Genomic DNA, 57,671 nt, shown 5'->3' with positions numbered 1-57,671 from the left:
ATAATTCAATTCAAAATCATCAAAACTGATAATAGCAGCTCGATCAAGCAATCGTGGGGTTAAGGATTGTACTGACTCATCCTGATTAATTGTCCCTAAAAATCTTAAATATTCTGGTAATTTTAAGTAAGGTTGTTCTGGGTTACCTGTTGTCAATATTCTTTTAGATTCAGGATCCGCCATTTCTAAGAATGGACTAAAATAGTGTTCTGGTTGAGATAGATTGAATTCGTCTAAAAGAATTATGGCTGCTGCGGACTCGATCTCATGCTCTAATTCATAATCAAGCTGTTTTACCAGATCGAATAACCCAGTAGAAGCTGGTGAAAAAGATTGAGACAAAGCATTATAAAAACCTATAACATCTCTGGAGCTTGTCCAACCACGGGCTACGGGAATATTTAAAAATCTATTTTTTAATCCTAAGCAATTCCCCAGCATTTTCGCCAATGAGGTTTTACCTGTTCCTGGTAGGCCACTAAACAAAGTGAATTGACATTGAGATATAGTAGTTAAAATATTAGCTGCGGTAGAATAATCGGTTTTTCGGCCTTGTTTATTTAGAGAGTCGAGAACACTATCAATTAAATCTTCACGAATATCTTCAATATCTGACGAAGAGTAACTCGATTTAATGCCCACATCATAGTCTAGTATCTTATTCTCAGAACGAGGTCTAAGACCGCATAAAGCATCAACATCAGGTTTCAGCTTGACAAGTCGGCTTGTTAGAACCTCATTACTTTCTTTTAATTTTGCAGCTACATCGTCAACTTGCTCTTCCATGCGTTTTTTCTTATCTCTGGCACGATCTCTTTCTTTTTCTAAATTATCTATCTCTTCACTCAAATTATCATATTTTTTTAATGTCTTATGTTTTGCCTCGACACTTTTTATCTCATTAACTAAAATGTCTAGTTTTTCTTTCTCAGAAGTGATTTGAATTTCAATCTTCTTTTTTTGCTCATCAGTGAGATTGGAAATGTTAGTGCCATTATTTACTTCAAATTCATTTCTTTCTCGTGTTTTTTTTCTAATGTCAGCCTCAAGCGACTCTCTCTTATCAGAAAGTTCTTTCAGAAGTTCTTGCTGTTTGTTCGTCTCCTCTTCGATCCTTTTAATATATCCAACTTTTTCATTTCTAAAATACTCATCTCTATTTTCAGATATATAATTTGTAAGAACTTCTTTTCCTTGAGGTGTTGCCAGAAAACTTTGAATAAGATCTGTTCTGGTTTCATCCCATGCATTCGCATTCTCTAGGCATCTAAATAATCTAATAAAGCGTTGTGGAAAGGTTCTGTATTCGTTTGATGATGAGTAGTGTTTTCTTATTTGTGCAATAGTACCTTTGGTGAAATTTCTAATATCAGAGTTTTGCGCGACTTTATTCCCATATGTAGATATTATTTGGTCGTCAGTTATGAAGTCTATTTCTTCATCAATATTTTCAAATACTTTTTTTATGTTTGCTAAAAAAGTAACTCTAAATAATGGGCTTTCAACTATGTATGCAATACACTTTTGAATTCCTATTTTTCCAATATGATATTGTGGTATTTTACTAAGTGGGGTACTAATTGATTTTAAAGATAAAAGATGTTTGTCTGTTTTTTCGTCATAATTATTTACATAATCAAAAGGGCCATAAACAAAGCCATTTTCTCGAATCATTAGCGTTTTAGTTGATGGGCGGTCATTTACAATAATTATTGGGTTGTCGGGCGATGGTAACTCACAATCATATATTTGGCAGGCTTGTAATCCTTTTATTTCCTCACAAGAGCTTGCGCGAGTGACATATTTGCAATCCCCATCCTTCTTTTCAAAGTTTGTTGGTGTGCAAATGACTTCGAATAAATTATTCTTAAATTTTTCCTTTATTTCACTATATCCTCCGGTTACAAAAACTTGTTCAGTCTCGCAAAAAAACTCATTATGGTTTATAGGGAATATATCACCAGTGCTAAATATTTCGAAGTAAACTCTCAGCTTACCAATTTGTTCTTCTCTTTCTGAGCTATAGCCCTTTTCAACGGTACATAACACTCTTCTTTCTTCTAGCATCTTTTTTTCCATTTTTATCAAGAAATTCATATATTACAATGTGTAATAGTCATTGTTTTAATTTTAAATTCAAGTAAAAAAATGTGAAAAGATGATGAAGAACAATAAATTAATTCATTAATATTTAACTTTTTGATTTTAATGATTTTTTCATTCTTTGGAGTGTGCTGTATGCTTGGTATGTTAATAGTAACCAAGTTCAATTATTTCATTTGGTTGTTAATTATTCGAGGTGGTAATTCAATTATACATTTTTAAAATTAATCCATTTTTATATACCTTATTAATAGGGGGGGTGTTTTAATGTTGGTTGGTGATATATTTATCTGTGATGTAACTGCCGTAATAGATTTTTAATTACAATGATGAATTCAACTGGATTTTGGTATGATTTTTAGAAGGTTTATTTTTTAGATGGTGGTTTATGAGTGAGGATGTGACATTGCAGTAAATGTTAGATTATTATGAGTGAAATTGTTGTATTAATATATTAACCATTTCGTTATTTTTGATTGTAACTAGGCTTCTGTATTAACTCATAATGAGTTCTTAGTCATCAGAACTCATTATGAAATGAACGCATAAATATTCGTATACTAAATCCGAGTAAGCGTGCTCTAAATTCAGTTACTTAGCTTAATCGAGATCAGGTCACCGGCGCCGGGTTAAACACCGCCAGCGCATTATGGATGCCCCAGGTGTCTGACCAGGTTTTTTTGCGGCCGCTGGCGATGTCCAGAATGAAGTGGAACAACTCCCAGCCCACATCCTCGATGGTGGCATCACCGGTCGCAATTGTCCCGGCATTGATATCCATCAGATCGTGCCAGCGGTTTGCCAGCGTGGTACGTGTTGCCATTTTAATCACCGGCACGGCAAGCAGGCCGTATGGCGTACCGCGTCCGGTGGTGAATACCTGAACGGTAATACCGGAAGCCAGTTGCTGTGTCCCGCAGACGAAATCGCTGGCCGGTGTGGCGGCGTAAATCAGGCCTTTTTTGGTCGGACGTTGTCCCGGAGACAACACTTCTGAAATCGCACTGGTACCGGATTTAGCAATCGAACCCAGTGCTTTTTCAACCACGTTAGCCAGACCGCCTTTTTTGTTGCCCGGAGACGGGTTGGCGCTGCGGTCGGTCTGTCCCAGCGACAGATAATTATCGTACCAGGCCATTTCTTCCAGCAGACGTTTACCCACGTCGACGTCCGCTGCACGCGGTGTCAGCAGATGGATAGCGTCGCGCACTTCTGTGACTTCTGAAAACATCACTGTTGCACCGCAGCGCACCAGCAAATCCGAAGCGTAACCGACTGCCGGGTTGGCGGTGACACCGGAGAAGGCATCACTGCCGCCGCATTGTGTGCCCACAACCAGATCGGAAGCCGGACAGGTTTCGCGCTGGCGGCGGTTCAGGCGTTCCAGATGAAATTGTGCGACCGTCAGGATATCGTCAACCATCGACTGGAAACCGACATGTTGCTCATCCTGCAAACGCACAATGTGCGTGTCATCGAGTGAAATCGCCTGCACATCCGGCGTGCCTTCCAGCAGGCGCTCGGGTTGCAGCTTCTCACAGCCCAGACCGACCACCATGACTTCGCCGCCAAAGTTCGGGTTCAGCGCCAGATTGTGGATGGTGCGGATCGGGATAATGGCCGCAGGGGCGTTAATCGCCACACCGCAACCGTACAAATGATTCAGTGCCACGACACCGTCGACGTTGGGGAATTTCGGCAGCAAATCACGTTCAATGATTTTCACTACGTAATCCACTACGCCCGCCACGCAGTGCACACTGGTGGTGATTCCCAGCAGATTTTTGGTGCCGACGCTGCCGTCGGCATTGCGGTAGCCTTCAAAGGTATAGCCTTCGAGTGGTGGCAGCGCGGGTGGCACACGGGTGGCCAGCGGCAGGCTGTAAAGTTCAGGGGCGACCGGTAATTCCACCAGGGATTCATCAATCCAGCTGCCCTGCGCGATATCCCGTACGGCATAACCAATGACTTCTCCGTAACGAATAATATCGCCGCCTTTAGCAATGGGTTCTAACGCCACTTTATGGCCTTGCGGAATATGCTCAATTAATTCCAGACCGTTCGCAAATCGGGTGCCGGCTTTTAAGCCGTTGTCATTCACAATAATCGCCACGTTATCGCTTTCATGAACTTTAATAAAAAGCGCTTCGGTAGCGTGTTCTTTATCTTTATTACGTGACATAACTGTCTCCGCGTTTATTAAACATCCCGGAACAAAAAATTCCGGTAAATTATCTGAAGTTGACGCTCAATAATGTTCTTGTAAACATGCTCTGGTAATACAGGGTATGGCATCCATTATAAGGCAGTCTTCCGGCAACCTCATTGTGCAACTGACCAGCTTTTTGCCCGATGAACGTCATTCTGTGTGGCAGGTGACAGAATAAATGTGATGTAAATCACCCTTTGATTTGAGCGGTTATCGGTTCCGCACAATCTGTGATTCTCCTCCCACACCGATGTGTGGATGCAAAAGAATAGTCACAATCAACGGGGCTATTCTTGGGCGAATGCACAGTGTTATTTCGTGGCCTCCTTTTTATACTGTATTGGCCCTCTGAAGGTGACGTTGAAAGTAATACAGGTAAATTTCAGGCGATCATAAATAAAGTGTTTATTGCCTGTTTCGAATTAAGACGCTGTACGGCGAATAACCACAGGTGAACGAAAAACGTTATTTCAATAACGGTGAGCTCCCTGAAAAATTTTCGCATTATGACAATGAGGGTCACCATGAACATTCAATCTCAGTCCGGGACAATCGCGCAAAGTAAGGTACGGACCCATATCCGTTACTATATTTTGCTGATTATCTTTTTAATCACGGCGGTGAATTACGCTGACCGCGCCACGCTCTCTATCGCGGGAACCGAGGTCGCGCGTGAGCTGGGCCTGGATGCTGCCGACATGGGACAAATATTTGCCGCGTTCGGCTGGGCTTATCTGATTATGCAATTGCCCGGCGGCTGGCTGCTGGACAGATTTGGCTCCAAAAAAGTGTACACCTACAGCCTGTTCTTCTGGTCGCTGTTCACCCTGTTGCAGGGTTTTGTGGGCTGGTTCCCGCTGGCGTACGGCGCACTGACGCTGTTCATGTTGCGTTTCATGCTCGGTTTCTCCGAAGCTCCATCCTTCCCGGCGAACGCCCGTATTGTGGCTGCCTGGTTCCCGACCACTGAACGCGGCACGGCTTCCGCGATTTTTAACTCCGCACAGTATTTCTCACTGGCACTGTTTTCGCCTTTGCTGGGCTGGCTGACTTATGCCTGGGGCTGGGAACATGTTTTCATCGTGATGGGCGTGCTGGGTTTTGTGCTGACGCTGGTGTGGATCAAATTCATTCACAACCCGCCGGAACATCCACATATTTCTAAAAGTGAGCTGGAGTATCTGACAGACGGCGGTGCCGTTGTTGATATCGACCACAAGAAAACGGACAGCGCGAAAAGTGGCCCGAAATGGAGCTACGTTCGTCAGATGCTGAGCAGCCGCATGATGCTTGGGATCTTCTTCGGACAGTATTTCATTAACAGTATTACGTGGTTCTTCCTGACCTGGTTCCCGATTTATCTGGTTCAGGAAAAGGGCATGTCTATTCTTAAAGTGGGGATGATTGCCGCAATTCCTGCGCTGTGTGGTTTTGCGGGCGGTGTGCTGGGTGGCGTGTTCTCAGATTTTCTGATCAGACGCGGCTATTCGCTGACCGTGGCGCGTAAAATTCCTATCGTGCTGGGCATGTTATTAGCCACCAGCATCATTTTGTGTAACTACACGGACAATAACGTACTGGTCGTCACCCTGATGGCGCTGGCGTTCTTCGGTAAAGGCTTCGGAGCGCTCGGCTGGCCAGTGATTGCGGATACTGCGCCAAAAGAAGTCATCGGTCTGTGCGGCGGCATCTTCAACGTGTTCGGTAACGTGGCCTCCATCGTGACGCCGCTGGTGATCGGCTACATCGTGAAAGGTCTGCATTCTTTCAATATGGCATTAATTTTTGTGGGCTGTTCAGCACTGATGGCGATGCTTTGCTATCTGCTGGTGGTCGGCGATATCAAACGTCTGGAACTTAAGAAATAGTAAATTGCGATGCGGGGTAATCCGGGCATCCCGGCTCTGCCCCCTTTTATGAGGTCAGATATGAGTAATCAAATGATTCCAAACCGGTTCCGCCAGGACTTATTGCAAGGGAAAACCCTGATTGGCTGTTGGTCAGCATTATCCAGCCCGATCTCAACCGAAGTGCTTGGCCTCGCAGGTTTTGACTGGCTGCTGCTCGACGGCGAACACGCGCCAAACGATGTTAGCACTTTTGTGCCGCAGCTGATGGCGCTGAAAGGCAGCCGCAGCGCGCCGGTAGTTCGTCCGCAATTCAACGATCCGGTGGTGATTAAACGTCTGCTGGATATCGGTTTCTACAATTTCCTGGTGCCGTTTGTGGAAACACAGGAACAGGCTGAGCTGGCCGTTGCTTCTACCCGTTATCCGCCTGCCGGGATCCGCGGCGTTTCCGTTTCCCACCGCAGCAACATGTTCGGCACCGTGCCGGATTACTTCAACAGCATCAATGACAACATCGCGGTGATGGTGCAAATCGAAAGCCAGCAGGGCGTCGATAATCTGGACGCGATTGCTGCCGTTGATGGCATCGATGGCATTTTCGTCGGCCCGAGTGATCTGGCCGCAGGCATGGGGCATCTGGGCAACGCCGGACACCCGGACGTGCAGGCCGCTATCCGTCACATTTTTGCGCGTGCAAAAGCGCATGGCAAACCGAGCGGTATTCTGGCACCGGTTGAAGCGGATGCGCGCCGTTATCTGGAGTGGGGAGCGACCTTCGTGGCTGTCGGCAGTGATTTAGGCGTTTTCCGTGCAGGCACACAGGCGCTGTGCGATCGCTTCACCCAGTGATCCGCTCTCATTACATCAATATAAAGAGGATACCCGAATGAAAATTGGCTTTATTGGTTTAGGCATCATGGGCAAGCCTATGAGCAAAAACCTGCTGAAAGCAGGTTACGAGCTGGTCGTTATGGACCGCAATCAGGATACCGTCGGCGAGATTGTCCAACTCGGCGCGACAGCCGCAGACACACCAAAAGCGGTGGCTGCGGTTTCTGATGTGATCATCACCATGCTGCCAAACTCGCCGCAGGTGAGAGACGTGGCGCTGGGCGAAAATGGTCTGATTGAAGGCGCTCGTCCGGGCACCATTTTCATCGACATGAGTTCTATCGCGCCGCTGGCAAGTCGTGAAATCAGTGAGGCGCTGGCCGCTAAACAAATCGCGATGCTCGATGCGCCGGTCTCCGGTGGTGAACCAAAAGCCATCGACGGCACCATGTCCGTGATGGTGGGTGGCGACAAAGCTGTGTTTGATAAATGCTATGAAATCATGAAATCCATGGCGGGTTCGGTGGTGCATACCGGTGATATTGGTGCGGGCAACGTGACCAAGCTGGCGAACCAGGTGATTGTGGCGCTGAACATTGCGGCGATGTCAGAAGCACTGGTGCTGGCAACCAAAGCGGGCGTGGATCCGGATCTGGTTTTCCAGGCAATTCGTGGTGGTCTGGCAGGCAGTACCGTGCTGGAAGCGAAAGCGCCGATGGTGATGGATCGCAACTTCAAACCGGGCTTCCGTATTGATTTACACATCAAAGATTTAGCGAACGCACTGGACACCTCACACAGCGTCGGCGCACAACTGCCTCTGACCTCGCTGGTCATGGAAATGATGCAGGCATTGAAAGCGGATGGTCATGGGCAATCTGACCATAGCGCTATTGCACGCTATTATGAAACCTTAGCGAAGGTTGAAGTTACCCGTTAGTCTGCGGCGGACGCGCGGCGCTGAATGAACACGGCCGGCGCGCGGCCCTTCAGGCAGGATGCAAAACTGACAGGACGCTTTTCCACATCGGCGCGTGCAGTTTATGAAGGTAATGACTTTATGAAAATAGTGATCGCACCGGATTCATACAAAGAAAGTTTGTCTGCTTTGGATGTGGCAAAAGCCATCGAGAGTGGGTTCCGTGAGATTTTCCCCGAGGCAGAGTACGTCAAGTTGCCGGTTGCCGATGGCGGCGAAGGCACGGTAGAGGCCATGGTGGCGGCTACCGGTGGGCGTGTGGTGAAGGTGAATGTCACCGGACCACTGGGCACCCCGCTTGAAGCGTTTTTTGGCCTTTCAGGTGATGAGAAAATCGCTTTCATCGAAATGGCGGCGGCCAGCGGGCTGGAAAGTGTTCCTCCGGCGCAACGTAATCCGCTGAAAACCACGTCGTATGGTACAGGGGAACTGATCCATTCTGCTCTCGGCCACGGCGTAAAACACTGCATTATCGGGATTGGTGGCAGCGCTACCAACGATGGTGGCGCTGGCATGATGCAGGCGCTGGGCGCGAAGTTGCTGACCAAAGATGGCAAATCTATTGGTCAGGGCGGAGGCGAGCTGGAAAAACTGCACCACATTGATATCAGCGGGTTGGATCCGCGAATTAAAACATGCCGCTTTGAAGTGGCCTGTGACGTCACGAATCCGCTGACCGGCAAAGACGGAGCTTCTGCCATCTTTGGCCCGCAAAAAGGGGCAACACCGGAGATGATCGAACAGCTCGACGGCTATCTGCATCATTACGCCCGGGTGATCAAACAGGATCTGGGTATCGACGTTGAGCATGTTCCCGGAGCCGGTGCTGCCGGTGGCATGGGAGCGGCACTTTACGGGTTCTGTCATGCCGAACTGCGCCAGGGCATTGAGATCGTCACCGATGCGCTGGGGTTGGATGAACTGGTGAAAGATGCCACGCTGGTGATTACCGGTGAAGGGCGGATTGACAGTCAGAGCATCAATGGCAAAGTGCCAATTGGTGTGGCACGGGTGGCTAAACGTTACAACAAGCCCGTGATTGGTATTGCCGGCAGTCTGACAAAAGATGTTGATGTCGTTTACGACCATGGTCTGGATGCTGTTTTCAGCGTGCTCTACAGCATTTGTACGCTCGATGATGCCCTGAAAAACGCCGCAGACAACTTGCGTAAATCAGCACGAAATATTGCCGCCACTATTAAGTTATCGCAAAAGCTTTAACCGACAGCACTCAGGATATAAAACCGGTGTTCAGGCCCAGCCTGCGCCGGTTTTTGTATTTTATTTCCCTCGGTTTTACGTTAGGTTTTAAAGACATTCGCCAATGAGAAAACACGTATGTCAGAGATCGATTTTTCACAGCAGCCGGTTAATACGCAAACGAAAGGGCTGGGGCCGCTGAGTGACGGTGCGCGCATGCGCGATATCCGTGAACAGGGCTGGAATATCCTGCGTGAAGACGTCAGCCTGCCGGTGGCGGTGCTGCTCGAAGAGAGAATCGAACACAACCTTTCCTGGATGCGTGAATTTATCCAGCGTTATCAGCTCAAACTGGCACCGCACGGCAAAACCACCATGAGCCCTGAGTTGTATCAGATGCAGCTGGAATTCGGCGCATGGGGCATCACGCTGGCAACGGCACCGCAGGTTGATGCCGCGTTCCGGCACGGTGTGCGCAAAGTGATCATGGCGAATCAGCTGGTGGGGAAAGGCAACATGGCAATCATTGCCGGGTTGCTGCGTGATGACCCGGCATTTGATTTTACCTGCATCGTGGATTCTGCTGAGAACGCCGATGCGCTCGGGCACTATTTTGCCAGCCAGCGGCAGAAACTGCGGGTGATGTTTGAGTACGGCATAACGGGCGGGCGCACCGGTATTCGCACCGAACAACAGGAAGCCGACGTACTGGCGGCGGTGAAGCGCTGGCCGCAGTCACTGGCGCTGGTCGGCGTCGAGCTTTATGAAGGCGTGAGCAATGATGAAGCGGTGATCCGCAGCTTCCTGCGTCACGTGATGACACGTACCGAAGCGCTGGCGCAGGCCGGAGAATTTGCTGAACCCCAGGTGATTTTGACCGGTGCAGGTTCCGCCTGGTTCGATGTTGTTGCCGAGGAACTGACGCGGGAAGAAACCCATCTTGATGCAGAAAAACGCTACGTGCTGGATATCATTCTGCGTTCCGGTTGTTACGTGACACACGACGTTGGCGCGTATCAGGCGGCGCTGGAACGCATGCAAACCAGCAATCCGGTGGCGCGTGAAATGAACAGCAGTTTACAGCCAGCGTTGCAGGTCTGGGCAGCCGTGCAGTCGTTGCCGGAACCGGGCAGGGCCATTATTGCGTTCGGCAAACGTGATGCCGGTTATGATGCCGGATACCCGAAAGCGGCCGGACATTTTCGTCCGCGCAGCGCCACACAGGCCGGATACACCACGGTGGTGCCCGCGCCTGACGACTGGAAGGTGTTCGCGATGATGGATCAGCATGCGTTTATGTCGATCCCGGAAGATGCGGATTTGAAAGTCGGCGACATGCTGGTGTTTGATATCTGTCATCCGTGCCTGACGTTCGACAAATGGCGTCAGTTGTTGCTGGTGAATGAACAGTGGGATGTGACCGGCGCGGTGACGACCTGGTTCTGACGACACGAAAACGCCCGGACGATGCCGGGCGTTAATCTTTTTAATGACTACCTCGGTAAATACGCCACTGCTGCGCGCTTCACGTTGTCAATTTCATCAAGCAGTTCAAACCATTCCGGTTCCAGCGTTTCCACGCTGACGCCCTGACGAAGCTGTTGTTCAATGTAGAAACACAGCCGTTTCAGACGGGGTACGCCGCTGTAGCTGCAACTGCCATGAAGCTTGTGGATCAGCGCCAGAATATCGTCGTCCGGTTCGCCACGGGTGACGGCTTCCACGCGTTCTACCACCTGCGGCAGAAACTCCACCAGCATTTGCAGCAAATCCTGCGCCAGCGCGACTTTATTGGCTGACTGACTCAGTGCCAGTTGCCAGTCGAGTGTGCTGATCGGCGCGAGTGACTCGCTGGCCTGCAACGGTGAATCCAGCTGTGTCTGATGCTGATGATGGCGCGACAGAACATTTTTCAGCATGCTTTCATCAATGGGTTTAGACAGGTAATCGTCCATCCCCAGTTTCAGTAACTGTTCACGCTCGCCGCTCAGCGAGTGCGCGGTGACGGCCACCACCGGCGTTTTGGCATGGCGCGCCATCTGGTGGATGATTTCGCTGGCGCGAATGCCGTCGATATCGGGCATCTGAATATCCATCAGAATAATATCCAGATCGGTATGACGTGCGACATCGATGGCTTCTTCACCGCTGTGACAAAGCACGGTGGTTTCCACCAGTTCTTCCAGCAAGGCGCCAATCAGTTTGAGGTTTGCCGGATTGTCATCCACCGCCATGGCGGTCAGCGGCAGACGCGAGGTTTTATCTTCGTCGTTACCGATCACCCTGACGGAAGCCTGTTGTTCATGTAACAACAGCGGCAGCAGGCGGATACTCGACATCGGTTTAATCAGACAGGCCTGAACGCCACGCCTTTTCAATTCTTCGGCATCCACCTGGAACTGACTCGGCAGCGCCAGCAGAAGGTGCTGTGTCATGCCCAGCACTTTCTGCAATTTACCCTCGTAGTCCGCCAGAACCTGATCCGGTTTGACCGGAATGCTGCACAACATGATGTCGTACCATGGCTCAGGAAGCGCAGCCAGCGTGGTGCGATGTGTGATATCCAGCGGTGTGGCCTGCAGGATTTCCATCGTGGCTTTCGCCGCCGCCGGATTGGCTTCAACATAGGCCAGACGTTTGCCTTCAAGATGATTCATGGAAACCGGCGTAATATGACGGTTTTCATTCAGCTCGAGCGTGACGTGGAACCAGAAGGTCGAACCGCGGTTCAGCTGGCTGTAGAAACTGATGTCTCCGCCCATTTCTTTCACCAGACGCTGGGTGATCACCAGCCCTAATCCGGTGCCGCCATGTCGGCGCGAAATGCTGGCATCAGCCTGACGGAAAGCCTGGAACAATTGCGACTGCTGACGTTCGGAAATCCCGATGCCGGTATCGTGGATCTGCACTTCCAGTTCCACCTGCAAATTGTTCTGCGAACGCAGCTCGACATTGATATCGATGTTGCCGGTTTCAGTAAATTTAATCGCATTTCCCAGCAAGTTAGTCACCACTTGCTGCATGCGCATCGGATCGCCCAGCACGTTTTCCGGCACGTTGTTGTGGACGTTCAGCGTCAGTTCCAGACCTTTATCATGCGCGGTGTGCGCCAGCAAAATAACCACTTCATCGAGCATTTCACGCAGCGAGAACGGAATATGCTCGAGCACCAGTTTGCCAGCTTCCAGCTTGGAGAAATCCAGCACGTCATTAATGATGGTTAACAGGTGATTCGCGGAGCGCTCAATGGTTTGCAGATAGTCCGCCTGCGTTGGCGAAAGCGGCGTTTTCAGTGTCTGGCGGGTAAAGCCGATCACACCGTTGAGCGGGGTACGCAGCTCGTGAGACATATTGGCCAGGAATTCAGATTTGATACGCGCCGCTTCCTGGGCACGTTTCTTCGCCAGATCCAGCTCGACGTTTTGGATTTCCATCTGCTCCAGCGTTTCGCGCAGGTCTGACGTTGCCTGATCGATATTCTGCTGCACTTCTTCGTGGTAGGCCGTCAGCGACATCGCCATCGAGTTAATGCCGTTTTTTAGCATGCTCAGTTCGCCCGGCATGTTGCCTTCCACGCGGCTGTCGAGCTGCCCGCGGCGGATGCGGTCAACGGTATTCACCATATTACGGATCGGTCCTGTCACGTCGCGCATCAGGCGGTAAGCGAACAGCGTGGCGATACCCAGACACAGCAATAACAGCATGGTGGATACGAACGCTTCCTGATATTGCGCCAGTTTTACCGAACGTAAATCCAGTTCAATGGCGATATAACCCAGCCGGTTGTCCGGCGAGGCACTGAAGGTTTCGTCATCCGCTTCCGTATGGTTTTCAGCCTGAATGGGCGTGCGCAGGATCAGCACATCGCCGGAACGGGTTTTCGTCAGCTCGCGCGGAATGTCTTCGATGCGTTTTACCTGCAACGGACTGTCATCATGCTGGCTGGTCGAACTGGCAAACAGTTTGTTCTCGCCATCAAACACACTGATGCTGCGTACAATATCAGAGTGATTACGGTGCAGACGGCTGATCAGCCGTTTCACCGGTTCGCGTTCCCGGAACGTCATGCCATATTCGCTTGCGACTGCCAGAGGCTCGATAATACTGGCTCCGGCTTCTGTCAGTTGGTTCTGCAACTCGTTGTAGCGGTGCACCACAAAGAAGGTGCTGAGCAGCAAACCGATCATTAATGTCGGTGCCAGGATCAGGATCATCATCCGTGCGCGAAGGCTATATTTGGTCATGAGGTTCCAATGTGGGAGAATTAGCTAAAGTAAGCTTAATAAACCAGCGTGTAATCGACAATAATGGCTCAATTCTACTCTCCGAACCGTCGCGTGACGACCCGGCAAACGATAACTGTGACCGCCACCGACCTCGATACTTTCGGGCAAGGTGTGGCACGCCACAATGGCAAAGCCGTATTTGTCAGTGGTTTACTGCCCGGCGAACAGGCCGAAGTCACTTTAACAGAAGATAAAAGCAAGTACGCCAAAGGTAAGCTGAAGCGTTTGCTGACCACCAGCGACGATCGGGTAAAACCGCTGTGTCCGCACTATTCCACTTGCGGCGGGTGTCAACAGCAGCACGCCAGCGAGGCACTGCAACAGCGCAGTAAATCAGCGGCGTTATTACGCCTGATTTCCCGCGAAACCGGTATTCTGGCGGATCCGCTGCCAGTGATTGCCGGTCCGCAATACGGTTACCGCCGTCGTGCGCGTCTGGGATTGCAAATTGCGGGCGTTAAACCGGGGCGTAAAGCCGGTGCCGTCAGCGGCCCGCTGGTGATGGGGTTCCGTCAGGAAGGCTCCAACGATCTGGTGGCGATTACCCGTTGCCCGGTGCTGCGGCCTGAGCTGGAGCAACTGCTGGTGCCGGTGCAGGAATGTTTGTCGTCATTATCGGCGGCGAAACGCCTCGGGCATCTGGAAATGGTGCTGGCGGATAACGGCCCGCTGTTGGTGCTGCGTCATCTTGATCCGCTCAGTGAAGCCGATCGTACGCGCCTGACGGCGTTTGCGGCGCAACATCAGTTAACGATTTTTCTGGCGCCTGACAGCGAGACTCTGGAGCCTTTGTGCGGCGAACCCCCTTATTATCAGATTGATGGTTTGAATCTGAAATTTGGCCCGCGCGATTTTATTCAGGTGAATGATGCCGTTAACCAGCAAATGGTGGCGCAGGCCCTGGAGTGGCTGGAACTGACGCCGGAAGATCGCGTGCTGGATTTGTTCTGCGGGATGGGGAATTTCACCCTTCCGCTGGCAAAAAGAGCTAACCAGGTTGTCGGCGTCGAAGGTGTTGCTACACTGGTGGCGAATGGGCAAGATAATGCCCGGAATAATGGATTAGAGAATGTGTCCTTCTTCCATGAGAATCTGGAAGATGATGTCAGTAAACAACCCTGGGCGGCACAAGGTTTCAATAAAATCTTGCTGGACCCGGCCCGGGGTGGCGCTGCTGGCGTGATGACGCATATTGTTAAGCTTGCCCCGGCGCGTGTGGTGTATGTGTCATGCAACCCCACAACATTGGCGCGGGACAGTAAAATTTTGTTGGAGGCGGGTTATCGTTTGGCCGGGGTGCGTATGCTGGATATGTTCCCGCACACCGGTCACCTTGAATCGATGGCTCTGTTTATCAACCCGTCTGACACAGGTGTTGTGTCAGAAACGTAGGGAGAGGGTATGGTTGCGGTAAGAAGTGCACATCTGAACACGGCTGGCGAGTTCGCGCTCGACGACTGGATCAATAGTTTAGGACTGTCCAGCCAGCAATCATGTGAGCGTTTAGCCGAAACCTGGCGCTACTGCGAGCAACAAACGCAGGGCCATCCTGACGCCTCGCTGCTGCTATGGCGCGGTCTGGAGATGGTTGAAATCCTCTCGACCCTCAGCATGGATAACGACAGTATGCGCGCGGCGCTGCTGTTCCCGCTGGTTGATGACGGCATCATTGATGAAGACACCCTGACCCAACAGTTCGGTAAAGCCATTACTGATCTGGTACATGGCGTGCGTGATATGGATGCCATCCGCCAGCTGAAAGCCACGCAAAACGATTCCATGGCTTCCGAGCAGGTGGACAACGTCCGCCGCATGCTGCTGGCGATGGTGGAAGATTTCCGCTGCGTGGTGCTGAAACTGGCTGAACGTATCGCTCATCTGCGCGAAGTGAAAGATGCGCCGGAAGAAGAGCGCGTACTGGCGGCCAAAGAATGTACCAATATTTATGCGCCGCTGGCTAACCGTCTGGGTATCGGCCAGTTGAAATGGGAGCTGGAAGATTTCTGCTTCCGTTATCTGCATCCTGACGAATACAAACGCATTGCCAAACTGTTGCATGAACGCCGTATCGACCGTGAGCAGTACATCGACGATTTTGTGTCGACCGTTAAAAATGCGATGGCCGAAGAGGGCATCAAAGTTGATGTTTACGGCCGTCCCAAGCATATCTACAGCATCTGGCGCAAGATGCAGAAAAAATCCCTGTCGTTCGACGAACTCTTCGACGTGCGTGCCGTGCGTATTGTGGTGGAGCGTTTACAGGATTGTTACGCCGCATTAGGGATTGTGCACACTCATTTCCGCCATCTGCCGGATGAGTTCGACGATTATGTCGCCAACCCGAAACCGAACGGTTATCAGTCGATTCACACCGTGGTGCTGGGGCCGCGTGGGAAAACGCTGGAAGTGCAGATCCGTACGCGTCAGATGCATGAAGATGCTGAGCTGGGCGTCGCGGCGCACTGGAAATACAAAGAAGGCACCGCTGTGGTCGGTGGCCGCAGCGGGGGCTACGAAGGTCGTATTGCCTGGCTGCGAAAACTTATCGCGTGGCAGGAAGAAATGGCCGATTCGGGCGAAATGCTCGACGAAGTGCGCAGCCAGGTGTTCGACGATCGCGTCTACGTGTTTACGCCAAAAGGCGACGTGATCGACCTGCCGATGGGCTCCACGCCGCTCGACTTTGCGTATCACATCCACAGTGATGTGGGGCACCGGTGTATCGGGGCGAAAATTGGCGGCCGCATCGTGCCGTTCACCTATCAGCTGCATATGGGCGATCAGATTGAAATCATCACCCAGAAGCATGCGAACCCAAGCCGCGACTGGCTGAACCCAAGTCTGGGTTACGTCACGACCAGCCGCGGGCGCTCGAAAATTCAAAACTGGTTCCGTAAACAGGATCGCGATAAGAACATTATTGCCGGTAAACAAATCCTCGATGACGAGCTGGACAGACTGGATATCAGCATCAAAGATGCCGAGAAACTGCTGCTGCCGCGCTACAACGTCAACTCGCTGGATGAAGTGCTGGCCGCAATCGGTAACGGCGATATCCGTCTGAATCAGATGGTGAACTTCCTGCAATCGCAGCTGAAAAAGCCGAGTGCGGAAGAGCTGGATAAAGAAGCTTTGCGCCAGCTGACGCAGAAAACCACACCGCCACCGACCCGTACCAAAGACAATGGCCGCGTGGTGGTTGAAGGTGTCGGTAATCTGATGCACCACATTGCGCGCTGTTGTCAGCCGATCCCGGGCGACGAAATCGTCGGTTACATCACTCAGGGCCGCGGGATTTCCATCCACCGTGCCGACTGTGATCAACTGGAAGATTTACGTTCGAATGCGCCGGAACGTGTGGTCGATGCCGTATGGGGCGAAAGTTACTCCAGCGGGTATTCACTGGTGGTACGTGTGGTGGCTAACGACCGCAGCGGCCTGCTGCGTGATATCACCACGATTCTTGCCAATGAAAAAGTGAACGTACTCGGTGTTGCCAGCCGCAGCGACACACGCCAGCAACTGGCGACCATCGACATGGATATCGAAATCTACAACCCGCAGGTGCTGGGACGTGTGATTGCCAAACTGAACCAGTTGCCGGATGTAATTGAAGCCAAGCGGCTTCACGGCAGCTGATCAAACGCTTATAAGGCCCGCCAGTCGGGCCTTTTCTTTTATGTTTTTGACTCATCTCTTTTAAAACGGACAGATCCTATGACCGACTCTTCTTTACAACGCCTGCTCACCATTATGAAAACCCTGCGCGACCCAGAAGCGGGCTGCCCGTGGGATAAAGAGCAAACTTTCGAGACGATTGCCCCGTACACGCTGGAAGAAACCTACGAAGTACTGGATGCCATCGCCCGCAAAGATTACGACGATGTGCGCGACGAACTGGGTGATCTGCTGTTTCAGGTGGTGTTTTACGCGCAGATGGGCAGCGAACAAGGGCTGTTTGAGTTTGACGATATCTGCAATGCTATTTCGGACAAATTAGAGCGCCGCCATCCGCAAATCTTTGGGCAGGAAGCGGCCTGGTCGAAAGACGCCAGCAGTCAGGATGTGCTGGTCAAATGGGAAGCGCGTAAGGCACAAGAGCGGGCGGAGAAATCCCTGCATTCGGCGCTTGATGACATTCCTTCCGCGTTGCCTGCGCTGATGAAAGCACACAAAATTCAGAAACGTTGTTCGAATGTCGGGTTCGACTGGACCACACTCGGGCCGGTGCTCGACAAAGTTTACGAAGAGATCGACGAAGTGATGTTTGAAGCGCGTCAGGCAGTGATCGATGAAGAAAAGCTCGGCGAGGAAATCGGCGACCTGCTGTTCGCGACGGTGAATCTTTCCCGCCATTTAGGCCACAAAGCGGAAGATGCGTTGCAGGCGGCCAACCGCAAGTTTGAGCGCCGTTTCAGGCAGGTCGAGGAAATTATCCGTGGAAAAGGCTTAAACATGGAAGATGCTACACTTGAGCAGATGGAAGACGCCTGGCAGCAGGTGAAAAAGCAGGAAGGCTGAGTTAGCTCTCCGACTTTGATCGGAAACAAGATCTGAATCTGCTGAAACGGTTAAGCTCAATGTCATTCAGTGCTTAACCGGCTGATCTGAGAGCAGTAAAGTCCAACAAATTGAAATCTAAGATGTTTTAGTGGGTCATGCGAACAGCACAGCACTTTTTACAAGCTAACTGTTTGTTTTTGAACGAATGAAAGAACAGCGCTGGCAGGGTTAACCCTTCTGAACTGACGGTAAGGAAAACGATGATGGACAGCAAAACGTTTATTTGTGGCGCACACAAGGTTCCGGTATACTGTTTTCCCGTCTTGGTTACTCCATCATCTTTAAACCTAACCTCTCAGGTTCAGCATGACAACTAATTATATTTTTGTGACCGGCGGGGTCGTATCCTCTCTGGGTAAAGGCATTGCCGCAGCCTCTCTGGCGGCTATTCTCGAAGCCCGTGGCCTCAACGTGACCATCATGAAACTGGACCCGTATATCAACGTGGATCCGGGTACGATGAGCCCAACTCAACATGGCGAAGTCTTCGTTACCGAAGATGGCGCTGAAACCGATCTCGATCTGGGTCACTACGAGCGCTTCATCCGCACCAAGATGACTCGTCGCAACAACTTCACCACGGGCCGTATTTATTCCGACGTGCTGCGCAAAGAGCGCCGTGGCGACTATCTCGGCGCAACCATCCAGGTTATCCCGCACATCACCAACAACATCAAAGAACGCATCATTGAAGGCGGCGAAGGCCACGATGTCGTGCTGGTTGAAATTGGCGGTACTGTCGGTGATATCGAATCCCTGCCGTTCCTGGAAGCGATTCGTCAGATGGCGGTTGAAGTGGGCCGTGAGCACACGCTGTATATGCACCTGACACTGGTGCCTTACATGGCGGCAGCCGGTGAAGTGAAAACCAAACCGACCCAGCACTCTGTAAAAGAACTGCTGTCTATCGGTATCCAGCCGGACGTGCTGATTTGCCGTTCTGACCGCGCAGTGCCTGCCAACGAACGCGCGAAAATTGCGTTGTTCTGTAACGTGCCGGAAAAAGCGGTTATCTCCCTTAAAGACGTTGATTCTATTTATAAAATCCCGGCCCTATTGAAATCTCAGGGTCTGGACGACTATATTTGTAAACGTTTCAGCATCAACGCACCGGAAGCCAACTTGTCCGAATGGGAACAGGTTGTTTACGAAGAAGCCAATCCGGGCGGTGAAGTGACTATCGGCATGGTCGGTAAGTACATTGAGCTGCCAGATGCTTATAAATCTGTGATTGAAGCGCTCAAACACGGCGGCCTGAAAAATCGTCTGACCGTGAACATTAAACTTATCGACTCTCAGGATGTCGAAACCCGTGGTGTCGAGGTGCTGAAAGGCCTGGACGCGATCCTTATCCCGGGTGGCTTCGGCTACCGTGGTGTGGAAGGGAAAGTGGCAACGGCGCGTTATGCACGTGAAAATAACATTCCTTATCTGGGCATTTGTCTGGGTATGCAGGTTGCGCTGATTGAGTTCGCCCGTAACGTTGCGGGTATGGAGAACGCCAACTCCACCGAATTTGTGCCAGACTGTAAGTTCCCGGTGGTTGCACTCATCACCGAATGGCGCGATGAAGAAGGTAACGTCGAAGTACGTTCCGAAGACAGTGATTTAGGCGGCACCATGCGTGTGGGCGGACAGCAATGTCACCTGAACGACGGTAGCCTGGTTCGTGAGATGTACGGCGAGCCGACAATAGTTGAACGCCATCGTCACCGTTACGAAGTGAACAATATGCTGCTCAAACAAATCGAAGCCGCAGGTTTACGCGTAGCCGGTCGCTCTGGCGATAAGCAACTGGTGGAAATCATCGAGCTGCCTAACCATCCGTGGTTTGTCGCTTGTCAGTTCCATCCAGAATTTACGTCAACGCCGCGTGATGGTCATCCGTTGTTTGCAGGCTTCGTGAAGGCTGCCGGTGAGTATCAGAAGCGTCAGGTAAAATAAAATACCGGGGAAGAGATGCGCCATTGGCGCATCTCTTGTCTGAAGCTTTAGTTAACTTGTACTGAGGAAATCTTAATGTCTAAAATCGTTAAAGTTATCGGCCGTGAAATCATCGACTCCCGTGGTAACCCGACCGTAGAAGCTGAAGTTCATCTGGAAGGTGGTTTTGTTGGTCTGGCTGCTGCGCCATCAGGTGCTTCTACCGGTTCCCGCGAAGCGCTGGAACTGCGTGACGGTGACAAATCCCGTTTCCTGGGCAAAGGCGTACTGAAAGCCGTTGCTGCGGTTAACGGTCCTATCGCTCAGGCTGTAACCGGTAAAGACGCGAAAGATCAGGCTAACATCGACAAGATCATGATCGATCTGGACGGTACTGAGAACAAATCTAAGTTCGGTGCTAACGCGATTCTGGCTGTTTCCCTGGCTGCTGCTAAAGCGGCTGCGGCTTCTAAAGGTCTGCCACTGTACGCACACATCGCAGAACTGAACGGCACCCCAGGCAAATACTCTATGCCACTGCCTATGATGAACATCATCAACGGCGGCGAACACGCTGATAACAACGTTGATATTCAAGAGTTCATGATCCAGCCTGTTGGCGCTAAAACGCTGAAAGAAGCTATCCGTATGGGTTCAGAAGTGTTCCACACTCTGGCTAAAGTGCTGAAATCTAAAGGCATGGGTACTGCTGTTGGTGACGAAGGTGGCTACGCGCCAAACCTGGGTTCTAACGCAGAAGCGCTGGCTGTCATCGCTGAAGCGGTTAAAGCAGCAGGCTACGAACTGGGTAAAGACATCACTCTGGCGATGGACTGTGCGGCATCTGAGTTCTACAAAGATGGCAAATACGTTCTGGCTGGCGAAGGCAACAAAGCGTTCACTTCTGAAGAGTTCACTCACTTCCTGGAAGACCTGACTAAACAGTACCCAATCGTTTCTATCGAAGACGGTCTGGACGAGTCTGACTGGACTGGCTTTGCTTACCAGACTAAAGTTCTGGGCGACAAAATCCAGCTGGTCGGTGACGATCTGTTCGTCACCAACACCAAGATCCTGAAAGAAGGTATCGACAAAGGCATCGTTAACTCCATCCTGATCAAATTCAACCAGATCGGTTCTCTGACCGAAACTCTGGCTGCGATCAAAATGGCGAAAGACGCTGGCTATACTGCCGTTATCTCTCACCGTTCAGGCGAAACTGAAGATGCGACCATCGCTGACCTGGCTGTGGGTACCGCTGCTGGCCAGATCAAAACCGGTTCTATGAGCCGTTCTGACCGTGTTGCTAAATACAACCAGCTGATCCGTATCGAAGAAGCGCTGGCGGCTGCGGGTACTCCTGCTCCGTTCAACGGTCTGAAAGAAGTTAAAGGTCAGTAATTACTGCCCCGTAACGCTTTCATAAAAACCCGCTCCGGCGGGTTTTTTTATGTCTGCAATTCAGGGAGATCGTTAAGATCTCCGTCTTACAGCAATAAAGAAAGCGTGGCACTCGCGCTGTGTTCGCTGGCTTGCAGATAATCCGGAGAGTGCGTTAACAGCTGATTGATCAGTAATTCCACCAGCAGCATCCCGCCGACTTTGGACGTCAGTAAACCCGCCGTCAGCGGACCTTCGGGTTTGGCGGCCACCAGTAAAATATCGGCCAGTGAGGAAAGCGGGCTGCGCAACGTATTGCTGATACCGATGACTGTGGTGCCCTGACGCTTCGCCAGCGCGGCGGCGTGCAACACATCTTTAGTGGAACCTGAGCTGGAAATCACGACCACAATATCCTGACTATCCAGGCTCACGGCATTCATCGCCGCGCGGTGCATATCAGCGAAACATTGCGACGCTTTGCCCAGACGCAGCAGCTTGTAACCCAGATAATCCGCCACGATAGCGCTGGCTGCAACACCATACACCTGAACGGAACGCGCGTTATGAATGCGAAACGCGGCGTCCGCCAGCACCTGCCGATCGAGCAGTTTTCCGGTATCACGCAGGGCAGTGATGCTGTCTTCGATCAGCGTCTGAACGTCGTCATTCCCTTCAGCGGACGGCAATGTCGGATTTTGTCGCGTCTCAAGCGCGAGACCCATCTTAAATTCGGTAAACCCTTTGCAACCGAGCTGGCGGCAAAGCCGCGTGACGCTGGCTTCACTGGTATCACTCTCACGCGCCAGTTCAGTGATGGTCAGGTAAAGCACGCGCTGCGGCTGTTCCAGCACAAAACTGCCCAGCTTGTGCAGCGTCGGACTGTAATTCTCCAGTCCCTGACGCATTCGCAGTAACAGCGTGCCTGTTTCCTTGGTCTGACTCACTCGGCTCTCCTCAGAATAATTGACCTGACTAGTTTGGCTGATGTGACGCAGTTAACGCCAGAAGAATTCCATATGGATAACGTTGCACATTTGATGGTAATTATTATTTTAATTATATAGTGTGGTGAAAATAATTATCACAACAACACAACGCGGAGTTATCTCATGTCAATATTCAATGGTTCAGGGGGCGGGGCGTGGTTCGAAAGAGCCCAAAAGTTTGGCAAGTCTTTCATGTTGCCTATCGCTATTTTGCCCGCAGCCGGATTGCTGCTGGGTATTGGCGGGGCGCTTTCCAATCCCAATACCTTAGCGGCATATCCGTTTCTGAATATTCCGGCCTTGCAGGCGATTTTCACCGTCATGGCCAGTGCCGGATCGATCGTCTTTGCCAATCTGGCGGTGTTGTTTGCCGTCGGGGTCGCCGTCGGGCTGGCACGCAGTGATAAAGGAACCGCAGGTTTGTCCGCGCTGCTCGGATACCTGGTGATGAACGCCACCATCAACGCCATCCTGATCCTCAAAGGGCAACTGGTGACCACCAATCTCAGTGCCGCCGGGCAGGGAATGGCGCTCGGCATTCAGACGCTGGAAACCGGCGTATTTGGCGGCGTGGTGATCGGTCTTGTGACGTGGTGGCTCCATCAGCGCTACAACAAAATCGAATTACCGCAGTTTCTCGGGTTTTTTGGCGGTTCCCGCTTTGTGCCGATCATCTCCTCCGTTGCGGCCATCGTGGTCGGGGCGTTGATGTTCTTCATCTGGCCACATTTCCAGAAAGTGATTTTTGGCATGGGCGGACTGGTGGATGCGACGGGATACCTTGGCACCTTCATTTACGGTTTTGTGCTGCGCATGCTCGGCCCGTTCGGTCTGCATCATATTTTCTATCTGCCTTTCTGGACCACCGCACTCGGCGGCAGCGAAGTAATTAACGGGCATCTGGTGGAAGGCACGCAGCGGATCTTCTTCGCCCAGCTGGCAGACCCCAATACGCAGCAGTTTTATATCGGCACTTCACGGTTTATGTCCGGGCGCTTCATTACCATGATGTTTGGTCTGGTGGGTGCGTGTCTGGCGATGTACCACACGGCGCGGCCTGAGAATAAAAAACGCGTCGCCGGGTTGCTGCTTTCGGCGGCACTGACCTCCTTCCTGACCGGGATCACCGAACCTATTGAGTTCTCGTTCCTGTTTGTCGCGCCGATGCTGTATGTCCTGCATGCGGTATTCGACGGTCTGGCGTTTATGATTGCCCACATTTTGCAGATCACCATCGGACAGACTTTCTCCGGCGGTTTTATCGATTTCATTCTGTTCGGGGTTTTACAGGGCGAAAGCAAAACGCACTGGATGTACGTCCCGCTGGTCGGCGTGCCGTGGTTTGCCCTTTATTACTTCTCTTTCCGCTACCTGATCAGGCGCTTCAACCTGAAAACGCCGGGGCGTGATGAGGCTGAAATTCAGCAGGATAACGTCGTGACCGATCGCGCCGGACTGATTATCGAAGCACTGGGCGGCGCGGCCAATATCGCCGAGCTGGATTGCTGCGCAACGCGTTTGCGCATCAGCGTTCATCAGGCTAGCGAAGTGGATGAAAACAAGCTGAAGTCGAGCGGGGCACGCGCCGTGCTGATCCGCGGAAACGGTATTCAGGTGATCTACGGACCGCATGTCACGATTATTAAAAATGAAATTGAGGAGATGTTGGGAGTATGAATCAGTCAATGTTAACGACCGTCAGGGGACAGTTGATCGTGTCCTGTCAGGCGCTGGATGACGAACCGCTGCACAGCGATTTTATTATGAGCCGTATGGCACTGGCCGCTATGCAGGGCGGTGCCGCGGGGATCCGCGCCAACAGCGTCGCAGATGTGAAAGCCATCCGCGCTACCGTGCCGCTGCCGGTTATCGGCATCATCAAACGTGATTACCCCGCAAGCGATGTCTATATCACGGCAACCCTGAAAGAAGTCCGTGAGCTGATGACCGTTGCGCCGGACATGATCGCGATGGATGCCACGTTCCATCAGCGTCCGGGTGAACTGCAACTTGCGGCGCTGGTGCAACACATTCGTAAAGAGTTTCCGTCCCTGTTGCTGATGGCGGATATCGCGACCTTAGAAGAAGCGCAAAACGCGCAGGCTTTAGGTTTTGATTGTATCGGGACAACATTGCACGGCTATACTCAGGAGACGCAGGGCAGCAAACTCTGGCATGACGACTTCGCTTTCCTGCGTCAGGTGCTGGCGCAGTGCACGACGCCGGTCATTGCCGAGGGAAACGTGGATACCCCAGAAATGGCGGCGCGATGTTTAGCGCTGGGGGCGCATTCCGTTGTGGTCGGTGGTGCAATTACCCGACCGCAGCAGATCACGCAACGCTTTACTGACGCCATCCGCTCTTTACGCTGATAAACATTTTTGCACACACTCCCGCTGCGCCCTGTATTTGGCGCAGCGCCTGCGATCTGCGATAATGCGCGCTGATTTTTTAGAGATGACTGAGAAACCGATGCAGTACCCGATTAATGAGATGTTCGAAACCCTGCAAGGGGAAGGCTATTTTACCGGCGTGCCGGCGATTTTCGTTCGCCTGCAAGGCTGTCCTGTGGGTTGCAGCTGGTGCGATACCAAACACACCTGGGATAAAATTGCCGATCGGGAAGTCGATATGCAGCGCATTCTGGTCAAAACTGAAGAGAGTGATGCCTGGGGTAACGCCACCTCAGAACAACTGCTCGAGGTTATCGCGCAGCAAGGTTACACCGCGCGTCACGTGGTGATCACCGGCGGTGAGCCATGCATTTACGATTTGACTGAACTGACGTCATTGCTGGAAAAGAGCGGCTTCAGTTGCCAGATTGAAACCAGCGGCACGCACGAAGTCCGTTGCTCGGTGAATACCTGGGTGACGGTTTCCCCGAAAGTGAATATGCGTGGCGGTTACGACATTCTGCCGCAGGCACTGAAACGCGCCGATGAAGTGAAACATCCGGTGGCGCGTCAGCGTGATATCGACGCTCTGGATGCCCTGCTGGAAACCCTGACTGACAGCAAAGCGCGGATTATTGCCCTGCAGCCAATCAGTCAAAAAGAAGAAGCCACCAGACTGTGCATTGCGACCTGCATTGCAAGAAACTGGCGGCTGTCAATGCAGACACATAAGTATCTCAACATTGCATAAGAGATATGCTGAGTTAACCTTTATATACGCAACCCGCGGTGCAGGTTTCTTTCACGCGCACGGCGCTGAGCAGTGGCAGCTTAGGTTTCATCTCGTTCCAGATCCACGCGGCCAGCACTTCGCTGGTCGGGTTTTCTAAACCCGGAATGTCATTCAGATTATAGTGATCGAGACGATCCAGAGTCGGATTAAACGCAGCTTTCAGTTCGGCGAAATCCATCACCCAGCCGGTATACGGATCCACTTCACCGGTGATTTCTAAACGGACGGTGAAAGAGTGGCCGTGCAACCGTCCGCACTTATGCCCTGCGGGCACATGCGGTAAATGGTGGGCGGCTTCAAACTGAAAATCTTTAAATAATGTGGTGGTCATGAGGCATGTCTCGTTGCTCGAAAAAACGCGGCATAGTACCGGAATACCGGCTTACGTGCCATGACTTAACTGCGCTTTTCTTCACCAAATCCTGACTTTTACTCTCTTTACTCCGCCCGCATTGCTGGCATACAGTGAGCCGGTAGAAACTAACTTGTTGAGATAGTGAATGATTACTGTGCTTCGTTGCGCTGTTCTGGCGTTGTTGTTCTCGGCTGGTGTTCAGGCAGAGACCACTGCCACCCCTCAGCAGTCCGTCCCCGCTACGGCTAAACCGGTTCAACCCGCGGTTAAAGCCTCTCCGGTTGCCAAAACTCCGGTCAGTAAAGCACCTCTGGTTTTCCCACCGGGATCCGGTGTGATGCATATTCCTCTGGCACCGGGTAAAAAGCCGCTGGAAGTTTTCACCTATCAGCCTGTCGGTGCAGATGAGACTACGCCGGTGGTTATGGTGATGACCGGCGTGGACCGTAATGCCGCAACTTACCGCAATGACTGGATGACCGTTGCTGATCAGTATCATCTGCGCGTGGTCGTGCCGCATTTCAGCGAGCAGGATTTCCCCGGCGCCGCTGGCTATAACCTCGGTAATCTGACCGACAGCAAAACCCATCACCGTTTGCCGAAATCGCAGTGGGCGTTCAGCATGGTCGATAACTTGTTTACGACGCTGCAAAAGCAGGGCGTCACCAGCCAGAAACAATACTATTTATTTGGAAACAGCGCGGGTTGCCAGTTTGTACACCGCATGCTGACGCTGTTGCCTGAGCCGAATGTGAAAGCCGCGGTCTGTGCGGCGGCAGGCTGGTGGACATTACCGGATACCGATCAGCGCTGGCCTTACGGTTTACGCGAAGCGCCGGTGGCGGTCAGCCAGCAGCAACTGAATGATTACTTTGCCAAACCGGTGCTGATTGCCGTGGGGGCTGAAGACGACGATCCGGAAAACCGCCTGCTGCGCAAATCCAAGCAGGCGATGGCGCAGGGGACAAACCGTCTGGAGCGCGCCGAGAGTTATTTCACCACCTCCCAGCAACGCGCTGAACAGAACAACACACCGTTTAACTGGCACTTTATGGACCTGTCAGATGTCGGCCACAGTGGCAGTAAAATGTCAGTATTTGCCGCCGGACAGTTCGCCTGGTTTGAACAGCACAACGCTTTTCATCTTTAAAATCGTCACGCTTAGCTGAGTACTGAAAAATATTCATCACCCCGCTCCGGCGGGGTTTTTCTTTATGTATCCGGCACTTTGCAAAGAGCCTGCTCGCAGTGAGGTAAATTTTTTAGCGATTTCAGTAGGATAAAAATCATGCCTTACCACTTTTTCAGATAGACCTTACCTCTAAATCCTCTTAGTCATTTTGGTTATTTATTATTTCCATCACTTCTTTAATTGTTATTATCCTGCTCGTTAACCTACATCCTCTGAAAGGTTTTTCCCGCGCGAACATATACTGTAAAAAGCGCCGGAGGCCGGATTGATGACTTGCTTTTGCATAAGGGAATTCGTACCGCGATGACGACTCAGGCTCCTCCAACTTCACTGCTCCCGCTGACCCCCGAGCAAATGGCCCGCCTTCAATCGGCGATTGGTGATTACTCACCGACTCAGATGGCCTGGCTGTCAGGGTATTTCTGGGGCATGGTTAATCAGCAACCGGGTGCGGTGGCAGCTTCTGCTCCGGTACAGAATGCCGCGTCAGTCACTCTGATTTCCGCCTCGCAAACGGGTAACGCCCGCCGTGTTGCCGAGCAACTGCGTGATGACCTGATCGCCGCGAAAATTAACGTCAATCTGGTGAATGCCGGTGACTATAAATTCAAACAAATTGGTCAGGAAAAGCTGTTGCTGATCGTGGCCTCCACGCAAGGCGAAGGCGAACAGGCTGAAGAAGCCGTCGCGTTGCACAAATTCCTGCAATCCAAAAAAGCCCCGCAAATGAAAGACACGGCTTTTGCGGTGTTTGCGCTGGGTGATACCTCTTACGAATTCTTCTGTCAGGCAGGTAAAGATTTCGATACCCGTCTGGGCGAGCTGGGGGCAGAACGCCTGTTAGACCGCGTTGATGCTGATGTGGAATATAAAGAAGCCGCCGAAAACTGGCGTAAGCGTATTGTCGATGTGCTGAAACAGCGCGTACCGGCTGACACCGGGGCGCAGGCGGTTCCGACGCTGGCAGGCAGTGTGAATCAGGTCGACAGCAGCCCTTACACCAAAGAAGCGCCGCTGACCGCGACACTTTCCGTTAACCAGAAAATTACCGGCCGCGATTCTGATAAAGACGTACGTCATCTGGAACTCGAACTCGGTGATTCCGGCCTGCGTTACCAGCCGGGCGATGCGCTGGGGATCTGGTTTGAAAACGATCCGCAACTGGTGCAGGAAATCGTTGAACTGCTGTGGCTGAAAGGTGATGAAATTGTCGAGGTGAACGACAAAAAACTGTCGCTTTCAGAAGCGCTGCAACATCACATCGAACTGACCCAAAACACCACGCCGATTATCGAAAAATATGCCGCGCTGTGCCGCGATGAACACCTGACCGGTCTGCTGGCTGACAAGCCTGCGCTGCAGCAATACGCCCAGACCGTGCCGTTTGCTGACATGGTACGCCGCGCACCGACTGAGCTGGATGCCCAGCAACTGGTGGATTTACTGCGTCCGCTGACGCCGCGCCTGTATTCGATTGCCTCCTCGCAGGCTGAAACTGAAACAGAAGTCCATATTACTGTTGGCGTGGTGCGTTATGACATCGATGGTCGTCCGCGCTCTGGTGGTGCGTCCGGCTTCCTGGCCGATCGTCTGGAAGAAGACGGTGAAGTGAAAGTCTTCATCGAGCATAACGATAACTTCCGTCTGCCGGTGAATCCGGAGACGCCGGTCATTATGATAGGACCCGGTACCGGCATTGCGCCATTCCGCGCCTTCATTCAGCAGCGTGATAACGACGGCGCCACCGGCAAAAACTGGCTGTTCTTCGGCAACCCGCACTTTACCGATGATTTCCTGTATCAGGTCGAGTGGCAGCGTTACGTGAAAGACGGCTTGCTGACCCATATCTCTCTGGCATGGTCACGCGACCAGGCGGAAAAAGTATATGTACAGGACAAGTTGCGTGAGCAGGGCGCTGAAGTCTGGCAGTGGTTGCAGGAAGGCGCGCACGTGTATGTCTGCGGCGATGCTAACCGTATGGCGAAAGATGTAGAACAGGCGTTACTGGAAATCATCGCCGAATACGGCGAAATGGATCTGGAAACGGCCGACGAATATCTCAGTGAATTGCGCCTTGATCGCCGTTATCAGCGCGACGTCTACTAACGAATCTGAGCAATGAGCGAAAACCTTATGAGCAATAAGTTGTGGAGTGAACTCAATCCCGGTCCGGGCCCGTTGATCGTCGATGCCCCGCTGGCTGACGCCGAACGCCTGAAGAAGGAAAGTAATTTCCTGCGCGGGACTATCACTGAGGATTTAAAAGACGGTCTGACCGGTGGCTTCAACGGAGACAACTTCCTGTTGATCCGCTTCCACGGCATGTATCAGCAGGACGACCGTGATATCCGTGCGGAACGCGCTGAGCAGAAGCTGGAACCGCGTCATGCCATGATGTTACGTTGCCGTTTGCCGGGCGGCGTGATGACGCCAGCCCAGTGGCTGGGCATCGACAAATTTGCTGAAGACAGCACGCTGTATGGCAGCATCCGTATTACCAACCGTCAGACCTTCCAGTTCCACGGCATCCTGAAACCGAACGTCAAACCGGTGCATCAGTTGCTGAACAAACTTGGTCTGGATGCACTGGCGACCGCCAACGACGTTAACCGTAACGTGTTGTGTACCTCGAATCCGGTGGAATCTGAACTGCATCAGGAAGCGTATCAGTGGGCGAAGAAAATCTCCGAGCACCTGCTGCCGCGCACCCGCGCTTACGCCGAAGTGTGGCTGGATCAGGAAAAAGTCGAAACCACCGATGAAGAGCCGATTCTGGGGGCGACCTATCTGCCACGTAAATTCAAAACCACCGTGGTGATCCCGCCGCAAAATGACGTGGATCTTCACGCCAACGACCTGAACTTTGTGGCGATTGCCGATAACGGCAAACTGGTCGGCTTCAACGTGCTGGTCGGCGGCGGGCTTTCTATCGCCCACGGTGATAAAGCCACTTACGCACGAACTGCCAGCGAGCTGGGCTTTATTCCGCTGGAGAACACGCTGGCCGTCGCCGAAGCCGTGGTGACCACGCAGCGCGACTGGGGTAACCGTACCAACCGTAAAAACGCCAAAACCAAATACACGCTGGAACGCGTCGGCGTGCCGGTATTCAAAGCCGAAGTTGAAAAACGTGCAGGCATTCAGTTTGGTGATATTCGTCCTTACGAATTCACCGGTCGCGGCGATCGCATCGGCTGGGTAAAGGGCATCGACAAACAATGGCATCTGACACTGTTTATCGAAAATGGCCGTATTCTTGATTATCCGGGCAAGCCGCTGAAAACCGGACTGGCAGAAATTGCTAAGATCCATAAAGGTGATTTCAGGCTTACTGCTAACCAGAACCTGATCGTGGCCGGTGTCGCGGAACAAGACAAAGACGCGATCGAAACCCTGGCGCGTAATCACGGCCTGATTGACGACGGTGTCACCGAGCAACGTAAAAACTCGATGGCCTGCGTGTCTTATCCGACCTGCCCGCTGGCGATGGCGGAAGCGGAACGTTTCCTGCCTGAGTTTGTGACCAAAGTAGAAGGCATCATGCACGGCCACGGCGTAGGCGATGAACACATCGTGCTGCGTGTGACCGGTTGTCCGAACGGCTGCGGTCGTGCGCTGCTGGCCGAAATTGGTCTGGTGGGGAAAGCGATGAACCGCTACAACCTGCACCTTGGCGGTAACCGCGCCGGAACACGTATTCCGCGCATGTACCGCGAAAATATTTCTGATGCAGAGATCCTGGGCATCATTGACGAACTGGTCGGACGCTGGTCGAAAGAGCGCGAAACCGGTGAAGGCTTTGGCGACTTTGTGATCCGCGCAGGGATCATTAAGCCCGTGCTGGATCCGGCACGTGACTTTTATGATTAAGAGCGATAACCGACAGGAGGCGATATGAGTTTGCTGAACCTTACTCTGGCTGAACTGAATGAACTGCCGAAGTCCGGACAATCCATGGCGCTGGCGGAAATTAACGTCAGCCTCGAAAAATTGTCCGCGCAGGAGCGTGTGCAATGGGCGCTGGAAAATATGCCTGGTGAATTCGCCCTGTCTTCCAGCTTCGGCATTCAGGCGGCGGTCTGTCTGCACTTAGTCACACAGCAGAAACCGGACATTCCGGTGATCCTGACCGATACCGGCTATCTGTTCCCGGAAACCTATCAGTTCATCGATACGTTAACCGAACAGCTGAACCTGAATTTACAGGTATTCCGTGCTGAACATTCGGCAGCCTGGCAGGAAGCGCGTTACGGCAAACTGTGGGAGCAGGGCGTCGAGGGCATCGAGAAATATAATCACATCAATAAAGTCGAGCCGATGAATCGTGCGATTCAGACGCTCGGCGTGCAGACCTGGTTCGCCGGTCTGCGTCGTGAGCAATCCGGCAGCCGTGCGCATCTGCCGGTGCTGGCGGTGCAACGTGGTGTGTTTAAAATCCTGCCGATTATTGACTGGGATAACCGTCAGATCTTCCGTTATCTGCAAGACAACGGCCTGAGCTATCACCCGCTGTGGGATCAGGGCTATCTTTCCGTCGGTGACACACACACCACGAAAAAATGGGAAGAAGGGATGAAGGAAGAAGACACGCGCTTTTTCGGACTGAAACGCGAATGCGGCCTCCATGAATAAATCCCCGTCATACTTCGGGTTGCAGATGCGTTGGCTGCGCGCTCTTACCCCGGTCACATAGTAATCTATGCTCCCGGGGATGCGTTCACTTGCCGCCTTCCTGCAATCCGAATTATTTAGGGGATTCCTGTAATTAACGTCTCAACTCCCCATATTTAATCAGGCGTGTTTCGCCGGTTTCGCCAGATCCTTCAGCAGCGGGAATAACACTTTCACTGTATCGCGTGAGCGTTTTTCGATGCGGCCCGGCAGGGCTTTATCCAGATATTGCAGATTGTCGAACTGGCTCTGATAACGCGTGGTACCCAGCGGGAAGTGGCTGGTGATCGCGCGTTGCTGGAGGCCGTCTTTCTTACCCAGCGCATAGTTAGTCGCCGTCACGTTCAGCAGCGGCAGCCGTGCGTCATCCAGCGCTTTTATGCCATCGCAGCAATGTACGCCTTCGTGGCTTTCTGCCGGAATACCCAGACTGTGCGCAATATTCAGCGCCCGTACGCGGGTGAGTTTCGCCACGGCCACGGAAGTATTCGCGCCGCTATTGAAATACAACCGGTCGCCGGTGATCAGCGAATTCAGGTTGATCACCAGCAGCGTATTTTTCTTCTCTTCAGCACTCATGCGGTTCACAAAGTCTTCCGCGCCTTTAGCACCGGTTTCTTCCGCACTCAGCGCCACGAAACGCAAGCTGTAGTGCGTCGGGATGGCCTGCATGCGTTCGGCCAGCTCAAGCATCACACCAACGCCGGAAGCGTTGTCATCCGACCCCCTGCAGCGTCAGGCCGCCGAGATTATGGTTGGTATCACTGTCACTTTGCGGCACATAGGTATCGAAATGCGCCATCACGATGATTTGCTGCGGCACTTCTCCTGCACGTGCGGCAATCACCGACGTGGCGTGAATATTTTGCCAGTTCTTTTTGCCCGCATTGCTGGTGTAAAGATAGCGGGTATCGAAGCCACGTAAATCGCTCGTATATCCTAATTTATTGAACTGCTGATTCAGATAATCCGCAGCGATCAGTTCTGCCGGGCTGCCGGCCATGCGTCCGGGAAAATAGGTGGCGATATGGCGAATTTGCTGACTGGCGATCATCCCCACTGGCGGAAGCGGGGCGGACGCCGCCATCGCATGACCCATACAGACACAGCTCAGGCTCAGCGCCAGCAGCGTCCGCTTCATGCGTAAAAAAGAAAACATAGCCAAAAATCCTTATTTGCTGGTCAATATGACCGGAAGGCAATCAAACAACAGGCCGCGTGTGGCGGTCTTTCTGGGGCGTACAGTATGCGATTGTCTGTGCGATTAGACAATTTCCCGTTATCCCAAACCGCTCTTTTTGTCGGGCTATATTCCATTTAGTAACTAATCATTCCTTTTCGTCATTTCAGATCAATTATTGCCTGCACGTATAGTTTGTTTATTAACTCTGACAATCATTAAAGGCTTTTGTGGACTATCTACCAATATTTGCCGACCTCAAACAACGCCCTGTGCTGGTCGTGGGAGGTGGCGAAGTCGCTGCTCGCAAAATTGATCTCCTCCTGCGGGCAGGTGCGCAAGTACGGATAGTCGCACAGGCACTTTCTCCCGAGCTGGAACAACGCAGACAGGCCGCAGAAGTTAGCTGGTCGGCACAGGCATTTCTGCCGGAACAGCTCGACGATGTTTTTCTGGTGATTGCCGCCACCGACGACGCCGCGTTAAATGCTGAGGTTTTTGAACAGGCCAACCGCCGTCATGTTCTGGCTAACGTGGTTGACGATCAGCCGAAGTGCTCGTTCATTTTCCCTTCGATTGTCGACCGTTCGCCGATTGTGGTCGCGATTTCTTCCAGCGGTAAAGCGCCGGTACTCGCCAGAATGTTGCGCGAGAAGCTGGAAACTCTACTGCCGGGCAGCCTGGGGCAAATGGCCGATATCGCCGGACGCTGGCGCGACAATGTGAAAGTACAGTTCAGTTCAATGCGTGCGCGTCGCCGTTTCTGGGAACAACTGTTTGCCGGACGCTTTGCCAGCCTCGCTTCTGCGGGAAAGCTCGCAGAAGCAGAACAGGCGCTGCAACAGCAGTTAGAAAACGCGGAAGACATCTCGCATCGCGGGAATGTCACGCTGGTCGGTGCCGGGCCGGGTGATGCAGGATTGCTCACCCTTCGCGGGCTGCAGGTGATGCAGCAGGCCGATGTCGTGCTTTACGACTATCTGGTCAGCGAAGACGTGCTGGATTTAGTGCGCCGCGATGCGGACAAGATTTGTGTGGGTAAACGTGCGGGCAGCCATTCTGTCGCGCAGGAAGACACTAACCGTCTGCTGGTCGAACTGGCGCAGCAGGGGAAAAAAGTCGTGCGCCTCAAAGGCGGTGATCCGTTTATTTTCGGACGCGGCGGCGAAGAATTACAGGCGGTGCAGGCGGCAGGCATTCCTTTCCAGGTGGTGCCGGGTGTTACCGCGGCTGCCGGTGCGACAGCCTATGCAGGTATTCCGCTGACGCACCGCGATTACGCGCAAAGTGTGATATTCGTGACCGGGCATTGCCGTCCGGAAAACAACGGCGTGCAGTGGGAGACCCTCGCGAAAGGCCAGCAGACATTGGCGATTTATATGGGCACGCTTAAAGCTGCCGAAATCAGCCAGCAACTGATCGCTCATGGTCGCGCAGCGCATACGCCCGTTGCGGTCATCGGACGGGGAACGCGTTCTGATCAGCAGGTGCTGACCGGAACACTCGATAATCTTGAACATCTGGCTCAGCAGGCGCGGCGCCGGCGTTACTGGTGATTGGTGAAGTGGTATCACTTCATCAGCAACTGGCCTGGTTTGGGCATCATCCTGAGACTGACGGCACCCAACGCCCGTCGGTTGTGAATTTGGCTTAAAGGATCTGTTATGGACGAAAAACGACTGACTCATTTGCGGCAACTGGAGGCGGAGAGTATCCATATCATCCGTGAAGTGGCTGCTGAATTCGCCAACCCGGTGATGATGTACTCCATCGGGAAAGATTCCTCGGTGATGTTGCATCTGGCGCGCAAAGCTTTCTTCCCGGGCACCTTGCCGTTCCCGCTGCTGCATGTGGATACCGGCTGGAAATTCCGCGAAATGTACGACTTCCGTGACCGCACGGCGAAGAATTACGGTTTTGAGCTGCTGGTGCATAAAAATCCGGAAGGCGTGGCAATGGGCATCAACCCGTTTGTGCACGGCAGTGCCAAACATACTGACATCATGAAAACTGAAGGTCTGAAGCAGGCGCTGAATAAATATGGCTTTGATGCCGCTTTCGGCGGTGCACGCCGTGACGAAGAAAAATCCCGTGCCAAAGAGCGTATCTATTCGTTCCGTGACCGCTTCCACCGCTGGGATCCAAAAAACCAGCGTCCTGAACTGTGGCACAATTACAACGGCCAGATTAACAAAGGCGAAAGCATCCGCGTGTTCCCGCTGTCTAACTGGACTGAGCTGGATATCTGGCAGTACATCTATCTGGAAAATATCGAAATCGTTCCGTTGTATCTGGCCGCACCGCGTCCGGTGCTGGAGCGCGACGGTATGCTGCTGATGGTTGATGATGATCGTATTGATCTGCAACCGGGCGAAGTGATCGAGAAGAAAATGGTGCGTTTCCGCACATTAGGCTGCTGGCCGTTGACCGGTGCTGTTGAATCTGAGGCACAAACGTTGCCGGAGATCATCGAAGAGATGCTGGTATCGACCACCAGTGAACGTCAGGGACGCGCGATCGACCGTGATCAGGCCGGTTCGATGGAACTGAAAAAGCGTCAAGGATACTTCTGAGGAGCCGCAGCTAATGAATAACGCAATTGCACAACAAATCGCGGAGCAGGGTGGCGTTGAAGCTTACCTGCACGCTCAGCAACACAAAAGCCTGCTGCGCTTTCTGACCTGCGGCAGCGTCGATGACGGCAAAAGCACCCTGATCGGGCGCCTGCTGCATGACACCCGTCAGATCTACGAAGATCAGCTGTCTTCTCTGCATAACGACAGTAAACGTCACGGCACCCAGGGCGAGAAACTGGATCTGGCACTGCTGGTGGATGGCTTACAGGCCGAACGCGAACAGGGCATTACTATCGATGTGGCTTACCGTTATTTCTCTACCGAGAAACGTAAGTTCATCATTGCGGACACGCCGGGGCACGAACAGTACACCCGCAATATGGCGACCGGTGCATCGACCTGTGATCTGGCGATTCTGTTGATCGACGCCCGTAAAGGTGTGCTGGATCAAACCCGTCGCCACAGCTTTATTGCGACCTTGCTCGGGATCCGCCATCTGGTGGTGGCCGTCAACAAAATGGATCTGGTGGATTACAGCGAAGCGGTATTCGAGCAGTTTAAACAGGATTATCTGGATTTCGCGCAGCAACTGCCGACCGATCTGGACATCAAATTTGTGCCGCTTTCCGCGCTGGAAGGCGACAACGTTGCCACACCAAGCGAGAAAATGAACTGGTACACCGGCCCGACGTTGCTCGACGTGCTGGAAACGGTAAACATTATTAACATTCGTGAACAGCAACCGATGCGCTTCCCGGTGCAGTACGTTAACCGCCCGAATCTTGATTTCCGTGGCTATGCGGGAACGCTGGCATCCGGTTCTGTCCGTGTCGGTCAGAAGGTGAAAGTATTGCCATCCGGTGTGGAATCTACCGTGGCACGCATTGTGACCTTTGACGGTGATTTGCAGGAAGCCTGGGCGGGCGACGCGATTACGCTGGTGCTGGCCGATGAGCGTGATATCAGCCGTGGCGACACGCTGGTCGATGCAGAAGAAACGGTTAAACCGGTACAAAATGCCAAAGTCGATGTGGTGTGGATGGCCGAGCAACCACTGAGCGTCGGCCAGAGTTACGACATCAAAGTCGGCGGCAAGAAAGCCCGTGCGCGTGTGGAAAATATCGAATATCAGGTGGAAATTAACTCGCTGACGCAGCGTGTGGTAGAAAACCTGCCACTGAATGGTATCGGACTGGTGGAACTGGCCTTCGACGAACCACTGGTGCTGGATAACTATCAGAGCAACGCGGTGACCGGCGGCATGATCTTTATCGATCGGCTGACCAACGTTACCGTGGGTGCTGGTCTGGTACGTGAAGCCATTGAACAGGTATATCAGGAATCGGATAAATACAGCGCATTTGAGCTGGAACTGAACAGCCTGGTTCGACGTCACTTCCCGCACTGGGGTGCGCGCGACCTGCTGGGTGGCAAATAAGATGGCGTCACAAGACAGCACTTTTTTAAAAGATGAGAATGTTGTCTGGCATCCGCACACGGTGACTCGTGCGGATCGCGAAAAGCAACATGGCCATCGTGGTGCGGTGCTGTGGTTCACCGGGCTTTCTGGCTCGGGGAAATCCACCGTGGCCGGTGCGCTTGAACAGGCGCTGTATGCGCAGGGCGTTAGCACTTATCTGCTCGATGGCGATAATGTCCGTCACGGACTGTGCCGTGATCTGGGCTTCACCGACGACGACCGGCGTGAAAACATCCGTCGCGTAGGTGAAGTGGCGAAACTGATGGTGGATGCCGGGCAGGTCGTGCTGACGGCGTTCATTTCACCTCACCGCGCCGAGCGTGAAATGGTGCGTGATTTGCTGGAAGACGGTCAGTTTATTGAAGTGTTTGTGGATACGCCGCTGGCTATCTGCGAGGCACGTGATCCGAAAGGTTTGTATAAAAAAGCCCGTGCGGGTGAACTGAAAAACTTCACCGGTATTGACTCAGAATATCAGCCACCGGAAACCCCGGATGTGCATCTTGATGGTGAACAATTGGTAACACAATTGGTGCCTCAATTATTAGAAGTGATGCGCCAGCGCGCTATTATCAATCCCTGAATGTTGCCGGCCAAACGTCACAGAGCGTGCCGGTTTACACTGAAATACAGGGATCATCTATGCAGGCGTTATTTAGCAGACTTGTCAGTCGGAACCGCGTGGATCGCACCGGGGAAATTACCCCCCGGACACGCGTGCCGATACCGGAAACCGACAGTGCAGACACCGAAGATCCTTCCTACTCCATGCAGGGCGGATTCATCGGGTTTGTCTTCTACTGGCTGGCGTTCGCGATCCCTTTTCTGGTTTATGGTTCCAACACCCTGTTTTTCCTGCTCTACACCTGGCCGTTCTTCCTGGCGCTGATGCCCGTTTCCGTCCTGATAGGCATTGCGTTCAGCACGTTCTTTGGCGGTGGCTGGTTTAAAACCTCTCTGGCCAGCGCGGTCTGCGTTATCGGCATGTTCTGGACAGTCTTCTCTTTCCTGTCTGGCTGGTGACTTTTCCTGGCGGTTTTCCCTGCAAATTCCCTTCACGATGTAACCCATTGTGTCATTCTCACCCTTAATTGCGTGCGTAAGTCTGATTCTCACCGGCTTTACCACTGCCACAGTGGAGTCAGAGGGAAAGTTGTGGGATGATTGTCCAGCTTTTTTAGGGGGCGGGGATGGGCAAACTAACACTGCTATTACTGATTTTACTTGGCTGGCTACAGTATTCGCTGTGGCTGGGTAAGAATGGTATTCACGATTATGTACGTGTAAACGATGACGTTCAGGTGCAACAAGTTAATAACGGCAAACTGAAATCACGTAATGATCAACTTTTCGCAGAAATCGACGATTTAAACGGCGGTCAGGAAGCGATCGAAGAACGCGCACGCAATGAACTGGGCATGATTAAACCCGGCGAGACTTTTTATCGTCTGGTGCCTGACAACAAACGTGCGCCTGGTAGCACCGTTTCGCAAAACAACCTGAATCAATAGCCATGAGCCATATCGCAGTTTCCCTTCCAGAGGTTATTGCCGTGTTACCGGCTGCCGGCATTGGCAGCCGTATGCAGGCAGAATGCCCCAAGCAATATCTTTCTATTGGCGGTAAGACGCTGATAGAACACTCAATTTGCGCTTTGCTGCAAAGCGGCAAAGTCAGTCAGGTTATCGTGGCATTAAGCCCGCAGGATACGCAATTCGAACAACTTCCCATTGCCCGTGATCCGCGTATTCGCGTGGTTGCAGGCGGTGCGGAACGTGCTGAGTCGGTGATGGCCGGGCTGGATGTTGCCGGAGACAGCGGCTGGGTGTTGGTACATGATGCCGCGCGCCCGTGTCTGCATCCTGACGATCTCCATAATCTGCTGGCGATTGCCACCACCAGTAAAGTGGGCGGGATCCTTGCCGCCCCCGTGCGCGACACGATGAAGCGTGGTGAACCGGGCATTACAGCGATTGCACATACGGTCGATCGTCAGGACCTGTGGCATGCACTGACGCCGCAATTTTTCCCGCTCGAATTACTGAAAACCTGCCTGCGCCGTGCACTCAATGAAGGTGCGGTGGTCACAGATGAAGCCTCGGCAATGGAATATTGCGGTTTTCATCCTATGCTGATCCCGGCACGGGCCGATAATATTAAAGTCACGAGGCCAGAAGATCTGGCCCTGGCTGAATTCTATTTAACCCGCTTATCCCAGGAGGAGAACGCATAATGCGTATCGGTCACGGTTTTGATGTACATAAATTTGGCGGCGAAGGCCCGCTGGTGATCGGTGGTGTGCGTATCCCTTATCCGCAGGGTTTACTGGCGCATTCAGATGGTGATGTTGCCCTGCACGCGGCTACGGACGCACTGCTTGGTGCCGCTGCGCTGGGAGATATAGGTAAACTTTTCCCGGACACTGACCCGGCATTCAAAGGTGCTGACAGCCGCGAACTGCTGCGCGAAGCCTGGCGCCGTATCCGTGCAAAAGGCTACAAGCTGGGCAATCTGGATATCACGATCATCGCACAGGCACCGAAAATGGCTCCGCACATCCCGCAGATGCGCGTGTTTCTGGCAGAAGATCTGCAATGTCATATGGATGACGTCAACGTGAAAGCCACGACAACCGAACAGCTGGGCTTTACTGGCCGTGGCGAAGGTATTGCCTGCGAAGCCGTTGCTCTGCTGATTAAGGAATGATGTTGTGGAAGATTACCGCATGATAGATATGTCCCGTCTCACCTGGTTGCTGGGCGAGCCTGTTGCCACCGGCCTGCTGAAAGCCAATCCCGAAGACTTTATTGTCGAAGAGGATCTGGGTTTTGAGCCGGACGGCGAAGGTGAACATCTGTTGGTGCGGATCCGCAAAAATGGCTGTAACACGCAGTTTGTCGCGGAACAACTGGCGAGATTTGCCAAAGTGCATCCGCGCGATGTCAGTTATGCCGGTCTCAAAGACCGCCATGCCGTTACCGAACAATGGTTTTGCCTGCATCTGCCGGGCAAGACTGATCCCGATTTAAGCCAGTTTGATCTCGAAGGCTGCGAAGTTGTCCGCGCCTCACGCCATCGCAAAAAGATGCGTATCGGTACGCTGAAAGGCAACGCGTTTACGCTGGTGCTGCGTCAGGTAAGCGATATGGCTGATGTCGAGGCGCGTCTGGAAAAAATCACTCAACAGGGCGTACCGAACTATTTCGGCACCCAGCGTTTTGGCCGTGGCGGCAATAATCTGGTGCAGGCGAAACGCTGGGCAACCAATGAAGCCCGTCCGAAAGAACGCGCGAAGCGCAGTTTTTATCTTTCCGCCAGCCGTAGTGCGATGTTCAATATCGTCGCCAGCCAGCGTCTTGCCGCGGGGACCGTGCGTCTGCCGATGCTGGGTGATGCCCTGCAACTGAGTGGCCGTGGCAGTTGGTTTGTGGCGAAAGCCGACGAGTTTGAATCGCTGCTACCGCGCGTTGAAAACGGTGAATTGCTGGTAACCGCACCGTTGCCGGGAGATGGCCCGCTGGGCACACTCGAAGACGCTGAAGCCTATGAGCTGGCCTGTCTGAATGGTCAGGAGGATTTACTGTCGCTGCTTAAACGTGAGAGGGTCGAACCGGCACGTCGTGCCATCATGCTGCAACCTTTGCAGATGCAATGGCAGCGCTGGGATGATGTTACTCTGGAACTCAAATTCTGGTTACCGGCCGGCAGTTATGCCACCAGCGTGGTGCGTGAACTGATGAATCTGGATGAAAGTGATGCGGATATTACTGAGTAACGACGACGGCGTACTGGCTCCGGGTATACAGGCGCTGGCGTCAGCACTGCGTGAATTTGCTGACGTGACGCTGGTGGCCCCTGATCGTAACCGTAGCGGCGCATCTAATGCGTTGACGCTGGACGGCCCGTTGCGTATTCAGTCTTACCCTAACGGGGATACCGCCGTAATTAACGGTACGCCGACCGATTGTGTGTATCTTGGCGTGAATACGCTGATGCGCCCTAAGCCAGATATAGTGGTCTCTGGCATCAATGCGGGGCCGAATCTGGGTGACGACGTCATCTATTCCGGTACGGTCGCCGCCGCGATGGAAGGCCGCCATCTGGGCTTTCCCGCGCTGGCGGTCTCACTGGACGGCCATCAGCATTATGACACGGCGGCGATCATCACCTGTCGGATCCTCAGGGCTCTGGCGCGTGAGCCTTTGCGTACTGGCAAAATTCTGAATATTAACGTCCCGGATTTGCCACTTTCGCAGATCAAGGGGATCAAGGTGACGCGTTGCGGTAGCCGTCATCCGGCCGAGCAGGTATTTTGTCAGCAGGACCCGCGTGGTCAGGACTTGTACTGGATTGGCCCGCCGGGGGATAAATTTGATGTCGCACCTGATACTGATTTTGCTGCTGTCGCGCAAGGTTATGTTTCAGTGACGCCACTTCAGGTGGATTTAACCGCCTATGCGGCTCAGGATGTCGTGGTCTCATGGTTGGAAAAGGCCGGGGTGAGCGCGAATGGTGAATAAACCGATGTACAACCTGCTGGAACAACTTCGCCAGCAGGGCATTCATGATGAAAAACTGTTGCATGCCATAGAATCTGTGCCGCGTGAGCGTTTCGTGGATGAGGCATTTCAGCATAAAGCTTACGAAAACACTGCGTTGCCTATTGGCTCCGGTCAGACCATTTCTCAGCCTTATACCGTGGCGAGAATGACCGAGCTGCTGCGCCTTGAACCCTCTTCACGCGTGCTGGAAATTGGCACCGGGTCAGGCTATCAGACTGCGATTCTGGCACACCTGGTTGAACATGTTTTCTCGGTTGAGCGCATCAAAGGGTTGCAGTGGCAGGCCAAAAGACGCCTCAAGCAACTCGATTTGCATAATGTCTCCACCCGTCATGGTGACGGCTGGCAGGGCTGGCCTTCGCGTGGCCCGTTCGATGCCATTATTGTCACTGCTGCACCTCCTGAAATACCTCAAGATCTACTGCAACAACTCGATGATGGCGGCGTATTAATTCTGCCCGTGGGCGAAGAAAATCAAACATTGCAACGGGTCACACGACGTGGTGATGAGTTTGTTGCAGAGACTATCGAAGCCGTTCGTTTTGTCCCGCTGGTGAAAGGCGAGCTCGCCTGAAACCGGTGATAAGCCGATCCCAGCAGGACTAACCTCTTAAAATTTAAATACAACTGTTATATGGTGCTGTACTGGCGATGTTGATAGCATCCACTACAGTTTTTTATGGCACAGCGGCATTTGGGCAAAGGCCTGAATGAGCATGTTGCCTGCCCGCACCGTGTCTGATGACACGAAAAGCGCCAGCTGGCGCGGTGTGCGAGGTTAAAGAGATATTCTGAGATTGCCGTAACGGGGGAAATATGAGCACGGGAAGCCCAATAAAAACACTAAGCCGCATTGTAATGTGTACTTTTATCAGTGCCTGGATGGCGGGATGTACGAACAATTCAACGACATCTGCACCCATCAGCAGCGTTAATGGCGGCGGTGGCAGTGGCAATAGTAGTCAGAATACTCTGAATTCCACTCCGCAAATGGCGCCTGCTGTCGGCCCTGGCGGACACATTGTGTACAACCGCAGCTATAACTCAATCCCTAAGGGAAGTTACAGTGGCAGCACCTATCAGGTGAAGCGTGGCGACACTCTGTTTTATATTGCATGGATCACGGGCAATGACTTCCGCGACCTGGCCGCGCGCAATAATATCCCAGAGCCATACAGCCTCGAAGTTGGCCAGACAATCCAGATAAATAACGTCTCTTCCGCAGCAAGTACCGGGGGTGCGATAGCGGTCACAGATGCCACAAATGGCGGTGTTCCGAAAGTTCCAACCGGGGGCATGCTCACAGGTTCTGTGGTTGCATCTCAACCAACTACCACGTATTCTGATTCTTCTGGTAAACAGAATGTAGGCAAGATGTTGCCTTCATCAGGTGCAGTTACTACCACCACAACACCTGTTGCTGTAGCCAGCACTCCCGTCGCCACATCTACAAATAATGGCGGTCCGGTTTCCTCCTGGAAATGGCCGACTGACGGGAAAATTATCGATAATTTCTCAGCTTCTGAAGGGGGAAATAAGGGGATCGATATTGCTGGTTCGCGTGGACAGTCTGTCGTAGCAACCGCCTCGGGGCGTGTGGTCTACGCCGGTAATGCTCTTCGCGGTTACGGTAATCTGATCATCATCAAACACAATGATGATTACCTGAGCGCCTATGCACATAACGATACAATGCTGGTCCGGGAACAACAAGAAGTGCAGGCGGGTCAAAAAATAGCGACTATGGGTAGCACCGGAACCAGTTCAGTAAGATTGCATTTTGAAATTCGTTACAAGGGGAAATCCGTAAACCCGCTGCGTTATCTTCCGCAGCGATAAATCGGGGCAGAGCATCGATTCTGCCCTCGGGACCACGGGTAGGAGCAGCTTATGAGTCAGAATACGCTGAAAGTTAACGAGTTACATGATGATGTAGATTTCGATGAGAACAGCGCTGAAGCCTTTGACGAGAAAGCAATAGTCGAAGAGACTGCCGACAACGATGCTGAAGAAGAATTGTTGTCGCAGACTGTAAGCCAACGAGTGCTGGATGCCACTCAACTGTACCTCGGTGAAATCGGTTATTCCCCTCTGCTTACCGCAGAAGAGGAAGTTTATTTCGCACGACGCGCGCTGCGGGGAGATGTTCCTTCCCGCCGCCGTATGATTGAAAGTAATCTGCGTTTGGTGGTTAAAATTGCCCGCCGCTACAGTAACCGCGGTCTGGCACTGCTGGATTTGATCGAGGAAGGTAACCTGGGTCTGATCCGTGCGGTTGAAAAATTCGACCCTGAGCGCGGCTTCCGTTTCTCTACCTATGCAACATGGTGGATCCGTCAGACAATCGAACGGGCGATTATGAATCAAACCCGTACTATTCGTCTGCCGATTCATATCGTTAAAGAACTGAACGTTTACCTGCGTACCGCACGTGAACTTGCACATAAACTGGACCATGAACCGAGCGCTGAAGAGATTGCTGAGCAACTCGACAAACCGGTACATGACGTCAGCCGTATGTTGCGCCTGAATGAACGCATCACTTCTGTAGACACCCCATTGGGTGGTGACTCAGAGAAAGCGTTGTTAGATATTCTGGCGGATGAAAAAGACAACGGCCCGGAAGACACCACACAAGACGACGATATGAAACAGAGTATCGTGAAGTGGTTATTCGAGTTGAATGCAAAACAGCGTGAAGTGCTGGCGCGTCGTTTTGGCCTGTTAGGCTATGAAGCGGCAACGCTGGAAGATGTGGGCCGCGAAATCGGTCTGACACGTGAACGTGTTCGTCAGATTCAGGTAGAAGGTTTGCGTCGCCTGCGTGAAATCCTGCAGGGGCAAGGACTGAGTATCGAAGCACTTTTCCGTGAGTAAATAACTCACAGGCAATTGCCACAATATGCAGCATCCAATAAAAACGGTGGGTTAATCCCCACCGTTTTTTTATGCATCCGGTTCAGTTCAGCGGACGTTTACACCATATCTTTCAGACGATAGATCCATTCCAGCGCCTGACGTGGCGATAACGAATCTGCATCCAGTGACTCCAGTGCCTCAACTGCCGGAGATACTTCTTCGGTCAGTAAAGCCAGTTGCGGACCGTCAACTTTGCTGGCGGCAGCGTTGTTCGACAACGTTTCCAGCTCTTTCAGTTTCTGACGGGCGCGCTTAATCACATCACGTGGCACACCAGCCAGTGCGGCAACGGCCAGACCATAACTCTTGCTGGCGGCGCCATCCTGTACGCTGTGCATAAACGCGATAGTGTCACCGTGTTCGATAGCATCCAGATGCACGTTGACGGTGCCTTCCATTTTTTCCGGCAGGGTGGTCAGCTCGAAATAATGGGTGGCGAACAACGTCATGGCTTTAATACGGCTGGCGAGGTTTTCCGCACATGCCCATGCCAGCGACAAACCATCGTACGTTGATGTCCCGCGCCCGATTTCATCCATCAGCACCAGGCTGTTTTCCGTCGCGTTGTGCAGGATATTCGCCGTCTCTGTCATTTCCACCATAAAGGTCGAACGCCCGGAAGCCAGATCGTCCGCTGCACCGACGCGGGTGAAGATGCGATCCACCGGCCCGATGACGCAGTCTCAGCGGGAACATAGCTGCCGATATGCGCCATCAGAACAATCAGTGCTGCCTGGCGCATATAGGTACTTTTACCGCCCATGTTCGGACCGGTGATAATAAGCATCCGTCGCGCCGGAGACATGTTCAGAGGGTTGGAGATAAAGGGTTCGCTCAGCACCTGCTCAACCACCGGATGGCGACCGCCGGTAATATTAATACCCGGTTTTTCACTCATGGTCGGACAGGCGTAATTCAGTGTGTAAGCACGTTCCGCCAGATTGCTCAGCACATCCAGCTCGGCCAGCGCGCTGGCGCTTTGCTGTAATGCAGACAGGTGCGGCATCAGCAAATCGAACAACTCTTCGTACAGCGCCTTTTCCAGAGACAAGGCTTTACCTTTGGAGGTCAGCACCTTGTCTTCGTACTCTTTCAGCTCAGGAATGATGTAGCGCTCGGCATTTTTCAGCGTCTGGCGACGGACGTAATGAATCGGCACCAGATGGCTTTGCCCACGGCTGACCTGAATGTAATAACCGTGAACGCCGTTGAAACCGACTTTCAGCGTATCCAGCCCCAACTTTTCACGTTCGCGGATCTCCAGACGATCGAGATAATCCGTCGCGCCGTCTGCCAGCGCACGCCATTCATCCAGCTCAGCGTTGTAACCCGGTGCGATTACGCCACCGTCACGCACCAGAACCGGCGGGCTTTCGATCACAGCGCGTTCGAGCAATTCCACCAGTTCGGTAAAGTCACCGGTTTGCTCCACCAGCGTTTTCACATGAGCTGCTTCGGTTCCCTGCAAGATCTCGCGGATTTCCGGCAGTTGCTGCATCGCATGACGCATACGGGCCAGATCACGCGGACGTGCGCTGCGCAGTGCCAGACGTGCCAGAATACGCTCGAGGTCGCCGACCTGACGCAGCACCGGCTGTAAATCGGCGGTGATATCCTGTAACGCACCAATCGCCTGCTGACGATGCGTCAGCAGTTTGATATCGCGGCTCGGCATGTGGATCCAGCGCTTGAGCATGCGGCTGCCCATCGGCGTTACGGCCTGATCCAGCACTGCCGCCAGCGTGTTCTCTACACCACCCGCCAGATTTTGCGTCAGCTCAAGATTACGGCGCGTGGCCGCATCCATAATAATCCCATCCTGCTGGCGCTCCATGGTGACGCCACGGATATGCGGCAGCGCAGTGCGCTGGGTATCTTTTACGTATTGCAGCAGACAACCGGCAGCACGCAGCGCCTGAGCCGCCTGCTCAACGCCGAAGCCGCTCAGATCGCGGGTACCGAATTGCAGATTGAGCTGCTGTTTCGCGGTTTCCAGCTCGAATTCCCACATCGGACGGCGGCGCAGGCCACGGCGGGAGGAAATCAGCGACATGGCTTCAAAGCTTTCCGGGTAGAGTAATTCCGCCGGATTGGTGCGCTGTAATTCGGCTGCCATGGTTTCCAGATCGTCAGGCTGTGCGACGCGGAAACGGCCGGAACTGATATCCAGCGTGGCATAACCAAACCCGCGCCCGTCCTGCCAGATAGCCGCCAGCAGGTTATCATGACGCTCGCTGAGCAACGCTTCGTCACTGACGGTGCCCGGCGTGACGATGCGTACGACTTTGCGTTCAACCGGCCCTTTACTTAGGGCCGGGTCGCCAATTTGTTCAGCAATCGCGACGGATTCCCCTAGCTGGACCAGTTTCGCCAGATAACCTTCTACCGCATGATAAGGCACGCCCGCCATCGGGATCGGCTCACCGGCAGAAGCGCCGCGTTTGGTCAGGGAGATATCCATCAGCTGAGATGCGCGTTTCGCATCGTCATAAAACAGTTCGTAAAAGTCACCCATGCGATAGAACAGCAGAACTTCCGGGTTCTCAGCTTTCAGACGCAGATACTGCTGCATCATCGGGGTGTGGGCATCCAGGTTTACATTATTTGTCATAGACTTAATCTTTTTAATCCATTTTTCGACGCGATGGGTTTAAGGATTTTTTCTGTTGCGTATCTTAGCCCAGCGGGCAAGAAGCTGTCACAACTAAAAATGGAAAGCATCGCGCAAACCAGACATGTAACACCCCCTTCGTTTGCAGAGCGTAAAGGTCAGGGGATTTGAACATGTTGCAACGGGCGTAATAATAGAGTTTTTATTTTTTTGAGAATAATAATAAGGGGGTGATAATAATAAAAAACGTGCCGTTATATTAATGGGTTAGTTGTTCGTAATATTATTAATAATAAGTATATAAAATGAATTAAGTGTGGATATGAATGTTTTACTCCTCTGCTAGGGTGATGGCTGTTCCCGGATGACCTTATTAATACGGGATTTTCCACGCTATTTATCCATCTTTGCGGAGAAGTATTATGCAATTGCAATTTAAATTAAACATGATCAACGATGCCTGGTATCCCACTCTCGATTTGAATGAGATTAAATCAACGTCTGGCGGCGCGGTTGATATTAAAGAAAAGTTAGTGATCGTATTTTCAGCACCCGGAAAAATAACTGCCGGTGATATTAATGTCGAAACCAATCCGTGGAAACCGCTCGGCACGAAAGTGGAATCCACGGAAGTTGGCGGCGGGATTTTTGATGTCAAAGTGACGATTGAGCCGACCGATGGACAGCCTGTAGGCGATGCCATTCAGAAAATTCATATGGGGCTGAACGTCTCCTCTGCGGATTCGCCTGCCTGGTCTGATTTCCGCGAAACCTTTGCGCTGGCCGCTGATGAAGAACCGGGTGTTACCGGTGAATTGTCGGTCAGTTGTCCGCCGTTGCCTGCCGGGCTGACAAATGCCGCACTCGAACTGCGTCTGGTGCGCGGCGATAAAACATTGCGCGTTTTGCCAGAGTTTGGTCACGTCTCTAAATTTTCCGTCAATGCGGGGAATTACAGTGTCTTTGCAGCAGAATTAAGCACGGAAGACGGTACTGTCCGCGTGCCTGTCAATCTCGGACAGACAGAAATCACCATTGATAAAGGCCGTACCACCTCGCTGGCCGTCACTTTCGGCGCTGTGGATCGCAGTACAACTATTGATGTGGCACTGAATTTCTCAGGCATTGCCGGTTTGCGCGATGAAGAGCTGACGCTGATTTGCAGCGAGAACGGCACAGATAAACTGAGCCTGCCAGTACGCTCCGGCCAGCAATATCGTCTGGAACATTTACCTGCTACCGGCCGCTTTGAAATCCGTATTGCCGATTTACGTCTGAACAATATTCATTATCTGTTTGATGATTACGACGGTCAGTTCGACGGCCAGTATCACAGTATTAACTTCACTCAGGCGCAGGTCAGCCAGCGTGGTGATTCACAGCCAAATGCTGCGAAGCTGACGGTCAGTGTGAAAGCGGAAAGCGCGGTCAGTAAATCCATTTCCCTGCGACTGACAGACAATTCCGCCACACCTCGTCAGTACCGCTTCGATGCGATTGCCGCGCAAAATGGCAGCATTGAGCAGCCAGTTCTGGTTGTGCCGGGTTCTTATACCGTGGTCTCGGGAACCTTTATTCACAACGGCATCGTACATTACGTGGATGTCAGCCCTCAGCCGTTACTGGTCAGCGCGAATGCACCGGCACAGCTGAATGTGACGATTGTGAAAGGGGCGAATCTGCACGTGAAAGGTTTCCCTGAGTTCCTCACCTTTGGTGCCTGCGCCAATATGGTGCCGACTAACGTGGATGATTTTGCCGCGGCGCGTGTCTCTTCAATTTTCAAATATTCCGGTGATGACGGCATGGGCGATGCGGGCGATTATCTGTCACCGTCTAAAGAACCGACGCTGCAAATTATTAAAATGGCACGGGACGTCTCCGCCAAACTGAATGAACCCGTGTTGCCGCTGATGGTGTCTTACACCTGTAACTTATCATTGGGTGACGTGCCGAATATTATTGCCGATCCGGTACGCCATAAATTCAGCTTCGCCAACTTTATTCAGTCGTTGCAAATGGCGCAATCCCAGCAGGATGCGGAACATCCGGTACCAGCCGGGTATATTGTGAATCCGGATTATCTCGGCGAATGCCAGAAATACGGTTTCCTGCCAACGTATGAAATTCCGGTTCGTCAGCCTCTGAGCGAAGCACTTGCCCACCACAATGTGAATGTGCAGGTTCCGGCAGGCATCACCAATACCCTGAAAGGCTATATCCGGGCGGTAAACTGGCTGACGCGCGTGGTTGCGCCAGACGTCGTACTCGGCTGGCAGGTCAACCTGTGGGGAGTGGCAGGTTCGCAGTGGATTTATAAAGATTTCGTCTACGATGATGTTTTTGATGCCGCTGACGGGCAACATAAAAAAATGACGGTTGATCCGTTCACTGCGGGCAGACTGACGGCGCAATATGCATTGCTGGTCGGCGTGTTTGATGACATCGAATATATCCGTGCTGACGGTTCTCCTGATGTGGCGAAAGGCGCTGATTTTATGGCCGCTGACCGTTACGAAGCCGATGATTTCACTATCCGTTCATATGCCAATGGTTATTGTTATTCGCCATACGAATGGGAGCGTACGTTCGATTTCTGCGCATCCTTAAGTCGCCACCTGCGTCAACCGGTTCTGCCATGGCAGATCCCGGCCAGCCATCTGCCAACTTCCGCAGATGAGGTTAATGCTGATTTCAACACCCAGAACTGGGGCAGCGGCGGCAGCTACCTGATGGGGCATTCCGAAATTGGTGCCTCGGTGGATGCCATCCATGAACGCCTCCTGCCGCTGAAATTCGATGCCGCTTATGCCTCAATGATGGGCCACGACACCCGGGAACTGTTCTCCCGGCATTCATGGGATCTTTCCACACCTAAGTATCTGGATTTCCCGTCACGCGGTATTTTCCATGTCCACCTGGGCGGCGGAGCGACGACCGGGGTGATCAGCGGCGTGGGTGATGCCAGCAGCTGGATGCGCAACAAGCTGAAAGCTTATCGTGATAATCCGGTGAAATTTGATGAAAGCAGTACGCTTAAATCAGGCAGCCAGTGGCGTTCCAAGACGCCGTCGGTGAAATAATTACGCAGTATTTTTAACACGTGCGGGTCCGTTACAGCGGGCCCGTCACTTAGAATTTTTGTACCTTGTAAAGACGATGATTTTCAGTTTTTTCGGCTTTAATAATGCTCTACCATATCCGCACCTCTTTTATTGCATGGTTACGGATATCCGATGCGCCACCTGGCAGTCATTCTTCCCCTGGTTCTTACACTTTCTGCATGTAGCAGTAATAAGCCCGCACCTCAACCTGAAGGCCCGCGAAATCCTTTTTCCGATGGAAGAAATGCCAGCGCGAATACGGTTCCCGCTGGTGGTTTTCTGCTGCAGGCTGAGCACACCGGTGCCGTCCAGACCGGTGATTTCGCCTATGATCCGGCCATGAACCAGTTTGTTGACAAAATGGTGCGCGAGCACGGATTTGACCGTCAGCAATTGCATGATGTCCTGTCGCAAACCAAACGTCTGGGATTTGTATTACGACTGATGGATCAGCAGGCGCCATCTGGCCCGCCATCTACCGTGCCGAATGGCGCATGGAACCGCTATCGCAGCAAATTCATTACGCCGGATAACGTGCAAAACGGCGTAGTGTTCTGGAATCAGTATCAGGATGCGTTACAGCGTGCGGAGCAGGTTTACGGCGTGCCGCCGGAAATCATTGTCGGGATTATCGGTGTGGAAACCCGCTGGGGACGCGTAATGGGTAAAACCCGCATAATCGATGCGCTGGCGACCTTATCCTTTGCTTATCCGCGCCGGGCAGAATATTTCTCCGGCGAGCTGGAAACCTTCCTGCTGATGTCCCGCCGTGAAGGCGATGATCCGCTGAGTTTACGTGGTTCCTTTGCGGGTGCGATGGGCTACGGCCAGTTTATGCCATCCTCTTATAAGGACTACGCTGTAGACTTTAACGGTGATGGTCATGCCAACCTGTGGGATCCGATTGATGCCATCGGCAGTGTTGCCAATTATTTCAAGGCACACGGCTGGACGAAAGGCGCACCGATTGCGGTGCCGGCAGCAGGCCAGGCGCCTCTGCTGGAGAATGGCTTCAAAACCAAGTATCCGCTGTATACGCTCAAAGCAGCGGGGCTTAGCCCGCTGGGTTCACTGGGCAATTATCAGGAAGCCAGCTTGCTGCGCCTTGATATGGGCACTAATTACCAGTACTGGTACGGATTGCCGAATTTCTACACCATCACCCGCTACAACCACAGCGTGCATTATGCGATGGCGGTATGGCAACTGGGTGAAGCGGTGAAAGCCGCGCGCTAACGCCGGTGAGTTAATCTTTCATGAGGGCCGCAGATTGTGGCCCTTCTTTTTCTTTTTATTCCAATTCTGAATACATCGCGCAAAACGCTTCGACGGGACTCACAGACCGGAAGAGAAATGCTAACATCGGGTCAGTTTCAGATGACCCGCCAGGAGAGAGTATGAGCGAAAAACGTTTACATGAACTGAGTGTGGAAATCGGGGCGGCGCTGAAAGCGAAGGGATGGTGGGTAACCTGTGCGGAATCCTGTACCGGTGGCCTGATTGCCAAAGCGATTACCGATATTGCCGGAAGCTCCGCCTGGTTTGACCGCGGATTTGTCACTTACAGCAACGCGGCCAAGCATGAATTGCTGGGCGTTTCTGAAAGCACGCTTGAGCAATATGGCGCAGTGAGTGAGCAGGTGGTGCATGAAATGGCACTGGGCGTGTTACATGCTGCGGGTGCTGATGTGGCGGTTTCGGTCAGCGGTATCGCCGGCCCTGACGGGGGTTCTGCAGAAAAACCTGTGGGCACTGTCTGGTTTGGATTTGCCGGAAAAGACGGACGGGTTCTGACCGCGAAACAGCAGTTTTCCGGCGATCGCGAAGCAGTGCGTTTGCAAGCTGCTGTTTTTTCGTTACAAACTGCATTGCGTGAGTTTATTAAAAATTAGGCTTGATACTGTATGAGCATACAGTATAATTACTGCCAATTACCTGTACATAAATTATATTCAGTGATGCAGGCGGGATGTTCCCCTGTATCAGACGAGGAGTAAAAATGGCTATTGATGAGAACAAGCAAAAAGCGTTAGCTGCAGCACTGGGCCAGATTGAAAAGCAATTCGGTAAAGGCTCCATCATGCGTCTGGGTGAAGATCGCTCCATGGACGTCGAAACGATCTCTACCGGCTCTTTGTCTTTGGATATCGCGTTAGGTGCTGGCGGCTTGCCAATGGGCCGTATCGTTGAAATTTATGGTCCGGAATCCTCCGGTAAAACCACGCTGACTCTGCAGGTTATCGCTGCTGCACAGCGTGAAGGCAAAACCTGTGCGTTCATCGATGCAGAACACGCGCTGGACCCTATCTACGCTAAAAAACTGGGCGTCGATATCGATAACCTGCTGTGTTCTCAGCCAGATACCGGTGAACAGGCTCTGGAAATCTGTGATGCGCTGACCCGTTCAGGCGCCGTTGACGTTATCATCGTTGACTCCGTTGCCGCACTGACGCCAAAAGCTGAAATCGAAGGCGAAATTGGTGACTCTCACATGGGCCTCGCAGCTCGTATGATGAGCCAGGCGATGCGTAAGCTTGCGGGTAACCTGAAAAACGCCAATACCCTGCTGATCTTCATCAACCAGATCCGTATGAAAATCGGTGTGATGTTCGGTAACCCGGAAACCACCACCGGCGGTAACGCCCTGAAATTCTATGCCTCTGTACGTCTGGATATCCGTCGTATCGGCGCTATCAAAGAAGGTGATGTGGTTGTCGGTAGTGAAACACGTGTGAAAGTCGTGAAGAACAAAATCGCCGCACCCTTTAAACAAGCTGAATTCCAGATCCTGTACGGCGAAGGTATCAACATCAACGGCGAACTGATCGACCTGGGCGTTAAGCACAAACTGATCGAGAAAGCGGGTGCATGGTACAGTTACAACGGCGAGAAGATTGGTCAGGGTAAAGCGAACTCTTGTAACTACCTCAAAGAAAACCCGAAAGTTGCTGCTGAACTGGACAAAAAACTGCGTGATATGCTGCTGAGCGGCACCGGTGAATTGAGCGTTGCGACTACTGCTGAAGACGCTGACGACAACATGGAAACCAGCGAAGAGTTTTAATTTCGCGGTTGTCTGACAAAGACATTTGAAGGGCAGGGGACTTTGTCCGCTACTTTCAACAGTCGTTAAAATGCCAGTCTGGTTTCCAGACTGGCATTTTGCATATCAGGGGGAAATCTTATGCCCGATGAAAAAATACTTAATGAAAAAATCGTCGACCTGAAAAAATTGCTGGAAGACGTTGCGCAAAACAGTGAGTCCACGCTGTTTGAGCCGCAGAAAAAAGACGGTGATGCAGCGAAAATCAACACGCTGATTAACCGCGCTATGCGCCTGCTTTCTCAGCGTGATCACGGCGAAACAGAGTTGCGCCGCAAGTTGCTTATTCCACCAATGCCTTTTGTTAAACCTCAGAATAAGAAAAACAGCTGGTCATCACGTAAAAAAGCGGAGCAAAATGCGTTTGCTGAAGAAGAGGTGGTGAGAGCTAAACCTCAGCCGCGGCCAGTGCCAGAAGAAATTGCGGAAGAACATGTGCAGGCGGTGATTGACTACTGCTATCAGCATCACTGGCTCGATGATGCCAAATTTGCCAGCCGTTATATTTCCGGTCGCAGTAACAAAGGTTACGGTGCGCAGCGCATCCGTTCGGAATTACTGCAAAAAGGCGTCGATAAAGAAATCATTACAGTGGCGCTGGAAAACACTGAGGTAGACTGGTGCGTTCTGGCGCGGGATTTGGCCGTCAGGAAATTTGGTGAAAATTTACCGACTGACTGGAAAGAAAAATCAAAAGTTCTGCGTTATTTGCTCTACCGGGGCTTCTTTCAGGAAGAAATACAGTCTATTTATCGCGATTTTGACGATTGACCGCATACGGTATTTTACTTCCCCGCGCAGAAATTTTATCTTATCCGCACTTTTTCGTTCGTGAGCTGAACAGATTGCTGCCATATGCAGCGTTATCCGGCTCAAGAGCCGTTCTTCCAGCATGATTCCGGGACATTTATGAGCAAGAGCACCGCTGAGATCCGTCAAGCGTTTCTCGATTTCTTCCATAGTAAGGGACACAACATTGTTTCAAGCAGTTCGCTTGTCCCGACAAACGATCCGACACTGTTGTTTACCAATGCCGGGATGAACCAATTTAAAGATGTTTTCCTCGGTCTGGATAAGCGTGATTACAACCGCGCCACCACATCTCAGCGTTGCGTCCGCGCAGGCGGTAAGCACAACGACCTCGAAAACGTCGGTTATACCGCACGTCACCACACCTTCTTCGAAATGCTGGGCAACTTCAGCTTCGGTGATTACTTCAAACACGATGCCATCAACTACGCCTGGGAACTACTGACCGGCGAAAACTGGTTTAATCTGCCGAAAGAGAAGTTGTGGGTCACCGTCTATGAGACTGATGACGAAGCCTTCGAAATCTGGGAAAAAGAAGTCGGCGTTCCAAAAGAACGTATTATCCGCATTGGCGATAATAAAGGCGGCGCATTTGCTTCTGATAACTTCTGGCAGATGGGCGATACCGGCCCTTGCGGCCCTTGTACCGAGATTTTCTATGATCATGGCGATCACATCTGGGGCGGTCCTCCGGGTTCTGCTGAAGAAGATGGCGACCGTTATATCGAGATCTGGAACCTGGTGTTCATGCAGTTCAACCGTCAGGCTGACGGCACCATGCTGCCACTGCCAAAACCATCCGTAGATACCGGGATGGGGCTTGAGCGTATCACTGCGGTTATGCAACATGTGAACTCAAACTACGACATCGACTTGTTCCAGAAACTGATCGCTGCGGTGGCAGAAGTCACTGGCGCGACCGATTTGAGCAACAAATCCCTGCGCGTTATTGCTGACCATATCCGTTCATGCGCATTCCTGATTGCGGATGGCGTTATCCCGTCGAATGAAAACCGTGGCTACGTGCTGCGTCGTATCATTCGTCGTGCGATCCGTCACGGCAACATGCTGGGGGCGCAAGACACGTTCTTCTACAAACTGGTTGCTCCGCTGATTGAAGTGATGGGGCCAGCTGCGACAGAACTGAAAGAACAGCAGGCGATGGTTGAGCAACTGCTGAAAACCGAAGAAGAACAGTTTGCCCGTACTCTGGAGCGCGGACTGGCGTTGCTGGACGAAGAATTGGCTGCACTGAAAGGCGACACTCTGGACGGCGAAATTGCTTTCCGTCTGTACGACACCTTTGGTTTCCCGCTGGATCTGACTGCTGACGTTTGCCGTGAACGTAATCTGAAAGTGGATGAAGCCGGTTTTGAAAAAGCGATGGATGTTCAACGCCGCCGCGCACGTGAGTCCAGCGGTTTCAGCGCAGACTACAACAGCATGGTGCGTGTTGACGGCGTGACTCAGTTCTCAGGCTACGAACATTTGCAGCGCCATTCCAAAGTCGTGGCGCTGTTTGTCGATGGGCAGCCAGTGAATGATATTCAGGCTGGCGTTAATGCTATCGTGGTTCTGGATGACACGCCGTTCTACGGTGAATCTGGTGGACAGGTTGGCGATAAAGGCATTCTGAAAACGACTACTGGCGTATTCTCTGTTTCTGATACCCAGAAATATGGAAAAGCGATCGGTCATCAGGGCGCACTGAGCGCAGGTAAACTGAGTATCGGCGACAGCGTCGAAGCAGAAGTTGATGTCGCCCGCCGTGACCGCATCCGTCTGAACCACTCGGCAACGCACTTGCTGCATGCCGCGCTGCGTCAGGTGCTGGGCAAGCACGTTGCTCAGAAAGGTTCTCTGGTTAACGATAACTATCTGCGTTTTGACTTCTCGCATTTTGAAGCAATGAAACCAGAGGAAATTCGCCAGGTAGAAGATCTGGTGAATGCCCAGATTCGTCGCAACTTGCCGATTCAGACCACCATCATGGATCTGGACGAAGCGAAAGAAAAAGGTGCAATGGCGCTGTTTGGTGAGAAATACGAAGACAGCGTTCGTGTGCTGAGCATGGGCGATTTCTCTACCGAATTGTGTGGCGGTACGCACGCCAGTCGTACCGGTGATATCGGCCTGTTCCGTATTCAGAGTGAATCCGGTACTGCAGCAGGTGTTCGTCGTATTGAAGGGATCACCGGTGAAAACGCGATTAATGCCCTGCATCAGCAAAGTGATTTGCTGCAGGATGTCGCGCATCTGGTTAAAGGGGATGTGAACAGCATCACCGATAAAATTCGTTCTCTGATTGAGCGTTCACGTACGCTGGAAAAAGAACTTCAGCAGGTGAAAGGTCAGCAAGCCGCGCAGGAAAGTGCATCACTGTCCAGCCAGGCGAAAGAAGTGAAAGGCGTTAAACTGTTGGTTCGTCAATTGGATAACGTAGAGCCTAAAATGCTGCGTACGATGGTTGATGACCTGAAAAATCAGTTAGGATCAGTGATTATTGTCCTGGCAACCATTGCCGATGACAAAGTCAGCCTGATTGCAGGTGTCACAAAGGATCTGACCGATCGTGTTAAAGCCGGTGAGCTGATTGCTTCTGTGGCACAGCAGGTCGGTGGCAAAGGTGGTGGTCGTCCTGATATGGCGCAGGCTGGCGGCAGCGATGTACAGGCATTGCCTGCCGCGCTGGCGACTGTTGAAGCCTGGGTTGAAGCTAAGCTGTAATAAGAAATAAATAGCTAACCATGAAAACGTCATAATGTATTGTGCTGTATGGCGTTTTCAGTCTTAATGGCAATGTAAGCTTCGCGATTAAAGTCGCGACAATGACGATATCGGCTAAACTTAAAGTACTCATGGCTGAAGTTGCAGGCTGCTTACATTTTATGTAGGGGTCATGGCTTACGTTTTACCCGCTTATGATCGATAATGGCCGGGAAACTGAGAGACCCGACTCTTTTAATTATTCAAGGAGCAAAGAATGCTTATTCTAACTCGCCGAGTTGGTGAAACCCTCATGATTGGCGATGAGGTTACTGTTACCGTATTAGGTGTTAAAGGTAATCAGGTGCGCATTGGTGTGAATGCGCCGAAAGAGGTCTCTGTTCACCGTGAAGAGATTTATCAGCGTATTCAGGCTGAAAAGTCACAGCAGACGAGTTACTGATTTACGAGGCGTCTCGCTAATGGCGAGGCGCTGAACCTCTTTTGTGTGTGTTATCCCTTATTCTTCCCTCGTTTTCCTGCGTTTTAGTTTTTAATTTCTTCCTGTGTCTTATCTCCTGAATTGTCTTTTTCTAAAAATGAAGGCGTTTTTTACGCGTTCGCGGCCTGTTATTGTGTTCAAACTGCTCAGGTTGCGCGTGAAATGTCCAAACGGGTGATTGTTAGGAAAAAAGGGTTTGACTTATAAGGGCCAGAAAGTAATATGTGCGCCACGCAGTGCCGATGAGCTTGAACAAAGTTAGTCAGCACACTCGCAAGAGGCGTATGGTGAGGTGGCCGAGAGGCTGAAGGCGCTCCCCTGCTAAGGGAGTATGCGGTCAAAAGCTGCATCCGGGGTTCGAATCCCCGCCTCACCGCCATTTAAAATGCACCCATAGCTCA

General features: G+C 52.2%; 41 protein-coding genes, 1 tRNA gene and 3 pseudogenes (1 of these 45 running past the window's edge). 38 read left to right on the top strand and 7 right to left on the bottom strand.

All coding sequences use genetic code 11. The features are described from left to right. Together UC14_RS05800 and garD are read right to left on the bottom strand one after the other, a co-directional pair. Positions 1-2,067, bottom strand: partial view of an AAA family ATPase gene (locus UC14_RS05800; RefSeq protein ID WP_112197367.1) — the 5' portion only. Its footprint begins 450 nt before the window's first position; 2,067 of the gene's 2,517 nt are visible here — the first part of the coding sequence; it begins with the start codon at positions 2,065-2,067; its stop codon lies beyond the left edge, outside the window. 646 nt (positions 2,068-2,713) lie between these two features. Next, on the bottom strand, positions 2,714-4,285 hold the full coding sequence (garD, locus tag UC14_RS05795) for a galactarate dehydratase (protein ID WP_013573984.1): 1,572 nt from the start codon (positions 4,283-4,285) through the stop codon (positions 2,714-2,716). A gap of 551 nt (positions 4,286-4,836) precedes the next feature. On the opposite strand from garD, the gene UC14_RS05790 reads away from it, so the two are divergent. From UC14_RS05790 to UC14_RS05770, 5 genes are all read left to right on the top strand, one after another. After that, the gene (locus UC14_RS05790) at positions 4,837-6,180 is read left to right on the top strand and encodes an MFS transporter (protein WP_015689387.1); all 1,344 of its coding nucleotides are present in this window, start codon (positions 4,837-4,839) and stop codon (positions 6,178-6,180) included. Between the two features lie 60 nt (positions 6,181-6,240). Continuing rightward, complete coding sequence (garL, locus tag UC14_RS05785; RefSeq protein WP_013573986.1) at positions 6,241-7,011, top strand: 2-dehydro-3-deoxyglucarate aldolase; 771 nt, start codon at positions 6,241-6,243, stop codon at positions 7,009-7,011. Next, a complete protein-coding gene (garR, locus tag UC14_RS05780; RefSeq protein ID WP_255563054.1) occupies positions 6,995-7,933 on the top strand; it encodes a 2-hydroxy-3-oxopropionate reductase in 939 nt (312 codons plus the stop codon). Before garL ends, garR begins: the two co-directional genes overlap by 17 nt. 120 nt (positions 7,934-8,053) lie before the next feature. Next, the gene (locus UC14_RS05775; RefSeq protein ID WP_013573988.1) at positions 8,054-9,193 is read left to right on the top strand and encodes a glycerate kinase; all 1,140 of its coding nucleotides are present in this window, start codon (positions 8,054-8,056) and stop codon (positions 9,191-9,193) included. A 117-nt stretch (positions 9,194-9,310) separates the two neighbouring features. After that, positions 9,311-10,618, top strand: a complete 1,308-nt coding sequence (locus UC14_RS05770) for an amino acid deaminase (protein ID WP_112197366.1) — start codon at positions 9,311-9,313, stop codon at positions 10,616-10,618. A gap of 47 nt (positions 10,619-10,665) precedes the next feature. Here UC14_RS05770 and barA read toward each other — a convergent pair whose 3' ends face one another. Beyond that, a complete protein-coding gene (barA, locus tag UC14_RS05765; protein ID WP_112197365.1) occupies positions 10,666-13,416 on the bottom strand; it encodes a two-component sensor histidine kinase BarA in 2,751 nt (916 codons plus the stop codon). 63 nt (positions 13,417-13,479) lie between these two features. Between barA and rlmD the strand changes: the two genes are divergently transcribed. The 5 genes from rlmD to eno all read left to right on the top strand — a co-directional run bounded on the left by rlmD (position 13,480) and on the right by eno (position 21,345). Continuing rightward, positions 13,480-14,850 (top strand): 23S rRNA (uracil(1939)-C(5))-methyltransferase RlmD, encoded by a 1,371-nt coding sequence (gene rlmD / locus UC14_RS05760; protein ID WP_112197364.1) that lies wholly within the window; start codon positions 13,480-13,482, stop codon positions 14,848-14,850. Positions 14,851-14,859: 9 nt separating this feature from the next. Next, complete coding sequence (gene relA / locus UC14_RS05755) at positions 14,860-17,097, top strand: GTP diphosphokinase (protein WP_013573992.1); 2,238 nt, start codon at positions 14,860-14,862, stop codon at positions 17,095-17,097. Between the two features lie 78 nt (positions 17,098-17,175). Continuing rightward, on the top strand, positions 17,176-17,979 hold the full coding sequence (gene mazG, locus UC14_RS05750; RefSeq protein ID WP_013573993.1) for a nucleoside triphosphate pyrophosphohydrolase: 804 nt from the start codon (positions 17,176-17,178) through the stop codon (positions 17,977-17,979). 348 nt (positions 17,980-18,327) lie between these two features. Next, entirely contained in the window at positions 18,328-19,965 is a 1,638-nt protein-coding gene (pyrG, locus tag UC14_RS05745; protein ID WP_013573994.1) for a glutamine hydrolyzing CTP synthase, read from the top strand. 75 nt (positions 19,966-20,040) lie between these two features. Then, complete coding sequence (gene eno, locus UC14_RS05740) at positions 20,041-21,345, top strand: phosphopyruvate hydratase (RefSeq protein ID WP_013573995.1); 1,305 nt, start codon at positions 20,041-20,043, stop codon at positions 21,343-21,345. An 86-nt stretch (positions 21,346-21,431) separates the two neighbouring features. On the opposite strand, the gene UC14_RS05735 is transcribed toward eno, so the two are convergent. Then, a complete protein-coding gene (locus UC14_RS05735; RefSeq protein ID WP_183065404.1) occupies positions 21,432-22,232 on the bottom strand; it encodes a MurR/RpiR family transcriptional regulator in 801 nt (266 codons plus the stop codon). 204 nt (positions 22,233-22,436) lie between these two features. On the opposite strand from UC14_RS05735, the gene UC14_RS05730 reads away from it, so the two are divergent. The 3 genes from UC14_RS05730 (at position 22,437) to queE (ending at position 25,457) form a co-directional block, all read left to right on the top strand. Then, positions 22,437-23,990: a PTS transporter subunit EIIC gene (locus tag UC14_RS05730; protein ID WP_112152119.1), complete on the top strand. Its 1,554-nt coding sequence runs from the start codon at positions 22,437-22,439 to the stop codon at positions 23,988-23,990. 8 nt (positions 23,991-23,998) lie between these two features. Next, positions 23,999-24,685: an N-acetylmannosamine-6-phosphate 2-epimerase gene (locus UC14_RS05725; RefSeq protein WP_173362081.1), complete on the top strand. Its 687-nt coding sequence runs from the start codon at positions 23,999-24,001 to the stop codon at positions 24,683-24,685. A 100-nt stretch (positions 24,686-24,785) separates the two neighbouring features. Then, entirely contained in the window at positions 24,786-25,457 is a 672-nt protein-coding gene (gene queE, locus UC14_RS05720; RefSeq protein WP_013574000.1) for a 7-carboxy-7-deazaguanine synthase QueE, read from the top strand. Between the two features lie 13 nt (positions 25,458-25,470). On the opposite strand, the gene queD is transcribed toward queE, so the two are convergent. Continuing rightward, positions 25,471-25,830 carry a 6-carboxytetrahydropterin synthase QueD gene (gene queD, locus UC14_RS05715; protein WP_112197363.1) on the bottom strand — a complete coding sequence of 120 codons (360 nt, stop codon included), beginning with the start codon at positions 25,828-25,830 and terminating at the stop codon, positions 25,471-25,473. Between the two features lie 169 nt (positions 25,831-25,999). On the opposite strand from queD, the gene UC14_RS05710 reads away from it, so the two are divergent. The 4 genes from UC14_RS05710 (at position 26,000) to UC14_RS05695 (ending at position 31,678) form a co-directional block, all read left to right on the top strand. Beyond that, positions 26,000-27,004 (top strand): hypothetical protein, encoded by a 1,005-nt coding sequence (locus UC14_RS05710; RefSeq protein ID WP_112197362.1) that lies wholly within the window; start codon positions 26,000-26,002, stop codon positions 27,002-27,004. Positions 27,005-27,349: 345 nt separating this feature from the next. Beyond that, positions 27,350-29,152: an NADPH-dependent assimilatory sulfite reductase flavoprotein subunit gene (cysJ, locus tag UC14_RS05705; RefSeq protein ID WP_112197361.1), complete on the top strand. Its 1,803-nt coding sequence runs from the start codon at positions 27,350-27,352 to the stop codon at positions 29,150-29,152. A 27-nt stretch (positions 29,153-29,179) separates the two neighbouring features. Beyond that, the gene (gene cysI / locus UC14_RS05700) at positions 29,180-30,916 is read left to right on the top strand and encodes an assimilatory sulfite reductase (NADPH) hemoprotein subunit (RefSeq protein WP_013574004.1); all 1,737 of its coding nucleotides are present in this window, start codon (positions 29,180-29,182) and stop codon (positions 30,914-30,916) included. Positions 30,917-30,940: 24 nt separating this feature from the next. Further along, entirely contained in the window at positions 30,941-31,678 is a 738-nt protein-coding gene (locus tag UC14_RS05695) for a phosphoadenylyl-sulfate reductase (RefSeq protein ID WP_013574005.1), read from the top strand. Positions 31,679-31,837: 159 nt separating this feature from the next. On the opposite strand, the pseudogene UC14_RS05690 reads toward UC14_RS05695, so the two are convergent. Then, positions 31,838-32,876: pseudogene (locus tag UC14_RS05690) on the bottom strand (aminopeptidase). 251 nt (positions 32,877-33,127) lie between these two features. Between UC14_RS05690 and cysG the strand changes: the two are divergent. From cysG to rpoS, 13 genes and pseudogenes are all read left to right on the top strand, one after another. Then, positions 33,128-34,551 (top strand): annotated as a pseudogene (cysG, locus tag UC14_RS05685) (siroheme synthase CysG). Between the two features lie 10 nt (positions 34,552-34,561). After that, entirely contained in the window at positions 34,562-35,470 is a 909-nt protein-coding gene (cysD, locus tag UC14_RS05680; protein ID WP_013574008.1) for a sulfate adenylyltransferase subunit CysD, read from the top strand. Positions 35,471-35,483: 13 nt separating this feature from the next. Continuing rightward, positions 35,484-36,911: a sulfate adenylyltransferase subunit CysN gene (cysN, locus tag UC14_RS05675; protein WP_013574009.1), complete on the top strand. Its 1,428-nt coding sequence runs from the start codon at positions 35,484-35,486 to the stop codon at positions 36,909-36,911. 1 nt (position 36,912) lies between these two features. After that, entirely contained in the window at positions 36,913-37,536 is a 624-nt protein-coding gene (cysC, locus tag UC14_RS05670) for an adenylyl-sulfate kinase (protein ID WP_013574010.1), read from the top strand. A 59-nt stretch (positions 37,537-37,595) separates the two neighbouring features. Continuing rightward, positions 37,596-37,976, top strand: a complete 381-nt coding sequence (locus UC14_RS05665; RefSeq protein WP_013574011.1) for a DUF3561 family protein — start codon at positions 37,596-37,598, stop codon at positions 37,974-37,976. 167 nt (positions 37,977-38,143) lie between these two features. Next, a complete protein-coding gene (gene ftsB, locus UC14_RS05660) occupies positions 38,144-38,464 on the top strand; it encodes a cell division protein FtsB (RefSeq protein WP_013574012.1) in 321 nt (106 codons plus the stop codon). A 2-nt stretch (positions 38,465-38,466) separates the two neighbouring features. Next, positions 38,467-39,186, top strand: coding sequence for a 2-C-methyl-D-erythritol 4-phosphate cytidylyltransferase (ispD, locus tag UC14_RS05655; RefSeq protein ID WP_112197360.1), 720 nt, complete (start codon positions 38,467-38,469; stop codon positions 39,184-39,186). Next, entirely contained in the window at positions 39,186-39,659 is a 474-nt protein-coding gene (gene ispF / locus UC14_RS05650; RefSeq protein ID WP_013574014.1) for a 2-C-methyl-D-erythritol 2,4-cyclodiphosphate synthase, read from the top strand. Before ispD ends, ispF begins: the two co-directional genes overlap by 1 nt. 22 nt (positions 39,660-39,681) lie before the next feature. Continuing rightward, positions 39,682-40,728: a tRNA pseudouridine(13) synthase TruD gene (truD, locus tag UC14_RS05645; RefSeq protein WP_198670053.1), complete on the top strand. Its 1,047-nt coding sequence runs from the start codon at positions 39,682-39,684 to the stop codon at positions 40,726-40,728. Further along, positions 40,709-41,473 carry a 5'/3'-nucleotidase SurE gene (surE, locus tag UC14_RS05640; protein WP_013574016.1) on the top strand — a complete coding sequence of 255 codons (765 nt, stop codon included), beginning with the start codon at positions 40,709-40,711 and terminating at the stop codon, positions 41,471-41,473. Before truD ends, surE begins: the two co-directional genes overlap by 20 nt. Continuing rightward, the gene (locus UC14_RS05635; protein ID WP_013574017.1) at positions 41,463-42,089 is read left to right on the top strand and encodes a protein-L-isoaspartate(D-aspartate) O-methyltransferase; all 627 of its coding nucleotides are present in this window, start codon (positions 41,463-41,465) and stop codon (positions 42,087-42,089) included. The genes surE and UC14_RS05635 overlap by 11 nt, the downstream gene beginning before the upstream one ends. A 242-nt stretch (positions 42,090-42,331) precedes the next feature. Beyond that, positions 42,332-43,354, top strand: coding sequence for a murein hydrolase activator NlpD (gene nlpD, locus UC14_RS05630; protein WP_013574018.1), 1,023 nt, complete (start codon positions 42,332-42,334; stop codon positions 43,352-43,354). A gap of 51 nt (positions 43,355-43,405) precedes the next feature. Next, positions 43,406-44,392 (top strand): RNA polymerase sigma factor RpoS, encoded by a 987-nt coding sequence (gene rpoS / locus UC14_RS05625; RefSeq protein WP_013574019.1) that lies wholly within the window; start codon positions 43,406-43,408, stop codon positions 44,390-44,392. Positions 44,393-44,490: 98 nt separating this feature from the next. Here rpoS and mutS read toward each other — a convergent pair. Beyond that, positions 44,491-47,045, bottom strand: a pseudogene (gene mutS / locus UC14_RS05620) (DNA mismatch repair protein MutS). A 422-nt stretch (positions 47,046-47,467) separates the two neighbouring features. Here mutS and UC14_RS05615 point away from each other — a divergent pair. The 8 genes from UC14_RS05615 to UC14_RS05580 all read left to right on the top strand — a co-directional run bounded on the left by UC14_RS05615 (position 47,468) and on the right by UC14_RS05580 (position 57,649). Next, the gene (locus UC14_RS05615) at positions 47,468-50,128 is read left to right on the top strand and encodes a hypothetical protein (RefSeq protein WP_112197359.1); all 2,661 of its coding nucleotides are present in this window, start codon (positions 47,468-47,470) and stop codon (positions 50,126-50,128) included. 153 nt (positions 50,129-50,281) lie between these two features. Beyond that, positions 50,282-51,385 carry a lytic murein transglycosylase B gene (gene mltB / locus UC14_RS05610; protein WP_013574022.1) on the top strand — a complete coding sequence of 368 codons (1,104 nt, stop codon included), beginning with the start codon at positions 50,282-50,284 and terminating at the stop codon, positions 51,383-51,385. A gap of 161 nt (positions 51,386-51,546) precedes the next feature. Then, positions 51,547-52,041, top strand: coding sequence for a nicotinamide-nucleotide amidase (gene pncC / locus UC14_RS05605; protein WP_013574023.1), 495 nt, complete (start codon positions 51,547-51,549; stop codon positions 52,039-52,041). A gap of 107 nt (positions 52,042-52,148) precedes the next feature. Then, positions 52,149-53,213 (top strand): recombinase RecA, encoded by a 1,065-nt coding sequence (recA, locus tag UC14_RS05600; protein ID WP_013574024.1) that lies wholly within the window; start codon positions 52,149-52,151, stop codon positions 53,211-53,213. Between the two features lie 171 nt (positions 53,214-53,384). After that, positions 53,385-54,023, top strand: a complete 639-nt coding sequence (gene recX, locus UC14_RS05595) for a recombination regulator RecX (RefSeq protein WP_370447458.1) — start codon at positions 53,385-53,387, stop codon at positions 54,021-54,023. Between the two features lie 138 nt (positions 54,024-54,161). Continuing rightward, entirely contained in the window at positions 54,162-56,789 is a 2,628-nt protein-coding gene (gene alaS / locus UC14_RS05590; protein WP_015689392.1) for an alanine--tRNA ligase, read from the top strand. Positions 56,790-57,045: 256 nt separating this feature from the next. Further along, positions 57,046-57,231 (top strand): carbon storage regulator CsrA, encoded by a 186-nt coding sequence (gene csrA / locus UC14_RS05585; RefSeq protein WP_013574027.1) that lies wholly within the window; start codon positions 57,046-57,048, stop codon positions 57,229-57,231. Between the two features lie 325 nt (positions 57,232-57,556). Next, positions 57,557-57,649 (top strand) — tRNA-Ser (locus UC14_RS05580). The last annotated feature ends 22 nt before the right edge of the window (positions 57,650-57,671 follow it).

The sequence above is a fragment of the Rahnella sp. NRRL B-41462 genome (genome assembly GCF_003263525.1).
Classification (GTDB): Bacteria; Pseudomonadota; Gammaproteobacteria; order Enterobacterales; family Enterobacteriaceae; genus Rahnella; species Rahnella aceris.
Note: the sequence above shows the minus strand (reverse complement) of the source record. Positions and strands in the feature narration are given on the sequence as shown.

Bases quoted from the DNA above. Each gene is read 5' to 3' on its own strand.
- garD (WP_013573984.1), bottom strand. From the start codon at position 4,285: ATGTCACGTAATAAAGATAAAGAACACGCTACCGAAGCGCTTTTTATT.
- UC14_RS05790 (WP_015689387.1), top strand. From the start codon at position 4,837: ATGAACATTCAATCTCAGTCCGGGACAATCGCGCAAAGTAAGGTACGG.
- garL (WP_013573986.1), top strand. From the start codon at position 6,241: ATGAGTAATCAAATGATTCCAAACCGGTTCCGCCAGGACTTATTGCAA.
- UC14_RS05775 (WP_013573988.1), top strand. From the start codon at position 8,054: ATGAAAATAGTGATCGCACCGGATTCATACAAAGAAAGTTTGTCTGCT.
- UC14_RS05770 (WP_112197366.1), top strand. From the start codon at position 9,311: ATGTCAGAGATCGATTTTTCACAGCAGCCGGTTAATACGCAAACGAAA.
- barA (WP_112197365.1), bottom strand. From the start codon at position 13,416: ATGACCAAATATAGCCTTCGCGCACGGATGATGATCCTGATCCTGGCA.
- rlmD (WP_112197364.1), top strand. From the start codon at position 13,480: ATGGCTCAATTCTACTCTCCGAACCGTCGCGTGACGACCCGGCAAACG.
- relA (WP_013573992.1), top strand. From the start codon at position 14,860: ATGGTTGCGGTAAGAAGTGCACATCTGAACACGGCTGGCGAGTTCGCG.
- mazG (WP_013573993.1), top strand. From the start codon at position 17,176: ATGACCGACTCTTCTTTACAACGCCTGCTCACCATTATGAAAACCCTG.
- pyrG (WP_013573994.1), top strand. From the start codon at position 18,328: ATGACAACTAATTATATTTTTGTGACCGGCGGGGTCGTATCCTCTCTG.
- eno (WP_013573995.1), top strand. From the start codon at position 20,041: ATGTCTAAAATCGTTAAAGTTATCGGCCGTGAAATCATCGACTCCCGT.
- UC14_RS05735 (WP_183065404.1), bottom strand. From the start codon at position 22,232: ATGCGTCAGGGACTGGAGAATTACAGTCCGACGCTGCACAAGCTGGGC.
- UC14_RS05730 (WP_112152119.1), top strand. From the start codon at position 22,437: ATGTCAATATTCAATGGTTCAGGGGGCGGGGCGTGGTTCGAAAGAGCC.
- UC14_RS05725 (WP_173362081.1), top strand. From the start codon at position 23,999: ATGTTAACGACCGTCAGGGGACAGTTGATCGTGTCCTGTCAGGCGCTG.
- queE (WP_013574000.1), top strand. From the start codon at position 24,786: ATGCAGTACCCGATTAATGAGATGTTCGAAACCCTGCAAGGGGAAGGC.
- queD (WP_112197363.1), bottom strand. From the start codon at position 25,830: ATGACCACCACATTATTTAAAGATTTTCAGTTTGAAGCCGCCCACCAT.
- UC14_RS05710 (WP_112197362.1), top strand. From the start codon at position 26,000: ATGATTACTGTGCTTCGTTGCGCTGTTCTGGCGTTGTTGTTCTCGGCT.
- cysJ (WP_112197361.1), top strand. From the start codon at position 27,350: ATGACGACTCAGGCTCCTCCAACTTCACTGCTCCCGCTGACCCCCGAG.
- cysI (WP_013574004.1), top strand. From the start codon at position 29,180: ATGAGCAATAAGTTGTGGAGTGAACTCAATCCCGGTCCGGGCCCGTTG.
- UC14_RS05695 (WP_013574005.1), top strand. From the start codon at position 30,941: ATGAGTTTGCTGAACCTTACTCTGGCTGAACTGAATGAACTGCCGAAG.
- cysD (WP_013574008.1), top strand. From the start codon at position 34,562: ATGGACGAAAAACGACTGACTCATTTGCGGCAACTGGAGGCGGAGAGT.
- cysN (WP_013574009.1), top strand. From the start codon at position 35,484: ATGAATAACGCAATTGCACAACAAATCGCGGAGCAGGGTGGCGTTGAA.
- cysC (WP_013574010.1), top strand. From the start codon at position 36,913: ATGGCGTCACAAGACAGCACTTTTTTAAAAGATGAGAATGTTGTCTGG.
- UC14_RS05665 (WP_013574011.1), top strand. From the start codon at position 37,596: ATGCAGGCGTTATTTAGCAGACTTGTCAGTCGGAACCGCGTGGATCGC.
- ftsB (WP_013574012.1), top strand. From the start codon at position 38,144: ATGGGCAAACTAACACTGCTATTACTGATTTTACTTGGCTGGCTACAG.
- ispD (WP_112197360.1), top strand. From the start codon at position 38,467: ATGAGCCATATCGCAGTTTCCCTTCCAGAGGTTATTGCCGTGTTACCG.
- ispF (WP_013574014.1), top strand. From the start codon at position 39,186: ATGCGTATCGGTCACGGTTTTGATGTACATAAATTTGGCGGCGAAGGC.
- surE (WP_013574016.1), top strand. From the start codon at position 40,709: ATGCGGATATTACTGAGTAACGACGACGGCGTACTGGCTCCGGGTATA.
- UC14_RS05635 (WP_013574017.1), top strand. From the start codon at position 41,463: ATGGTGAATAAACCGATGTACAACCTGCTGGAACAACTTCGCCAGCAG.
- nlpD (WP_013574018.1), top strand. From the start codon at position 42,332: ATGAGCACGGGAAGCCCAATAAAAACACTAAGCCGCATTGTAATGTGT.
- rpoS (WP_013574019.1), top strand. From the start codon at position 43,406: ATGAGTCAGAATACGCTGAAAGTTAACGAGTTACATGATGATGTAGAT.
- UC14_RS05615 (WP_112197359.1), top strand. From the start codon at position 47,468: ATGCAATTGCAATTTAAATTAAACATGATCAACGATGCCTGGTATCCC.
- mltB (WP_013574022.1), top strand. From the start codon at position 50,282: ATGCGCCACCTGGCAGTCATTCTTCCCCTGGTTCTTACACTTTCTGCA.
- pncC (WP_013574023.1), top strand. From the start codon at position 51,547: ATGAGCGAAAAACGTTTACATGAACTGAGTGTGGAAATCGGGGCGGCG.
- recA (WP_013574024.1), top strand. From the start codon at position 52,149: ATGGCTATTGATGAGAACAAGCAAAAAGCGTTAGCTGCAGCACTGGGC.
- alaS (WP_015689392.1), top strand. From the start codon at position 54,162: ATGAGCAAGAGCACCGCTGAGATCCGTCAAGCGTTTCTCGATTTCTTC.
- csrA (WP_013574027.1), top strand. From the start codon at position 57,046: ATGCTTATTCTAACTCGCCGAGTTGGTGAAACCCTCATGATTGGCGAT.